General features: G+C 74.3%; 53 protein-coding genes and 1 pseudogene (1 of these 54 only partly in view). 34 read left to right on the forward strand and 20 right to left on the reverse strand.

All coding sequences use genetic code 11. The features are described 5' to 3' along the window. Positions 1-34: 34 nt before the first annotated feature. From ACFWEG_RS02185 to ACFWEG_RS02205, 5 genes are all read right to left on the reverse strand, one after another. The gene (locus ACFWEG_RS02185) at positions 35-1267 is read right to left on the reverse strand and encodes a cytochrome P450 (protein ID WP_387208189.1); all 1233 of its coding nucleotides are present in this window, start codon (positions 1265-1267) and stop codon (positions 35-37) included. Then, on the reverse strand, positions 1264-2535 hold the full coding sequence (locus ACFWEG_RS02190) for a cytochrome P450 (protein ID WP_387208192.1): 1272 nt from the start codon (positions 2533-2535) through the stop codon (positions 1264-1266). The genes ACFWEG_RS02185 and ACFWEG_RS02190 overlap by 4 nt, the downstream gene beginning before the upstream one ends. A gap of 285 nt (positions 2536-2820) precedes the next feature. Continuing rightward, positions 2821-3582, reverse strand: a complete 762-nt coding sequence (locus ACFWEG_RS02195; protein WP_387208194.1) for an isocitrate lyase/phosphoenolpyruvate mutase family protein — start codon at positions 3580-3582, stop codon at positions 2821-2823. Positions 3583-3648: 66 nt separating this feature from the next. Next, on the reverse strand, positions 3649-5247 hold the full coding sequence (locus ACFWEG_RS02200) for a protein kinase (protein ID WP_387208197.1): 1599 nt from the start codon (positions 5245-5247) through the stop codon (positions 3649-3651). Positions 5248-5314: 67 nt separating this feature from the next. Then, complete coding sequence (locus ACFWEG_RS02205; protein ID WP_387208200.1) at positions 5315-6010, reverse strand: DUF899 domain-containing protein; 696 nt, start codon at positions 6008-6010, stop codon at positions 5315-5317. A gap of 195 nt (positions 6011-6205) precedes the next feature. Here ACFWEG_RS02205 and ACFWEG_RS02210 point away from each other — a divergent pair, with 195 nt between their 5' ends. Further along, on the forward strand, positions 6206-7204 hold the full coding sequence (locus tag ACFWEG_RS02210) for an RNA polymerase subunit sigma-70 (protein ID WP_387208202.1): 999 nt from the start codon (positions 6206-6208) through the stop codon (positions 7202-7204). 8 nt (positions 7205-7212) lie between these two features. On the opposite strand, the gene ACFWEG_RS02215 is transcribed toward ACFWEG_RS02210, so the two are convergent. Beyond that, positions 7213-7593: a YciI family protein gene (locus ACFWEG_RS02215; protein WP_387208204.1), complete on the reverse strand. Its 381-nt coding sequence runs from the start codon at positions 7591-7593 to the stop codon at positions 7213-7215. A gap of 175 nt (positions 7594-7768) precedes the next feature. Between ACFWEG_RS02215 and ACFWEG_RS02220 the strand changes: the two genes are divergently transcribed. Continuing rightward, a complete protein-coding gene (locus ACFWEG_RS02220) occupies positions 7769-8287 on the forward strand; it encodes a hypothetical protein (RefSeq protein ID WP_387208206.1) in 519 nt (172 codons plus the stop codon). A gap of 58 nt (positions 8288-8345) precedes the next feature. Further along, positions 8346-9068 (forward strand): carbonic anhydrase, encoded by a 723-nt coding sequence (locus ACFWEG_RS02225; RefSeq protein ID WP_387208208.1) that lies wholly within the window; start codon positions 8346-8348, stop codon positions 9066-9068. A 67-nt stretch (positions 9069-9135) separates the two neighbouring features. Here the strand turns inward: ACFWEG_RS02225 and ACFWEG_RS02230 are convergent, their stop codons facing one another. Beyond that, positions 9136-9807 carry a TetR/AcrR family transcriptional regulator gene (locus ACFWEG_RS02230; protein ID WP_387208210.1) on the reverse strand — a complete coding sequence of 224 codons (672 nt, stop codon included), beginning with the start codon at positions 9805-9807 and terminating at the stop codon, positions 9136-9138. 180 nt (positions 9808-9987) lie between these two features. Here ACFWEG_RS02230 and ACFWEG_RS02235 point away from each other — a divergent pair, with 180 nt between their 5' ends. Both ACFWEG_RS02235 and ACFWEG_RS02240 read left to right on the forward strand, forming a co-directional pair. Further along, on the forward strand, positions 9988-10914 hold the full coding sequence (locus tag ACFWEG_RS02235) for an ABC transporter permease (RefSeq protein ID WP_387208212.1): 927 nt from the start codon (positions 9988-9990) through the stop codon (positions 10912-10914). 31 nt (positions 10915-10945) lie between these two features. Next, positions 10946-11659 (forward strand): ABC transporter ATP-binding protein, encoded by a 714-nt coding sequence (locus ACFWEG_RS02240; RefSeq protein ID WP_387208352.1) that lies wholly within the window; start codon positions 10946-10948, stop codon positions 11657-11659. Positions 11660-11695: 36 nt separating this feature from the next. Here the strand turns inward: ACFWEG_RS02240 and ACFWEG_RS02245 are convergent, their stop codons facing one another. Then, a complete protein-coding gene (locus ACFWEG_RS02245) occupies positions 11696-12172 on the reverse strand; it encodes a hypothetical protein (RefSeq protein ID WP_387208214.1) in 477 nt (158 codons plus the stop codon). 226 nt (positions 12173-12398) lie between these two features. Further along, positions 12399-13712 carry a phytase gene (locus ACFWEG_RS02250; protein WP_387208216.1) on the reverse strand — a complete coding sequence of 438 codons (1314 nt, stop codon included), beginning with the start codon at positions 13710-13712 and terminating at the stop codon, positions 12399-12401. A 227-nt stretch (positions 13713-13939) separates the two neighbouring features. On the opposite strand from ACFWEG_RS02250, the gene ACFWEG_RS02255 reads away from it, so the two are divergent. The 5 genes from ACFWEG_RS02255 to ACFWEG_RS02275 all read left to right on the forward strand — a co-directional run bounded on the left by ACFWEG_RS02255 (position 13940) and on the right by ACFWEG_RS02275 (position 20153). Beyond that, positions 13940-14815 (forward strand): neutral zinc metallopeptidase, encoded by an 876-nt coding sequence (locus ACFWEG_RS02255; protein ID WP_387208354.1) that lies wholly within the window; start codon positions 13940-13942, stop codon positions 14813-14815. 109 nt (positions 14816-14924) lie between these two features. Beyond that, positions 14925-16373, forward strand: coding sequence for a WGR domain-containing protein (locus ACFWEG_RS02260; protein ID WP_387208219.1), 1449 nt, complete (start codon positions 14925-14927; stop codon positions 16371-16373). Between the two features lie 123 nt (positions 16374-16496). Then, positions 16497-18962, forward strand: a complete 2466-nt coding sequence (gene tap, locus ACFWEG_RS02265) for a telomere-associated protein Tap (RefSeq protein ID WP_387208222.1) — start codon at positions 16497-16499, stop codon at positions 18960-18962. Positions 18963-18968: 6 nt separating this feature from the next. Further along, positions 18969-19526, forward strand: coding sequence for a telomere-protecting terminal protein Tpg (tpg, locus tag ACFWEG_RS02270; protein WP_387208224.1), 558 nt, complete (start codon positions 18969-18971; stop codon positions 19524-19526). Positions 19527-19637: 111 nt separating this feature from the next. Beyond that, a complete protein-coding gene (locus tag ACFWEG_RS02275) occupies positions 19638-20153 on the forward strand; it encodes a DinB family protein (protein ID WP_387208227.1) in 516 nt (171 codons plus the stop codon). On the opposite strand, the gene ACFWEG_RS02280 is transcribed toward ACFWEG_RS02275, so the two are convergent. Continuing rightward, entirely contained in the window at positions 20147-20656 is a 510-nt protein-coding gene (locus ACFWEG_RS02280; protein ID WP_387208230.1) for a GNAT family N-acetyltransferase, read from the reverse strand. The genes ACFWEG_RS02275 and ACFWEG_RS02280 overlap by 7 nt on opposite strands. Positions 20657-20877: 221 nt before the next feature. Here ACFWEG_RS02280 and ACFWEG_RS02285 point away from each other — a divergent pair, with 221 nt between their 5' ends. Further along, complete coding sequence (locus ACFWEG_RS02285) at positions 20878-21993, forward strand: ABC transporter substrate-binding protein (RefSeq protein WP_387208356.1); 1116 nt, start codon at positions 20878-20880, stop codon at positions 21991-21993. A 21-nt stretch (positions 21994-22014) separates the two neighbouring features. Here the strand turns inward: ACFWEG_RS02285 and ACFWEG_RS02290 are convergent, their stop codons facing one another. Next, positions 22015-22656, reverse strand: coding sequence for a type III effector protein (locus tag ACFWEG_RS02290; protein WP_387208232.1), 642 nt, complete (start codon positions 22654-22656; stop codon positions 22015-22017). Between the two features lie 134 nt (positions 22657-22790). Here ACFWEG_RS02290 and ACFWEG_RS02295 point away from each other — a divergent pair, with 134 nt between their 5' ends. From ACFWEG_RS02295 to ACFWEG_RS02305, 3 genes are all read left to right on the forward strand, one after another. Next, positions 22791-23222: an Hsp20/alpha crystallin family protein gene (locus tag ACFWEG_RS02295; protein ID WP_387208234.1), complete on the forward strand. Its 432-nt coding sequence runs from the start codon at positions 22791-22793 to the stop codon at positions 23220-23222. 100 nt (positions 23223-23322) lie between these two features. Then, a complete protein-coding gene (locus ACFWEG_RS02300) occupies positions 23323-23718 on the forward strand; it encodes a DUF2267 domain-containing protein (protein WP_387208237.1) in 396 nt (131 codons plus the stop codon). A 78-nt stretch (positions 23719-23796) separates the two neighbouring features. After that, a complete protein-coding gene (locus ACFWEG_RS02305; protein ID WP_387208239.1) occupies positions 23797-24243 on the forward strand; it encodes a DUF2267 domain-containing protein in 447 nt (148 codons plus the stop codon). A gap of 166 nt (positions 24244-24409) precedes the next feature. Here ACFWEG_RS02305 and ACFWEG_RS02310 read toward each other — a convergent pair whose 3' ends face one another. Continuing rightward, complete coding sequence (locus ACFWEG_RS02310) at positions 24410-25609, reverse strand: hypothetical protein (RefSeq protein WP_387208242.1); 1200 nt, start codon at positions 25607-25609, stop codon at positions 24410-24412. 502 nt (positions 25610-26111) lie between these two features. On the opposite strand from ACFWEG_RS02310, the gene ACFWEG_RS02315 reads away from it, so the two are divergent. Further along, positions 26112-26618, forward strand: coding sequence for a hypothetical protein (locus ACFWEG_RS02315; RefSeq protein WP_387208244.1), 507 nt, complete (start codon positions 26112-26114; stop codon positions 26616-26618). 73 nt (positions 26619-26691) lie between these two features. Here the strand turns inward: ACFWEG_RS02315 and ACFWEG_RS02320 are convergent, their stop codons facing one another. Continuing rightward, on the reverse strand, positions 26692-27249 hold the full coding sequence (locus tag ACFWEG_RS02320) for a YbaK/EbsC family protein (protein ID WP_387208247.1): 558 nt from the start codon (positions 27247-27249) through the stop codon (positions 26692-26694). A 231-nt stretch (positions 27250-27480) separates the two neighbouring features. Here ACFWEG_RS02320 and ACFWEG_RS02325 point away from each other — a divergent pair, with 231 nt between their 5' ends. The 9 genes from ACFWEG_RS02325 (at position 27481) to ACFWEG_RS02365 (ending at position 35653) form a co-directional block, all read left to right on the forward strand. After that, positions 27481-28143 carry a hydrolase gene (locus ACFWEG_RS02325; protein WP_387208250.1) on the forward strand — a complete coding sequence of 221 codons (663 nt, stop codon included), beginning with the start codon at positions 27481-27483 and terminating at the stop codon, positions 28141-28143. 5 nt (positions 28144-28148) lie between these two features. Then, positions 28149-28643 carry a DoxX family protein gene (locus ACFWEG_RS02330; RefSeq protein ID WP_387208252.1) on the forward strand — a complete coding sequence of 165 codons (495 nt, stop codon included), beginning with the start codon at positions 28149-28151 and terminating at the stop codon, positions 28641-28643. Positions 28644-28802: 159 nt separating this feature from the next. Beyond that, positions 28803-29318 (forward strand): Dps family protein, encoded by a 516-nt coding sequence (locus ACFWEG_RS02335; protein WP_387208358.1) that lies wholly within the window; start codon positions 28803-28805, stop codon positions 29316-29318. Positions 29319-29361: 43 nt separating this feature from the next. Then, entirely contained in the window at positions 29362-30303 is a 942-nt protein-coding gene (locus ACFWEG_RS02340; RefSeq protein ID WP_387208254.1) for an alpha/beta hydrolase, read from the forward strand. Further along, a complete protein-coding gene (locus ACFWEG_RS02345; RefSeq protein ID WP_387208256.1) occupies positions 30300-32189 on the forward strand; it encodes an amidohydrolase in 1890 nt (629 codons plus the stop codon). Before ACFWEG_RS02340 ends, ACFWEG_RS02345 begins: the two co-directional genes overlap by 4 nt. Before the next feature lie 20 nt (positions 32190-32209). Beyond that, positions 32210-32929 (forward strand): GPR1/FUN34/YaaH family transporter, encoded by a 720-nt coding sequence (locus ACFWEG_RS02350; protein ID WP_387208258.1) that lies wholly within the window; start codon positions 32210-32212, stop codon positions 32927-32929. A 69-nt stretch (positions 32930-32998) separates the two neighbouring features. Continuing rightward, on the forward strand, positions 32999-33835 hold the full coding sequence (locus ACFWEG_RS02355; RefSeq protein ID WP_387208260.1) for an alpha/beta fold hydrolase: 837 nt from the start codon (positions 32999-33001) through the stop codon (positions 33833-33835). 106 nt (positions 33836-33941) lie between these two features. Further along, a complete protein-coding gene (locus ACFWEG_RS02360) occupies positions 33942-35036 on the forward strand; it encodes an LLM class flavin-dependent oxidoreductase (protein ID WP_387208263.1) in 1095 nt (364 codons plus the stop codon). Beyond that, a complete protein-coding gene (locus ACFWEG_RS02365) occupies positions 35033-35653 on the forward strand; it encodes an FMN reductase (RefSeq protein WP_387208265.1) in 621 nt (206 codons plus the stop codon). Before ACFWEG_RS02360 ends, ACFWEG_RS02365 begins: the two co-directional genes overlap by 4 nt. Positions 35654-35665: 12 nt before the next feature. Here the strand turns inward: ACFWEG_RS02365 and ACFWEG_RS02370 are convergent, their stop codons facing one another. The 3 genes from ACFWEG_RS02370 to ACFWEG_RS02380 form a co-directional block, all read right to left on the reverse strand. Next, a complete protein-coding gene (locus tag ACFWEG_RS02370; RefSeq protein ID WP_387208267.1) occupies positions 35666-36610 on the reverse strand; it encodes a helix-turn-helix domain-containing protein in 945 nt (314 codons plus the stop codon). Between the two features lie 164 nt (positions 36611-36774). Next, the gene (locus tag ACFWEG_RS02375) at positions 36775-39120 is read right to left on the reverse strand and encodes a helix-turn-helix domain-containing protein (protein ID WP_387208270.1); all 2346 of its coding nucleotides are present in this window, start codon (positions 39118-39120) and stop codon (positions 36775-36777) included. 291 nt (positions 39121-39411) lie between these two features. Then, positions 39412-40833: an NAD(P)-binding domain-containing protein gene (locus ACFWEG_RS02380; protein ID WP_387208272.1), complete on the reverse strand. Its 1422-nt coding sequence runs from the start codon at positions 40831-40833 to the stop codon at positions 39412-39414. 109 nt (positions 40834-40942) lie between these two features. On the opposite strand from ACFWEG_RS02380, the gene ACFWEG_RS02385 reads away from it, so the two are divergent. The 3 genes and pseudogenes from ACFWEG_RS02385 to ACFWEG_RS02395 all read left to right on the forward strand — a co-directional run. Then, a complete protein-coding gene (locus ACFWEG_RS02385; RefSeq protein ID WP_387208274.1) occupies positions 40943-41533 on the forward strand; it encodes a hypothetical protein in 591 nt (196 codons plus the stop codon). 71 nt (positions 41534-41604) lie between these two features. After that, positions 41605-41979 carry an ArsR/SmtB family transcription factor gene (locus ACFWEG_RS02390; RefSeq protein WP_387208277.1) on the forward strand — a complete coding sequence of 125 codons (375 nt, stop codon included), beginning with the start codon at positions 41605-41607 and terminating at the stop codon, positions 41977-41979. Positions 41980-42079: 100 nt separating this feature from the next. Beyond that, a pseudogene (locus tag ACFWEG_RS02395) lies at positions 42080-42331 on the forward strand (GNAT family N-acetyltransferase); the annotation flags it as partial. A gap of 4 nt (positions 42332-42335) precedes the next feature. Here the strand turns inward: ACFWEG_RS02395 and ACFWEG_RS02400 are convergent. From ACFWEG_RS02400 to ACFWEG_RS02410, 3 genes are read right to left on the reverse strand one after another with little or no spacing between them, the layout of a single operon-like run. Then, positions 42336-43394: an ArsO family NAD(P)H-dependent flavin-containing monooxygenase gene (locus tag ACFWEG_RS02400; RefSeq protein WP_387208279.1), complete on the reverse strand. Its 1059-nt coding sequence runs from the start codon at positions 43392-43394 to the stop codon at positions 42336-42338. Further along, the gene (arsB, locus tag ACFWEG_RS02405) at positions 43391-44503 is read right to left on the reverse strand and encodes an ACR3 family arsenite efflux transporter (protein ID WP_387208281.1); all 1113 of its coding nucleotides are present in this window, start codon (positions 44501-44503) and stop codon (positions 43391-43393) included. Before arsB ends, ACFWEG_RS02400 begins: the two co-directional genes overlap by 4 nt. After that, a complete protein-coding gene (locus tag ACFWEG_RS02410) occupies positions 44500-44808 on the reverse strand; it encodes an ArsR/SmtB family transcription factor (RefSeq protein WP_387208283.1) in 309 nt (102 codons plus the stop codon). The genes arsB and ACFWEG_RS02410 overlap by 4 nt, the downstream gene beginning before the upstream one ends. 95 nt (positions 44809-44903) lie before the next feature. On the opposite strand from ACFWEG_RS02410, the gene ACFWEG_RS02415 reads away from it, so the two are divergent. Next, complete coding sequence (locus ACFWEG_RS02415; RefSeq protein WP_387208360.1) at positions 44904-45326, forward strand: arsenate reductase ArsC; 423 nt, start codon at positions 44904-44906, stop codon at positions 45324-45326. Beyond that, on the forward strand, positions 45323-46297 hold the full coding sequence (gene trxB / locus ACFWEG_RS02420; protein WP_387208285.1) for a thioredoxin-disulfide reductase: 975 nt from the start codon (positions 45323-45325) through the stop codon (positions 46295-46297). The genes ACFWEG_RS02415 and trxB overlap by 4 nt, the downstream gene beginning before the upstream one ends. Positions 46298-46532: 235 nt before the next feature. On the opposite strand, the gene ACFWEG_RS02425 is transcribed toward trxB, so the two are convergent. Next, complete coding sequence (locus ACFWEG_RS02425; RefSeq protein WP_387208287.1) at positions 46533-47159, reverse strand: class I SAM-dependent methyltransferase; 627 nt, start codon at positions 47157-47159, stop codon at positions 46533-46535. A gap of 707 nt (positions 47160-47866) precedes the next feature. Here ACFWEG_RS02425 and ACFWEG_RS02430 point away from each other — a divergent pair. The 5 genes from ACFWEG_RS02430 to ACFWEG_RS02450 all read left to right on the forward strand — a co-directional run. Further along, positions 47867-50596 (forward strand): ADP-ribosylglycohydrolase family protein, encoded by a 2730-nt coding sequence (locus ACFWEG_RS02430; RefSeq protein ID WP_387208289.1) that lies wholly within the window; start codon positions 47867-47869, stop codon positions 50594-50596. A gap of 592 nt (positions 50597-51188) precedes the next feature. Further along, on the forward strand, positions 51189-52286 hold the full coding sequence (locus ACFWEG_RS02435; protein ID WP_387208291.1) for an aldose epimerase family protein: 1098 nt from the start codon (positions 51189-51191) through the stop codon (positions 52284-52286). 53 nt (positions 52287-52339) lie between these two features. After that, entirely contained in the window at positions 52340-53407 is a 1068-nt protein-coding gene (locus tag ACFWEG_RS02440; RefSeq protein ID WP_387208293.1) for a LacI family DNA-binding transcriptional regulator, read from the forward strand. Between the two features lie 153 nt (positions 53408-53560). After that, complete coding sequence (locus tag ACFWEG_RS02445) at positions 53561-54844, forward strand: ABC transporter substrate-binding protein (RefSeq protein ID WP_387208295.1); 1284 nt, start codon at positions 53561-53563, stop codon at positions 54842-54844. Positions 54845-54943: 99 nt separating this feature from the next. Further along, on the forward strand, positions 54944-55146 hold the beginning of the coding sequence (locus ACFWEG_RS02450) for a carbohydrate ABC transporter permease (protein ID WP_387208297.1). Its footprint extends 718 nt past the window's final position; only the first 203 of its 921 coding nucleotides appear in the window; its start codon is at positions 54944-54946; the stop codon falls past the right edge of the window.

Consider the following 55146-nt stretch of genomic DNA (forward strand, 5'->3'; position numbering starts at 1 on the left):
GCTCCTCGGCGACCGAGGAGCCCCGACGCCCGCGTCAGCCGTGCAGCCGCACCGGGAACGACTCCAGGTCGTTCTGCGTCAGCACCGGCAGGTTGCGGATCTCCTCCGCCGGCACCGCGAGCCGCAGCCCCGGGAACCGCGCGAACAACGCCGGCAGCGCGACCGCCGCCTCCAGCCGGGACAGCGCCGCCCCCGGGCAGATGTGCGGGCCGTGCCCGAACGTCATGTGCCGGGCGGGGGAGGGGCGCGTCACGTCGAACGCGTCCGCGTCCGCCCCGTGCTGCTCGGGGTCCCGCCCGACGGCGCGGTAGGAGATCACCACGCCCTCGCCGCGCGGGATGACCTGGTCCCCGACCACGATGTCCTCGGTGGCGAACCGCATCAGCAGATGCGTGGTGGGCGTGTCCCACCGCAGCGTCTCCTCGATCACGGTCTCCCACGCCACCTCGCCGTCGAGCACCAGCCGCAGCTGCTCGGGGTGCGTCAGGAGCGCGCGCACGGCGTTCAGGATGAGCCCGATCGTCGTCTCGTGCCCCGCCGCCACCATCGCCTTCAGGTTGCCGAGCACCTCCTCCTGCGTCAGCGGCTCCCCGCCGTCCTCGGCCAGGATCAGCGCACTGGTCAGGTCGTCGCCCGGCCGCGCGGTCTTCTCCCGGATCAACTCCGTGTAGAACACGTCCAGTTCGGCGATGACGGCCATCCGCTCGTCGTGCGGGGTGAGCATCGAGAAGAACGCCTTGTACGCGCGCGTCAGCATCGGGTGCTCGGACTCCGCCACCCCCATCAGCTGCCCCACGACCCGCATCGGCAGCGGCTGCGCGAACACCGACTTGAGGTCCACCACCCCGTCGACGGCCTTCGCCTCCAGCGCGTCGAGCAGCTCGTGGGTGAACTTCTCGATGTCCGGGCGTATCGCCTCCAGCCGCCGCGGCGTGATCGCCTGCGAGGTCTTCGCGCGCAGCCGCCGGTGCTCGGCGCCGTCCACGGTGAACATCGACCGTCCGGCGTCGATCATCCCGATCAGCGGCCACTCGTGCGTCACCGCACCGCTCTGCCACAGCCCCCACGCGTCCAGCCGCTTCACCAGCCGCGGATCGGTCAGCAGCCGGCGCGCCACCGCGTGGCTCGTGACGGCCGTCGCGGGCACCCCGAGCAGCTCGATCCGCGCGAGCGGCGCCCGCTCGACGAGCCACGCCGTCTCCCCGTCGAGGTCCCCGACCATCGGGTCGACGGTGAGCGTGGCGGCGGCGTACGGGCAACCGGTCATGACGGGCCTCCGGGTGTGGGTGCGGTCGGTACGGGGGTGAAGCGGACGGGCAGCGACGTCATGCCGCGCAGGAACGGCGACGGACGCCGCACGAGGGTGTCGGCCGGCACGCTCAGCCCGACGTCCGGGAGCCGGTCGAGGAGCACCTCGATCCCGGTCCTGGCGATGATCTCCGCGATCTCCTGGGCGGGGAACGGGCAGCGGTACTCGCCGTGGCTGAAGGAGAAGTGGGCGCTGTTGCCGCCCTGCCCCGACCCGCCCTCCGTCGGCAGGCTCTGCCGGATGAGCGGGTCGGCGTTCGCGCCCGCCAGACCGAGCAGCAGCAGGTCCCCGGCCCTGATCCGCCGGCCGGCGAGGTACACGTCCCGCGCCGCCCAGCGCCCGGCCAGGATCTGCGTCGGGGTGTCCTCCCACAGCACCTCGTTCATGGCCTGCGCGACGCTGTGCCGGCCGCCGGTGAGCGAGGCGGCGAACCGCGCGTCGGTGAGCATCAGCCGCACGGAGTTGCCGATCCAGTCCGCGGTCGGCAGGTGCCCGGCGGCCGTGACGGCCATCAGGTCGAGGACGTACTCCTCGTCGCCGAACGGCTCCGGGTCGGCCAGCATCCGCGAGGCGACGTCGTCGCCGGGCGTGCGCCGCTTCACGGCCAGCAGCCGCCCCATGTGCGCGCCGAACTCGTTCTGCGCCTCCTGCGCCTCCGGCCCGCCGTCGGCCAGCAGGGTGAGCAGCTCGGCGATCCGCGCCCCCTCCGCGTCCGGGAAGCCGACCAGCCGGGCCAGGACGCGCACCGGCAGCAGGTTCGCGTAGGCCGGGACGAGATCCGCCCGGCCCCGGTGGCAGAAGGCGTCGATCAGAGCGTCGGCGATCTCCTCGCACGTCCCGCGCAGCGCGAACGGGTCGACCTTCTCCAGCGCCGGCCCGACCATCGCCGCGTGCCGCCGGTGCTCGGCCCCGGCCGTGAAGTAGATCGACGGCAGCGGCCGCCCCACCATCGGCAGCAGCGGCCAGTCGTCGGGGATGTTCTCCCACTGGTTCCACAGCCGTACGTCGCGGGGGAACGTCTCGGCCTCCGTGGTCACGTGGTGCACCTCGCGGTAGCCGATCACCAGCCAGGCGGGCACCCCGCCGGGCAGCTCCACGGGCACGACGGGCCCCTCGTCCCGCCGCATCTCGCGGTAGAGGGTCTCCGGATCGGTGACGAACCGCGGCCCGCCCAGCGGCACGGCGGACCCGCCCCGTACCGGACAGCGGCCGCCGTCGACGGGCACCTCGGGCGGTAACGGACTGCGGGGGGAGGCAGAGGACGACAAGGCGGAGTCTCCAGGTGTGGGGGGCTCACTCGCGCTGCAGTTCGATCAACGCGGCCTCACTATAGGCAAGTTGAGCCACCCCCACACCGCCCGTCTCGCGTGCCGGTCGCCGATGGGCGCTCATGGGCGGTGCTGTGCGGAACTGTGCCGTCGCGAGCGCCCCACCGGCGCACACGGCGCCGCGGTGGTCAGGCCCGCACCGGCCCGACCACCGCGGAGAACGGCCTCCCCCGCCCCGTGCTCCTACGCCTTCCACGCCCCGAGCATGTCCGTCATCGCGTCCGTCAGCGCCCGCTGCAGCAGCGGCCCGTAGGTGATCCGGCGGACACCGAGCCGCCGGAACCGCTCCAGGTCGTGCGCGACGGGGTGCGCGGTGGAGTTCACCGGGACGCCCACCGCGCCCGTCACCGCCGCGAGCAGCTCGTCGTCGTCCTGGATCCTGACCGGGTAGACGCTGTCCGCCCCGGCCCGCTCCATCGCCCGCATCCGCTCCACGGCCTCGTCGAGGACGGCGGCGGGGTCCTCCGCGTGCGCGAAGAGGTCGGTGCGCCCGTTGACCCACACCGGCACCCCGGCGTCGTCGGCCGCCGCCCGCAGGCCGGCGACGTACTCCGCGTGCTCCTGCGTGCCGCGCACCCGGCCGCCCTCGGAGTGGACGGTGTCCTCGACGTTGAGCCCCACGCCCCCGACCCCGACCAGCCCCGCGATCAGGTCCGCGGGCCGCTGCCCGTACCCGGCCTCCAGGTCCACCGACACCGGCACGTCGACCGCGGCGATGATCGGCCGGACCGCGGCGAGCACCTCCTCGAAGCTCTGCCCCTCCTGGTCGCTCGCCCCCCGGGAGTCGGCCAGCGGGTGGCTCCCGACGGTCAGCGCCGGGAACCCGGCCTCGACGGCCGTCCGCGCCGACCACACGTCCCACACGGTCGGCAGCACCAGCGGCCGGTGCTCGGCGTGCAGTGCCCTGAGTCGTCGAGCCCGCTCGACGGTGTTCTCCAGATCCATACCACCGACGCTACCCCCGGGACCCCGCGGACACCGGTCCGACGGGTGCGACGCCCGCCGGGCCCGTCACCCCCCGAGGACCTCCGCCAGGAACCGGGCCTCGTTGCGGCCGAGGCCGGTGGCGATGACGGCCTCCCCGCCGCTGATCGGGGTGGCGACGGCGACTCGGACGATGAGCCGGGAATCGCCCTGGACGATCGCGACGGCGTCGGTCGGCGGTGGACGCTCGTGAAGGCGGTCGGTGAGGTCCTCGAAGTCGGCGGCGTCCTGTTCCAGGAACGCCACGCGGAGCTGCCAGCCCTCGGCGCCCGGATCGGGGTTCCTGATGGCCTCGACCGTCCGGAACTGCTCGACGGTCATACCGGGGGCGTCGGAGACCACGACGCACAGTTCGCGGTCGTCGGAGGTGAACCCCCGTCCCGTCGGCACCGCCGGCAGGGGCGTCGCGAGCGGGTTGCTCTCCGGCGCGCTGCCGTCCGGGCACACTCCCGGCTGCTCGCTCTCCACCTCCAGGAAGCGCACCGGCCCGTCCGGCGGCGCGGCCGGTCCAGGACCGGCCGGCGCCCAGGGCCGCCAGACCACCAGGCCGGCCACCATGCCCACCACCGCGGCGGCGGCGAGCCACCAGGCCGGACGCCGGCCGCGGCCCCGAGGCGGCCCGCCGGCCGGACCGGTCCCGGCACCGGGACCGCGCGCCGGCGCGAACCGCGCCGTCCGATCCGGCGGCCGGACCGGCCCCGTCGGCGCGTCGGGATCGACCCGGTCTGCCAACTCCCTGACGAAGGCCACGCGTTGTGCGCGATGCGCCTCGATCGCGGCCGTCCACCGGCGGCCGAGGACGCCGTCGGCGCTCGTGCCGGGGTGCTCCGTGCCGAGGGCCTCCGCACACAGCGCGACGACCGCGGCCGGGCTCGGCCGCTCCCGCGGGTCCGCCGCCAGGCAGGGCACCACGAGGTCGCGGAGGCCCGACGGCAGCCGGGAGACGTCGGTGTCGCCGGTCGCGGCCCGCACCAGCAGCTCCACGGCCGAGATGGCCTCCACGTCCCGGTACGGCGGCTCCCCCACGGCCAGGTAGTGCAGCGTCGCACCCAGCGAGTACACGTCGGAAGCCCCGGTCGTCGGCTCCCCGCGGGCCTGCTCGGGCGAGGCGTACGCGACGGTGCCCAGCGCCGTCTGGGTGCGGGTGAGGTCGTGCGCCTGCGAGATCCCGAAGTCGATCAGGCGCGGCCCCTCCAGCGGCAGCAGCACGTTCGACGGTTTGACGTCGCGGTGCACCAGTCTCGCCGCGTGCAGGTCGGCGAGCGCCTCGGCCATCCCTGCGGCCACCCACCGCAGCGCCCGCCCGCCGAGCGTGCCGCACCCCTCCACCAGTTCCTTCAGCGACGGCGCCGGAACGTACTCCTGCGCCATCCACGGCACGGCGGCGTCGGGGTCCGCGTCCACCACGCTCGCCGTGTACACCCCGCGCACCCGCCGGGCCAGCGCGACCTCCCGGGCGAACCGCCTGCGGTCGTCCGCGCTGTCGGTGAGCAGCGTCTTCAGCGCCACCGTCCGCCCCGCGGGCGTCCGCGCGAGATGCACCCGCCCCATCCCGCCGTGCGCCAGCTCGGCCAGCACGGTGAACCGCCCGAACCGCTGCCCGGGCACCATCCCGGCGTCCCGCATCGCCACCCCCTCCCGCCCCCGCGAGGACATACCCCCGCGGAGGCGGGACGACGCCCCCGGTGCGGCCTCAGGCCTCCTCGCCGCCCGGCCCGTACAGCGCCGCGATGTCCTTGGAGTCCAGCCACCGCTCGTAGGTCGGCGACTGCGGCCACCCCTCGGGGGAGTCCTGCCACTCCTCCTGCCGCCCGTACGGCAGCAGGTCGATCAGCGGGAACGTCTGGCTGAGCTGCTCCGTGCCGCGCCCGTCGGTGTGCCACGTACGGTAGACCCGCTCGCCGTCGCGCAGCAGCACGTTGACGGCGAAGCCGCCGCCCTCGGGTGCGCCGAGATCCGCGCCGAACGGGCTGTCCGCGGTCGAGTACCAGGTCATCCGGTTGCCCACCCGCCGCCTGTACGCGAGCGCCTCGCCGATCGCCCCCTGGGTGACGATCACGAACCGGGCGTCGTAGGCCTCCAGGAACGCGAGCCGGGTGAACTGCGCGGTGAACCCCGTGCAGCCCCCGCACTGCCACTCCTTGCCCGGCGACCACATGTGGTGGTAGACGATCAACTGCCGCCGGTCGCCGAACACGTCGACGAGCCGGACCGGCCCGTCCTCGCCCTCCAGCGTGTAGTCCGGCAGCTCCACCATCGGCAGCCGCCGGCGCTGCGCGGCGATCGCGTCCAGCTCCCGCGTCGCCGCCTTCTCCCGGACGCGCAGGGCGTCCAGCTCCCGCCGCCAGGTGGCGGTGTCGACGACGGGAGGCAGTGCGTCAGTACTCATGTCGGTCATCCCTCGGTGCGCGAAGTCGGTCTCCTCACGGGGCAGACCGCCGCCGCCTCCGAAACTCATCGCCGCACCCGCAGAAACCCGCCTCGCCCTCCGCGGCGACCCGCCGGCACCGACCCGCGTGATGACTTTCCGCCCCCGCAGCCGTCATACCTGTGACAGCACACGACGCGACCGAAGGATGACGCGATGGGCACCGACACACGGCCGGAGCACCCCGACCGGACCGCACTGAACGAGGCCGACGAGGCCGCGTTCGCGGAACTGACCGAACGGCACCGGCGCGAGCTCCACGTGCACTGCTACCGCATGCTCGGCTCGTTCGAGGACGCCGAGGACACGGTGCAGGAGACCTTCCTGCGCGCCTGGCGCAAGCGGGCCGCCTACGAGGGCCGCTCGACCGTGCGGGCCTGGCTCTACCGGATCGCCACCAACGCCTGCCTGGACCTGCTCGCCAAGCTCCGCCCCGAACCGGCGACCGGCGGCGAGGTCCGCTGGCTCCAGCCCTACCCCGACCGCCTCCTCGACGAACTGCCCGCCCTCGCCGCAGACGAGCCGGAGGCCCTCGCCGTCGCCCGGGAGACCGTCGAGCTCGCCTACGTCGCCGCCGTCCAGCACCTCGCCCCGCGCCCCCGCGCGGTCCTGATCCTGCGCGACGTGCTGACCTGGCCGGCCAAGGACGTCGCCGAACTCCTCGGCGACTCCGTGAACTCCGTCAACAGCGCCCTGCAACGCGCCCGCGCCGGCCTGCGCGAGCACCTGCCCGCCGAACGCCAGGACTGGACCGGCGGCGAACAGGACGCCGGCACCCGCGCGCTGGTCCGCCGCTACACCGACGCCAGCGTCGCCACCGACGTCGAGGCGCTCGCCGCGCTGCTCCGCGACGACGTCCGCTGCTCCATGCCCCCCACCCCGGGCGTGAGCACCGGCCGCGACACCGTGATCCGCGGCTGGGTCGACGACGGCTTCCAGGACCTGAAGGGCCTGCGCGCCGTCCCCACCTCCGTCAACCGGCAGCCCGCCGTCGCGTTCTACCTGTGGCGGGAGGACGAGGACGCCTACCTGCCCCTCACCCTCGACGTCCTTCGCGTCTCCGGCGGCGCGATCACCGAGATCACCACCTTCCACGCCGACCGCTTCCCCCGCCTCGGGGTGCCGGAGCGCCTTCCGGCGGGGGAGGAGCGGTAGGCGGGGCGTCAGGCGGTGGGGTCCTCGGGGATCGGGTGCACCTCGACCGGGTCGCCGCCCGGCTTCCCGCCCGGGCCGGGACACGACGAGGCCCGCGCGGCGATCTCGATCGCCCGCGCCTCGCTCGCCACGTCCACGACCCAGTACCCGGCGAGGATCCCACCCTTGATCGACGGCCCGTCCGTCACCTGCGGCGCCCCCTCCGCGCCCGCCCGTACGGTCTTCACCAGGCCCGGCCCGCCGAGCCCCCGCGCCTCCACCATCTCGCCGGCCGCGGTCAGCTCGGCGTTGAGCGCCTCCATGTGGGCGAACATCGCCTGCATGTCCTCCGGGCCGTACCCCGCCATCATGCCGTCCCAGCCGTCGGCGTCCACGTTCAACTGGATCATGTACAACATCGTCCGCTCCTCGTCGTCGAGCCTTCTCGTACCGTGCCGAAGGGTGGACCGCTCCTCGCGGGGAAAATCATCGCTCCCGAGCCGCCCGACCCCGCGGCGAGGGGCGGCGGACCCGGCGGACCGGCGGTGCGGTAGCGTCGCGGCCTCACCACAAGAGGGGGGCCTCGTGCGGAAGACACACGTCCGACATGCGTTCTCGCTGACCCCGCTGCTCGTCGCGGCGCTGGTGTCCTGCACCGCGGTCGACAGCGGCGGGCCGCTCAGGCCCGCGCCCCCGACCCGGAGCGCGCCGGCCGCCACGCCTTCCGACGCCGAGCCCGACCCGTCCGCCGGGCAGGACGACGGCGCACCGCAGCCCCCGCCCTCCCCGGGCCCCGAACTGGTCCGCGACGCCTTCGCCGGCCTGCAGGCCACGCTCAACGACACCTGCACCCCCGGAGCGGGCGACTGCGCGTACTTCCTCGGCCGGGTCCACGAGGAACTGACCGGCCTCGACGAGGCGATGAAGGCCGACCCCAAGGGCCCGGGCCACTTCCCCGAGCCCATCGAGTGGATCGCGGAGCTCGGGACGACCCTGAACGGCGACACCTCCACCGAGAACCTCGAGACCCACCGCACCGACCTGATCGGCGTCCGCGACCGCATCAACACCTGGATGCAGGACCACCCCGACGACTACCGCTGACCGCCCCGCCTCCCGCTCCCCAGGACGGCCGTCCGCGGCGGGGATACCTTCGTGGTTCATGAGGACACCAGGCGAGCCGCACCCCGGTCCCGCGTCGAGCCGCCGGACGCTCCTGCTCGCCGGGGTCGCCTCCGCGACCCTGACCGCCGCCGGCACCGGGCCCGCCGCGGCGACCGACCCCCCGGACGGCCCGCGCCCCGCCACGCCCGCCCAGGCGCTGGACGCCCTGACGGCCGGCAACCGCCGCTGGCGCACCCTCCACCAGACCCATCCGCACGAATCCCGCTCCGTGCGCGTCAGCCTGGGCGCGGGGCAGCACCCCTTCGCCGTCGTCCTGGGCTGCGTCGACTCCCGGGTCCCCCCTGAGCTCGTCTTCGACCAGGGGCTCGGCGACCTCCTCACCGTGCGCACGGCGGGCGAGGTCCTCGACGAGGCGGTCCTCGGCAGCGTCGCCTTCGGCGTCCTCGAACTCGGCATACCGCTGGTCGTCGTGCTCGGCCACGCGTCGTGCGGCGCCGTACGCGCCGCCGTCGAGGCTGACGCCTCCGGCGAAAGGCTGCCCGCCCACATCCAGTACCTGGCCGAGCAGATCACCCCGTACATCGACCGCACCCGGACGGGCGACGCCCGGGTCGACGCCACCGTCGACGCCCAGGTCAGAGGCGTCCGCGCCAGACTCGCCGCAGAACCCGACCTCGCGGGCCGGATAGCCGACGGCCGCCTCGCCGTCGTCGGCGCCCGCTACGCACTCGACACCCAGCACGTCCACCGCCTGGCCTGAACCGTCACCGTCACCGCCACCGCCGCCGCCGCGGGCAGCGGTGTGCCGCCGCCGTTACGGGGGAGCGTCAGCCCCGCAGGGCGCGCAGGCACTGCGCGGTGGCCGCCGCGAGCGAGGCAAGGTACTCCGGGGGCATCGCAGCGCGGACGACCATCGCCCGCCAGTAGAGCGGGCCGGAGACCAGGTCGAGCGCCAGGCCCTCGTCGATCCCCTCCGCGAGCTCGCCCCGGGCGACCGCCGCGCGGACGATGTCGCTGGCCACCGACGTCTGCCCCTCGCGCAGTGCCTTCTGCAGTGCCTCGGCGATCTCCGGATTGCGGGCCGCCTCCGCCTGCAGGTCCGGGATGACCTGCCCGGCCACCGGATGGAGCAGCGCCCGCGAGCCGACCTCGTAGAGGAGCCGCAGGTCGCCCTCCAGCGAGCCGGTGTCCGGGCAGGGCAGTCCGTCGACGGCGACGGCGGAGAGCAGGTCGAGGACCAGGTGCAGTTTGGAGCGCCAGCGCCGGTAGACCGCGGTCTTGCCGACGCCGGCCCGCCGGGCGACGCCCTCGATGGAGAGCCGTCCGTAGCCCACCGCGGCCATCTCGGCGAAGACCGCGTCCCTGATCGCCTCGGTCACCTCTGCACGCAGCACCGCCGCCCCCGCGGGAGTCCGCCGCTCCCCGGCGGCCGGTCGTGCGCCGCCGGACGGGGCCGTTGCGGTCGGGTCGGCGGGTGAGGCGGAGGGCTCGGGAGGCATGCGACGAGCATACGACGCCACGCCGGGACGGTTGCGTATCGACGTCCTCTGCCCTAGCTTCGACGTGACGACGAAACGGTACCGTCGCGACGTTCACGGCCGGGGTCGCACGGCGCTCCCGCGCGCCCCTTCCCCGGCGGACCGACCGCAGCCCCGCCCCCTTGTCCGGAAGGCCGTCCCATGAGCCCCGTCCTCGACGCCCCCGCCGCCCCGCGCCCCGCCCCGCCACCGCTGCCGCCGGGAGAGCTCGCCGCACTCCACGGCCTGACCGCCGTGGGCGCACGGCCCCCGCTCGGCCGCTATCTCGCCGAACTGTGGCGCCGCCGCCATTTCGTGACCGCGCTGGCCTCCGCCCGACTCGCCGCCCGGTACAGCCGGGACCGGCTCGGACAGCTGTGGCAGGTGTTGACCCCCCTGCTCAACGCGGCCGTCTACTACCTCGTCTTCGGACAGCTCATGGGCGCCGGCCACGCCGTCCCGGACTACGTCCCGTTCCTGGTCACCGGCGTCTTCGTGTTCACCTTCACCCAGGCCTGCGTCATGGCCGGCACCCGCGCGATCAGCGGGCAGCGCCCCCTGGTCCGCGCCCTGCACTTCCCACGTGCCGCCCTCCCCGTCGCGCTCTGCCTGCAGCAGTTCCGGCAACTCCTGTTCTCCATGGGCGTGCTGATCGCGATCGTCCTCATGAGCGGGGTACCGCCTACCCCGCACTGGATCCTCGCCGTCCCCGCCCTGCTCCTGCAGGCCCTGTTCAACACCGGCCTCGCCCTGGCCGTCGCAAGGGCCGCGGCCCGCACACCCGACCTCGCCCAGCTCATGCCGTTCGTCCTGCGGACCTGGATGTACGCCTCCGGCGTGATGTTCGCCCTGCACCGGCTCGGCGACCGGCACGAGATCCCCGCATGGGTGCCGACCGCGCTGCAGTGCAACCCCACCGCGGTCTACATCGACCTGGTCCGGTACGCGCTGATCGACTCCTTCCGCGACGACCCGGCGACGCACCTACCGCCCCACATCTGGACGCTGGCGCTCGGGTGGGCCCTCCTCGCCCTCGTCGGCGGATTCGTCCTCTTCTGGCAGGCGGAGGAGAGCTACGGCCGTGACTGACGTCCCGCACCGACCCACAGCACCCGCGTCCGTGCCATCGGGCACCGCACCCGCCGACCTCCTGCCCACCGTCGTCGTCGACGGCGTCGACATCGTCCACCGCGTGGCCGGCTCCCGCCGGGTGCACGCCGTCAAGGGCGTGACGTTCACCGCCCACCGGGGCGAGGCCATCGGCCTCGTCGGCACCAACGGCTCGGGAAAGTCCACCCTGCTCCGCGCGATCGCCGGCCTGCTGCCCTGCGAGCGCGGCCGCATCCACACCGGCGGACAGCCCTCCTTCATGGGCGTCAACGCGGCGCTGATGGACGACCTCACCGGCGAACGCAACGTCGTCCTCGGCTGCCTGGCGATGGGCATGACCCGCGCCCAGGCCCGCGAGGCGCGCTCCGGCATCATCGCCTTCTCCGGCATCGACGACGACGGCGACTTCTCCTCGCTGCCCATGCGCACCTATTCCTCCGGGATGAAGGCCCGCCTGCGTTTCGCGATCGGCGCGGCGAAGGACCACGAGGTCCTGCTCGTCGACGAGGCCCTCGCCACCGGCGACGCCGCCTTCCGGCGCCGCTCCGGACGCCGCATCCGCGAACTGCGCGAGCGGGCCGGCACCGTCTTCCTGGTCAGCCACAGCAACACGGCCGTCCGCGACGCCTGCGACCGGGTGCTGTGGCTGGAACGGGGCGAGCTCCGCATGGACGGGCCGACCGAGGAGGTGCTGGCGGCGTACACCGCCTTCACCTCCTCCTGACGGGTGCCCGCCCGGGCGCGGCCCCTCCCGCCGCCGCTACGGGCAGGAGGACGTGCTCTGGCCCAGGATGTGGGCGTCCGCGTTGTTCGCGGCCTTGACGTAGGCGGCCCCCTTGCCGCGGCGGTCGTAGGTCTTGTTGAAGTCGTCGCCGAAGTCGACGATGAACCGCACCTTGTAGCACCAGCCGGCGTCGATGCGCAGGGTGTCCCAGTCCTCCCGGTACGGGGTGTGGCCGCCGTTGGCGGACAGGTAGTAGGTGGCCTGGGCGACGTCGCCGCTCTTGCACGACGTGAGCGAGTTCTCCGTCAGCGTGCCGGTGCTCCCGCTGCCGCACCAGTTCTTGAACGCGGTCGCCCCCAGGCTGGTGTCGTTGACGGAGGACGAGCAACCGGTGATGTCGCAGCTCGCGCCGGCGTGCGCCGCGGTTCCCGACCCCAGCACCGCGACGAACGCCATCGCCGTGACGGCCACCGCGGACCTGCTGAAACCTCTGGACTGCTTCCTGGAGACCATGAGCGGTTCCCTTCCGGGTCGACGGCACCCGGTCCGAGCGGACCGGGTGGCGGCATCACCTTCCACGACCCCCGCGGCTCCCGGGTCCCGCCCGCCGCGCGGATGACGCGTCCGCGGGACGGGACGCCCCGCGAGCTGCGGTGACCCCCGCCGGGGTGGCGACGTCCCGGGACGGCCACCCGCCCCGGGACGCGCCCCCACGGGCGGTGTGCCCGGACCGGACCGCTCAGCTGCGGATCGCGCCGCGCACCTCCCGCAGGTCGACGAACTTGAAGCCGGTGCCCTCCCGCTCCCCGTCCGCCGGCGTGGCCTCCCCGTCCTGGACGACGAGCAGACCGTGCGGGTACCGCGCCCCCAGCGGCGCGGCGAGCGCGGCCGCCCCGTCGCACGCCTCCGAGCCGTCCAGCCCCGCGTTCGCCGCGGCGACCCGGAAGCCGCCCGCGTAGGCGTCGCTCTGGCGGTCGTACGCGGCGAAGGTGTCGTCCCCCTGGCTGGAGGCCAGCAGGTACCCGCCGCCGGGACCGCCGGGGAGCAGCGTCAGCCCCTCGACGTCCGCCGCCAGGTGCCGGCCCCCGAACCCGGGGTCGGCGCCCGCGACGCACTCCTCGCTCTCCGGGTCGAACGTGCCCGGCACCCCGTACTCCCGCACCTTGTCGACCAGCTTCGGCGCGCCCCTCAGGTCGGCCCGCAGTCGCCAGATGCCCACCCCCTCCTGCCCGGCGTACAGCGTGCCGTCCCGCGGGTCCACGACCATCCCCTCCACCTGCGGCAGCTCGCCCGGCTCACCGCACGGCGTCCACGACGTGCCGTCCGGGAGCCGGAACGCCGACGGCAGCTCCAGCGTGCGCACCGTGCGGTAGGTGACGGTCCCGGCCCGGGTCGGGACCAGCTCCAGGAGCGCGACGCTCGTCCGCTCGCGCCGGCTCACCAGCGCGTACGACCGCCCCGACGCCCGGTCGGTCCACGTGGCCAGACCGTACGCGGTGCGCTGCCCGTTGACCTCGTCCTGGTCCGCGGAGAAGACCGCCGGGGCCTTCGGGTCGGTGACGTCGACGAGCGGCCCGCCGGGGCGGCCCGCGGCGATGCGGTGGATCCGCAGCCGGTCGTGCCCGCGGTCACTGGTCACGGCCACGTCGGCCCGGCCGCCCGACAGCCGCAGCCCGCGCACCAGATCGACGTTGTTGAACCGGCCCGGCGCGTCGTCGGGCCCGGCCGCCGGGGGCGCGGCGACCGTCTGGACGAGACGTGCGTCGAGGTCGTAGACCCGCAGGCCGCCCTCCTTCGCGGTCGCCACCACCAGGCTCCGGCCCGGGTCCGCCGGGTTCCGCCAGATCGCGGGATCGTCGGCGTTCGCGAACCCGCCCGCCTCGTCGTCGAACAGCGTGGGCGTCTCGGCCCGCGGTACGACGGCGGGCAGCGGGCCCGCGCCGTGGTGGCGCTCGGGCCCGGCGGCCACGGCCCCGACCGCGGTGAGCGCGGTCAGTGCCGAGGCCAGGGCGGTGACGGAGACGGATCGGGCGGGACGTCGGAACCGGTGCACGGCAAGATCCTCACGGTCGGCTACGGGGCGACTGCCGGGCGCGAGCCTGCGGTCGCCCGATGGCCGCCGCCGCTCGGCCGCGCACCGCGCGGATGGCGCGCGGATGAACGCTCCGCGCCCGGCCGGGGGATTCGGCGGCCGGAGGAACGATGAACGCCGCGCGCCGGGGCATCCGCTCTCCGACGGGACGGATGACCGGCAGGACGAACGAGGGCGGGCGACGGCGGATGGACTTCGACGACAACGCACAGCTGGACAGCTCCCAGGTGGACGACCGGCGCGGCTCCGGCCGCGGCGGACTGGCCGTCGGCGGGGGAGCGGTCGGCATCGTCGGCCTGCTGATCGCGCTGTTCTTCGGCGTCGACCCGTTCTCCGGGGACGGCACCGCCCCACCGGACCCCGCCACCTCCGCCGCCGGCGACGTCCGCACCGACTGCCGCTCGGGCGCCGACGCCGACGAGCGCACCGACTGCCGGGTCGTCGGCGTCGTCAACAGCGTCCAGGACTACTGGGCGGCGGAGTTCCAGGAGCAGGACCGCGCCTACCGGCCCGCGAAGACCGTCCTGTTCACCTCGCGCACCACCAGCGGCTGCGGCGCCGCGACCAGCGGCGTCGGCCCCTTCTACTGCCCCGCCGACCAGCAGGTCTACCTCGACACCGACTTCTTCCGCGACCTCTCCTCGCGTTTCGGCGCCAACGGCGGCCCCTTCGCCGAGGCCTACGTCATCGCGCACGAGTACGGGCACCACGTCCAGGACCTGCTCGGCACCACCGACCGGGTCGGCGGCGACCGCCAGGGCGCGGACAGCGCCTCCGTCAAGCTCGAACTCCAAGCCGACTGCTACGCCGGCGTGTGGGCGCACCACGCCGAGTCCACCCCCGACGAGCGGACCGGCCGCCCCCTCCTCGACACCGTCACCCGGGCCGACATCGACGACGCCCTCAGCGCCGCGGCCGCCGTCGGCGACGACCGCATCCAACAGGGCTCCCAGGGCCGCATCGACCCCGACACCTGGACCCACGGCTCCTCCGCGGAACGCGAACGCTGGTTCACCACCGGCCACCGCTCCGGCGACCCCGCCGCCTGCAACACCTTCGGCTGACCCGCACCCCGCCGCCGCCCCGTCCGATTGTCAGTGCCCTCACCTAGTGTTCCCCCCAAGTGATCGCGCCGAGGCACGGCGCGGCACCGGATGCGGGGAGGGGCGTGCCATGAGCGGCACCGGGAGTTCGCACACCTATCTGGAGCTGTCCCAGGACGGCGGCGGCGCGCACAAGTTCTACGAGGTGAGCGTCGAGGGCACGGTCGTCTCCGTGCGCTACGGCCGGATCGGCGCGGCCGGGCAGTCGCAGACGACGGCCTTCCCCACCCCGCAGAAGGCCCAGGCGGCGGCCGCCCGCAAGATAGGCGAGAAGGTCCGCAAGGGCTACGCGCCCGCCGTCCCGGGCGGCCGGGCCCCGCGCGCGGTGACGCGCCGTCAGGTGACCTCCGCCCCCTCCACCGCCCGCTCCCTCGCCCCGGTCCTGTGGCGCTTCCGCACCGGCTCCTCGGCGTTCGGCATCCACATCGACGACGACCGCTGCTGGGTCGGCAACCAGGCCGGCGACGTGTACACCCTCAGCCACGGCGGCGAGGTCCTCGCCCGCTACGCCCTGCCCGACGGCGTGAAGTGCCTGGTGGCCGACGACTTCTGGATCTACGCCGGCTGCGACGACGGCAAGGTCTACGACCTCTCCTCCAAACTGCCCTTCGCCGCCTACGACATCGCCGCCGACGTCGACATCTTCTGGCTCGACATCCACGAGGGCGTCCTGAACGTCGCCGACCGCTCCGGCGGCCTGACCGTCATCGACCACGAGGACGAGTTCCAGTGGTCGCGCGGCTCCACCGGCCGGCACGCCTGGATGGTCCGCGCCGACGCGGACGCCGTCTTCCACGGCCACGACCGCGGTGTGACCGCCTACGCCCCCGACGGCGGCCGCGAACTGTGGCACACGCCGACCCACGGCGGCGTCCTCTTCGGCTGGCAGGAGGAGACGGCCGTCTACGCGGGCACCTCCCGCAACGTCGTGCAGCGCCTGTCGAAGCGAACCGGCGCCGTCGAGGCCGCCTACCGGTGCGACACCGCCGTCTACTCCTGCGCCACCTCCGCCGACGGCCGCCACGTCTTCGCCGGCGACAGCGCCTCCTCCGTCTACTGCTTCGACCGCGACGGCACCCGGCTGTGGAAGCTGGGCACCGGCGGCGGCTCGGCCCTGTCCATGCAGTACCGCGACGAGAAGCTGTACATGGTGACCACCGACGGATCCCTGGTCTGCGTCGACGCCTCCGAGCAGGCCGTCGCCGCCGCCCGCACGGGCGACCTGCCCGACACCGTGGACGTCAAGTACGCGGCGTCCACGCCGACCTACACCCCCGCCACCACCCCCACCGCCGTGCACACCGTCACCACCGCCCCCGCCGACGGCATCGTCGTGGAGTGCGTGCCGGACTCCGGCCGGCTCCGCGTCCGCGTCGTCAGCGGCGGCTACGAGCCCTCCTGGCGCGTCCAGTTCCCCCGCGGCATCCGCGAACCCGGCGCCCGCTACGTCGTCGACGCCCTGCACCCCGCCGCGGGCGGGTTCTACCGCGTCCGCGGCGAGATACGCCGCCTGCTCTGATCGCGCGCCCCTCCCGACGCGGCATCGCGCCCCTCCCCGACGCGGACCGGACCTCAAAACAAGGGTTAAATCCAGCCACGGATCCGCAGCTCACCGGTGATACGGTCGGGGCGGAGGTGGCACATGCCGACGGAAGAAGCCCTGTTCGCGGCGGTGGACGCCCTGCTCGTCGGGGTCCCGGACCTTCCCGTCCCCGCCGAGCGGGCCCGACTGCGCGAGGCGGCGGGCGTGACCCAGTCACGTCTCGCCCAGGTCCTGCAGACGACGACGCAGACGGTCAAGAACTGGGAGTCGGGCCGCTCCGAGCCCCGCGCCCCCCGCCGGCAGGCCTACCAGCGCCTGCTCGACGGCTGGGCGGAGCAGTTCCCCTCGGACGCGGCCCCCTCGGACGCGGCCCCGGCGGACGCTGCCCCGGCGGGCGCGGCCCGGGCGGACGCTGCCCCGGCGGGGGCCGACGCGCCGGAAGCCGGCCCGGCGCCCTCCGGCAGCGCTGCCCTCGACGCGCCCCCCAGCCACCCGGCGCCGTCCGAAGGCCCGGCACCGGCGGCTGACACGCCGCTTGAGGACCCCGCACGGGCCGCCGACACGCCGTCCGAAAACCCCGCACCGGCCGCCGACACGCCGCTTGAGGACACCGCACCGACCGCCGGCACGCCGTCCGAGGACCCCGCCCCGGCCGAGTCCACGTCGGCCCCCGCCCCCACCCCCACCTCGGACACCCCCACACCGGCTCGCACCCCGAGCGCTCCGGAGGCGGCCCCGACGACCTTCCCGCCGACCGCCGCCCCGCCCCGCCCGCGCGCCACCCGCCCCGCCCCCCGCAGGCGGCCGGCCTGCAAGCCCACCCCACCACCCGCCGGCCACCGCTTCGAGAACGGCCCGCTCGCCGTCATCGACTCCAAGAACGGCGACACCTTCGCGTACTGCGTCGGCGGCCTCGTCCTCGACGTCCCCGCCAAGACCCTCCCCGCCCTCGTCGAATGGACCCTGGCCGAGGCCCGCCTCGGCCAGGAGCGCCTGCACCGCCACGGCCGCGACGGCGACCCCCTCCTCGTCCTCACCCCCGGCGCCCTGGACCGCTACGGGCTGCCCGCCGCCCTCACCGACGACGAACGCCGCGCCGGCCGCCTCCCGGACGACCACAAGGCCGCCAAGCAGCTCCAACGCGCCGGCTGGAAGCTCACCCGGCGCGGCCTCGGCCCCTGGGCGCGCATCTACCGCCCCGCCGACGGCGCGAAGCGCCACTGCGTCCAACTGTGCGTCCCCGCCTGGAACGCCCTCGACGCCCGCGAGTGGGACGACAGGAACACCCCCCGCCTGCCCTCCATGCACCCCGCCGACCTCACCCGCTACCTCGGCGCCTACGCCGAGCGGCTCATGACCCCCCGCGGCACCGCGGCCGTCACCGGCCTGGAGCTGATGACCGCCCTGCGCCCCCCGACCCGCGCGGAGAAGGACCCCTCGACCGGTGAGTTCACCCGCGCCTTCAACGACGACGCGCTGACGGCCGTGTACGACGTCGTGGAGTGCGAGGTCCCCGACGAACACCCGCTCCTCAAGGGCAGGTTCGCCCGCCACCACCTGCGCACCCCCGCCGAGATGCTGATGGAGGAGCCGTACGACTGGTGCCGCGCCCTCACCGACGAGGAGTGCATGCGGCCCTACCTGGTCGCGATCGACATCAACATGTCCTTCGCCGCGGCCGCCAACAGCCTCACCGTCGGCCTCGGCGGCCCCACGCACCTCCCCGACCGCCGCCGCCCCCACCCCACCCCCCCCGGCTCCGGGCCCGTCGCCCCCCCCCCCGACCCCCCCCCCGCCGCGGCCGCCGCCGCCCCCCCCGCGGCGGCCCCCCGCCTCCCCTCCCCGTTCACCCCCAAGGGCGACCGGCCCACCGGCCCCGCCTGGTACGCCACCCCCACCGTCGCCTACGCCGTCGAGCTCGGCTTCGAGGTCGCGCCCGTGGAGGCCCACGTCCGCACCCGCACCGGCCGCTACCTGGACGCCTGGTACAAGCGGCTGCGCGACGCCTACGTCGCCACGATGGCCGACCTCGGCGTCACCACCGCGATGAGCGGGGCCGAGTTCCTGGAGGCCATGGCCCGCTCCCGGCAGTCCGACCCGACGATGGCGCTGCTCGCCGGCGCGATCAAGGCGACCGCGAAGGGCGGCATCGGCAAGCTCCGCCAGCGCAACCGGGGCCAGGTCGGCTACCACGAACCGTGGCCCGCCCTCGCCCGCGAGACGTGGCGCCCCGACATCCGCGCCGCCGTCCTCGCCAACCAGCGCGTCGGCCTGCACCGCAAGCTGATGCGGACTGCGGCCGCCGCCGACCTCTACCCGGTGGCCGTCGGCACCGACGCCGTCGTCTACCCCTCCCCCGGCCCGTCGCCGCTCGACGTCCTGCCCCGCACCCCCGAGGGCAAGCCCGCCCCCGGCACGTTCCGGCTCGGCATCTCCCCGGGCATGGTCAAGCACCAGGGCACCGCCACCGTGCTGTGGGCCGAGGAGCAGTTCGAGGAGCAGGGCGGCGTCTTCAACATCGCCAACCTGATCAAGACCGACCCGACCGCCGGCGAAGGGGAGTGACGGGCGATGACGGACTCGGTCGCAGGCGGCCTGGACCGCGCACTGGAAGGGGCGTTCACCCGCCGCATCCCCCAGAGCGCCCAGGCCCAGATGAAGTTCCTGGTGAAGCAGGAGAAGGGCACCAGGGCCGTCGCCGCGCTCCTCGGCATCTCCCAGCGCACCGTCGAGCGCTACGTCAAGGGCCAGCTCAAACGCCCCCGCGCCGAGCTGCGCGACCGCATCGCGCAGGAGGTCAGGAAGCGCTGGCAGCCGAAGGTCCGCGAGCGCGCCAAGCAGAAGGCGGCCACCACCGACGGCATCGTCCTCTCCACCCGCGCCCGCTTCGGCTTCACCGCCGCCCCCGGCACCACCGACGACGCCCGCGTCCGCGACATCACCCAGGCCCTGCCCCCCGACTACGCCGACCGCCTGTTCACCGCCCGCGACCAGGGCGCCACCGAGGAGCAGCTCAGGCGCATCGCGGCCGAGGGCCTCGCCGAGATGTACTTCCGCGCCAACAACACCCGCGCGGGCGGCCTCGCCGTCGAGTTCAGCGACATCGACCGCCTCGACATCGGCCTGTAGACCCCGCCGAGAAGCCAGCCCCCTGGGACGCCAGCCCCCGGCGGCGCACGCCCCCCCGGTGGACGGAATAACCAGGAGCGGCCGAGGCCCGTCCGCCTCTACCGTGCGCGCATGACCACCCCACCGGAGCGCCCCCCGTTTCAGGCCGACGAACGCACCGCACTCCTCGGCTGGCTCGAGCTGCAACGCGGCATCCTACGCTGGAAGTGCGACGGCCTGAGCGAGGCGGACGCCCACCGCTCGGTCGTCCCCACCTCGCCCGCGATGACGATGGCCGGGCTCGTGAGTCACATGCGCTGGGTCGAACACCTATGGCTGGAGGTGCTGTTCCTCGGCGGCGACAAGACCGGCAACCCCTCCTTCGACGACACCCGCGACGACGCCGACTGGGACACCGACGGCGCTCCCCTGCCCCGACTGCTCGCGGCGTACGAGGCCCAGTGCGCCCGCAGCGACGAGATCGTGGCCGCGGCCTCCCTCGACGACACCGGCCGCCACCCCGACTACCGCTCCGCCGGGGCCAACCTCCGCTGGATGCTCATCCACCTCATCGAGGAGACCGGCCGCCACGCCGGCCACGCGGACATCGTGCGCGAACTCCTCGACGGCGCGAAGGGCTACTACTGACCTGCGGCCAGTGCCTTGTGCATGACGAGGCAGGCGCGGCCGTGCCGCTGGTCGGCGCGGCGGTCGATCTCCCGCCACCCCTGGGAGCTCCAGAAACCCAGTGCGGACGGGTTGGACTCCAGGACGGCGAGCCGGACACCGCCCCGGTCCTCGCCGCGGAACCGGTCCTCGATCCGTTCGACCAGGAACCGGCCGACGCCCGTGCCCCGCCGGCTGCCGTGGACCAGCAGCAGCCCGATCCAGGGGTAGCCGTCCGCCGGGTGGCGGTCCAGGAGGCACACGAGCCCGACGAGCCGCCCCAGCCCGTCGCGCACGCCCAGTACCTCCCGGCCCTCCGTCCCGGCCTCCTCACGCAGGTCGGCCTCGACCCGGTCGGCCCGGACGTCCTCGGGATCGTACTCGCCGGAGGCGCGGCAGTACTCCGGGTTGCTCGCGTACAGGTCGACGACCTCGGCGATCTCCTGCGAGGAAAGGCGAAGCGGAGCGAGGAAGAGCGACGGCATGCGCGCAAGACTAGCCAGCCCCTCGACGCCGCCGCCGGCGCTGCCGGCTCAGCAGGAACGCCCGCGGAACGCGCGGCTGGGACGCACCGGGAGGTCAGGGCCCGGCACCCCGGTGGCCCCGAACCGTCCGGTGAGCGGGCTTCCGTAGGATCACACCGTCCATGGCCGCGCCACGGCGTGCGGCCAGGGGCAGACGTGACCGACCGCCATGGGGAGAGCTCCTGTTGAACCCGCCGCAGCCCTCGCGTGCCGACGAATCCGCACCGATACGCCTGGGGGCCCTCGCCCCCCTGACGCCGCCCGGCTGGGCGGACGCCGGTCGCCACCTGCTCGCCGGACTCGACCTCGGCGTCCGCGAAGCGAACGCCGCCGGCGGCATCCACGGACGCCCGCTCGAACTGGTGGTCCGCGACACGGCGGCCGACCCGCAGCGGGCCACGGCGGCCATGGAGGAGTTCGACGCCCTCGGAGCGGTTGCCGTCGTGGGGGAGTACCACAGCGTCGTCGCCCGCGCCGCCGCGAGCCGCGCCGACGCCCTGGGCCTGCCGTTCCTGTGCTCCTCCGCGGTGCTCGACGCCCTCACCGACCGGCCGACCGACTGGGTCGCCCGCATCGCACCGGCCCAGTCCCACGGCTGGCGCGTCTACGCCGGCCACGTCCTCGACGCGGGCCACCGCCGCATCGCGGTGGCCACCCAGCCGAGCGTCTACTGGGCCTCCGGAACGCGCATCCTGCGCGACCACCTCGCCTCACGCGGCGGGACCGTCGTCGAACTCGACACCACCGCCCGCACTCCCGCGGCGCTCTGCGACGCACTCGCCGACCTCGGGGTGACGGCGCTCCTCCTCCTCGTGGGCCACCCGGAACCGGCGACGACCCTCGTCCGCGCCGTCCGCAGCGATCCCCGGCTCACCGACGTCCTCATCGGCGCCCCGGCCGGCCAGCCCGAACTCCCCTCCTGGTCCGCGATGTTGGCCGGGTCAGGGGCCGCGGTCCCGTTCCTGCGCTACCTCCCCGCGGATCCCGGCCCCCTCGGCAGCCGCGTCAGCGACGACCTGCGCGGGCTGCTGGGCGAACCCCCCTCCTTCGTCGCCCTCGAAGGCTGGGACTCGATCGCCGTCCTGTCCGCGATGCTCCGCCACCACGGCACCCGGCGCGCCGACCTCGCCGCCTCCTGGTCCCGCACCTCCGTCGACGGCAGCCGCGGCCCGATCCGCTTCTCCCGCGCGGCGGGCACCACCACATGGCAGTGGGCCTGGCCCCCCGTGCACGTCGCCGACCGCGACCCCGCCGCCCCCGACCGCTTCCGCACCCTGTCGGCCGGCGGACACCCCTGAACCGGCCCGCGGCCGTCGGTGCTACGGGGCGATGAGGGTGTCGAGCCGGGTGGCGAGGTCGGGGTGGGTGGCGACCAGGTGGGGTCGGGTGGCGGCGAGGGGCGCGACGAGGTCGGCGGGGTCGTCGTGGGCGAGGGCCGCGTGGAGTGCGCCGAGCGGGCGGCGGGCCGCGGCCGGCAGGTCGGTCAGAGCGGTGATCTGCCCGGCGAGGCGGCGCAGGTCGGCGGCGTTGCCGCGGGCCCGGGCGGCGACGGTGCGGTCGGCGGCGCGGGCCTGGCGGGTGGCCGTGACGCGCTCCTCGCCGGTGGACCCGGCCGGGCCGGGGCGGCCGCGCAGGTAGCGGCGCTCGGCGGCCTGGCGGCTGGCGACGCCGAGGGGCGGGGCGAGGTCGGCCCAGCTGGCGCCCGCGTCGCGGGCCGTCTCGATCAGGCCGGTCTCCCAGCCGGCGAGCCGCTCCCTGACCTGCCGCAGCAAGGCCAGCGAGGCCAGGGCCTGCTCCGGCCCCGGACCCGCGCCGGAGGCGTCCGCCGACTCCGACTGGGCCTCCCGCGATGCCGTGTCCATGGCCCTCAGGGCTGCTGCGGCGGCGAGGAACGACGCGGGGCTGTAGGCGGCGCCACCGGGGTCGCCACCGGTGCTGTGCTGCTGTTCGTCTCGTGTCACGGACCCGCTCCCGACGTTGTCATCCATTCGACGACATCATGTTTGTCATCCATTGGATGACATGGTACAACGGTCTCAGTCAAGTGAGGCGCATTGGCAGTCAACTGCCCGAACCCACTGGAGGTGTTTTCACGATGTTGATGCGCACCGACCCCTTCCGTGAGCTGGACCGGCTGGCGCAGCAGATGATGGCCCCGGGGACCTGGTCGAGGCCGTCGGCGATGCCCATGGACGCCTACCGCGACGGCGACGAGTACGTGGTGGCCTTCGACGTCCCCGGTGTCAGCTCCGACGCGATCGACATCGACGTCGAGCGGAACATGCTGACGGTCAAGGCCGAGCGCCGGCCGGTGGCGAAGGTGGAGAGCGGGCAGATGGAACTGTCCGAGCGGCCGCTGGGCGTCTTCTCCCGCCAGATCGTGCTCGCCGACACCCTCGACACCGAGCGGATCCAGGCCGACTACGACGCCGGGGTGCTCACCCTGCGCATCCCGATCGCCGAGCGCGCCAAGCCCCGCAAGATCTCCATCGGCGCCGGGACCGGCCACAAGGAGATCGCCGGCTGACACCGGCCCGGCAGGTGCGGAGGACGGGCGCCCGGCCCCGTCCGTCCCGCCCTCCGCACCTCGCGGCCCGTGCCGACAACACGAAGGGGTGGCGGCCGAGATGACGCTGCGCCACGAATCCTTTCTCGACCTCGTCAGGGAACGCGGCGGGTACGACTCCACGGCGGAAGCCGAGCGCGCGGCCCGCGTGGTGCTCGCCCTGCTCGGCGCACACCTCGTCGGCGAGGTCCGCGCCCGACTCGCGGCCCGCCTGCCGGAGGCGTACGCCCTGATCCTGCTCAACCCCCTGCAGAGCGCCGAACCGCTGTCCCCCGAGCGTTTCGTGCGGGCGACCGCGGCGTGGATCGAGGGCGCCACCGAGCAGACCGCGACCTGGGACATCGGCGCCGTGCTGTCCACGGTGGCCGACACCGCGGGCGGCGACCTCCTGGAGGAGATCCTGCTCCAGCTACCCGGGGGCTACGACCTGCTCTTCGGCCGCCCCCGTCCCACCTGACCCGACCACCCGACCACCCGACCACCGGTGCCGGCAGCGGCGCCGTCCGCCCCGACCCGAAGAAAGGCATGCACCGCAGTGATCACCGACGTGCGCGCACCGCTTGTGGAGCACCAGCAGCCGTACGGAACGGCGTACGAGCAGATGCTGGAGAAGGTCCGGCGCGAAGGCGCCTACCCGAACCGGGAACGGGCGGAGCAGGCCGTCCGCCTCGTCCTCGCGGGGCTGGGACGGCGGCTGGCCGGCGACGAACGCGTCGCTCTGGCCGCCTGCCTGCCCCCGGAGGCCGCACGCGTCCTGACCGCGGAGATCCCCGACCCCCGGCCGCTCACCGGCTGGGCCTTCGTCAAGGAGCTCGCCGAACGCTCCGGCGCCTCCCTCGCCGCCACCCGCTGGGACACCGGCTCCGTCCTCTCCGCCGTCGCCGCCCAGGCGGGACCCGACCTCCTCGGCCGCATCCTGCGCCGGCTCCCCGCCGGCTACGCCCTGCTGTTCGGGCAGGCGGAACTCAACGCGGCGGCGTAGGGCCGGAGTTCGGCGCTCCCGGTCGGCTCCGGACCGGTCCGGTGGGGCGGGCGAGGGGGCGCGCACGGCCGCCCGCCCGCCCCGGCCGCGGCGCACCGCCGGTCCGGTCCGCGCCCGATGATCCCGGGCGCGGGCCGGCTCCGAAACGGGCCTGCCCTCACCGTTCTCAGGTGTACAAACCCCAACGCGCCTTCACCGTGCGGAAGTCGGTGAAGTGCAGCCGCGACGAGCACCGGGTGGACCGGTAGGTGCAGTCGGCGGGCCGGGAGGCGACACCGCCGATGACGACGCCTGCCGCGAGGACCTGACTGCCGTCGGCGGTCAGGGTGAAGACCGGGCCGCCGCTGTCGCCGCTGCCGGCCGCGAGGCGCCCCTGGAGTTGGTCGCCGGTGGACACCCCGCGCGAAACGTGGGTGCCCCAGTCGAGGGTGCTGTTCGTCTTGCTGATCTTGATGTCGCAGTGCACGCCGCTGAACGCCCCGGAGGAGCACACGAGCGCACCGCTGCGGGGGGCGGAGGTGCCCGCGACGGTCTTCGTGTACTCCGTGCCGTCCTCGACCCCGCCGTCCCACATCCGGTTGGTGACGTCGCCGTTCTCCACGGCGATCAGGGCGGTGTCCAGACCGTCGTCGACCGCCTGGACGGTGCCGATCACCTGCGCCGCGCCGCCGGGGACGCTGGTGCGGACCTGGTCGCCGGGCCGGAAGCAGTGCGCCGCGCTGATCAGCTTGCGCGTGATGGTGCCGTCGCCCTCCAGCGCGTACCCGGGGAAGGCGGTGCTGCAGCTGTTGATCTGGATGCCGCCCTCCCAGGGGGCGTCGCCTCCCCATCGGTTCGCGTAGGGGGTGGGTGCGGCCTCCGTCTCGGTGCGCACCACCATCGGGTCCGCGGTCGGCAGGGCGGTCGTGCGGGTCGTCGGGCCGGTGACGACGCCGAGTTCGATGCCGGTGCCGTCCGGCAGCGGCGTGACCCGGTGCACGTTCCCGCCGACGCCGAGTCCCCGGGTGCGCAGGACGGACCGGCCGTGCCGCTCGAGTTCGGCGGCCGAGTGCGCGGCGCGGTGGGTGCGGATCCGGAAGCCGCTGCGGGGCTTCGCGGCCTCGCGCGCGACCGCGCCGGGCGGCGCACCCTTCCAGTACAGGTCCACGAATCCGCCGGGCACGTCCAGCGTGATGCCCGCGAAGCCCGGCCTCCCGCTCCGTTCGCCCGCCCGCTCCAGGGCGTCGGCGGCCGCCAGCATGGGCGCCTGGGCCCGGGCCAGCCGCACGTCGCCGGTGCCCGCGGCGGGCGGGGGCCCCGTTTCGGCGCTCGCCGCGGACGGCAGGAGCGCCGCGATCCCCGCGGCCAGGACCACGGGCAGCGTCACCCGCACCCCTACTCGCGCCGACCGCCGCGTGCCGCCCGCGTCCGCCCCGGACCGAACCCCTGCCGACGCGGTGCCCGCGCCCCGCACGACTCCCGCCGTTCTCGACCTCTTCATCGTGTCCTGCCTTCCCCCGTGGTCGTGTGACGGCCCTGGCGACCGCCCGCCGTCCGGTGCCGCGGAGACCGGGTCCTGCCCGGGTCTACGCGCGGTGACGACGCGCCGCCAAGCTAGCGGCGGTACGCGGCGTTCCGCGCCGTGTGACCGTTCCGCGACGGGACCCGGGCGGCACCGTGACACGGCGGGCGCACGCGAGGGGCGGATGCGGCGGATGTGCCGCCCGGTGCCGCTCGGACGTGCCCGGCCGGTCCGTCGGGAAGAGGGCAGCCGAGGGCGCTCCGGGAAGATCGCCGCGCTTCTTCCCGTCGCACCGGGAGTCTGCCAAGATCCCTTTCGCGTCAACCGCCGTGCACCGTACAGGTTTTCAGCCGGGGAAGGACCCGCCATGCGCCTACGCGCCGCCGTCACCGCTCTCGCCCTCGCGGGCGCCGCTCTGTTCACGCCCGGAGTCGGCGCCCTCGCCGCGGCTCCCGACGCGTTCGCCGTGACCAAGATCAGTCACGAGACCGCGACCGCGATGTTCGCGGAGTCCGGCATCGCCTGGACGTCGTCCGGCGACTGCATCGACCGGAACATCCCCACCTGCACCTCCTTCGAGCAGCTCAACCTGGAGACCGCTCAGGGCGCGCAGGCGCTGAAGCGGGCCACCAACTGCTCGATCCTCATCACGGGCGGCACCGAGACCGGCCACGCGAGCGGCACCTACTCGCACTGGAACGGCTACAAGCTCGACTTCGGCAAGCAGACCTGCCTCAACAGGTACATCAAGGACACCTTCACCGACATCGGCAAGCGCAGCGACGGGGCCCGGCTGTACGAGTCCCCGACCGGCAACGTCTACGCCGACGAGGGCAACCACTGGGACGTGCTCTTCTACAACTGCGGCTGCTGAAGCGGTCGTTCACCGCAAGGCCCCCGGGCTCGGCCCCGTCGTGACGAGGCTGGGCCCGGGGTGGCGGGCCGGGTCAGGCGACGCCGAGTCCGTCGAGCACCACGGCGCCGGGGAGTTCCGCGATCGCCTTGCCCGGGATCAGCAGCTTGCCGCGCCGGCGTCCGCTGCCGACCAGCACGTAGGGCAGGTCGACGACGGCCGCGTCCACCAGGACCGGCCAGTCGGCGGGCAGGCCGACGGGGGTGATCCCGCCGTACTCCATGCCGCTGGCGCCCGTCGCCGTCTCCATCGGGGCGAACGACACCTTCCGGGCCCCGAGATGGCGGCGCACGGCCCCGTTGACGTCCACCCGCGCGGCCGAGGGCACCACGCACGCGGCGAGCGTGGTCTCACCGCCCCGCTTGCCGGAGACCACCACGCAGTTCGCGGACCGCTCGAGGAGTTCGGGGCCGTAGCGCTCGACGAAGACGGCGGTGTCGGCCCACTGCGGGTCGGTGTCCACGTAGACGATCTGCTCGGCGGGGACGCTGCCGCGCCAGTGCCGCACGGCGTCGGCGACGGGGGCGGTCAGCTCGTCGAGGCAGTCGGGGGCGGGAACGGCGCGGTCGAAGTGCCCGAGTGGTGCGTGCATGACCGCACGGTAACAAAGGCGTTCGACCGGGCAACGGGGCGTCCCAGGGAGCGGGCGGCAGCGGCGGCGCCGCCGTCTCCGTGGTTCCCCCGTCCCCGTGACGGGTGTGCGCGGAGAGTCCAGAGACGGGCACCGAAGGACAAGTCCGCAGCTCGGAGGCGGCATAGCTTCGGGGTGTGCCGAGCCGCAGTGCGGCAGGCGTCGCACCGACCACCCCGGAGGAAGACACCCGTGTTCGACATCACCCAGGTACAGGCCGCCCCGAGCGCCGACCTCGTCACGCCCGACAACGCCGTGATGCTCTTCGTGGACCACCAGCCGCAGATGTTCTTCGGCACCGGCAGCGGCGACCGTACCGCGATCATCAACGCCACCGTCGGACTGGCCAAGGCCGCCCGCGCGTTCGGCGTGCCGGCGGTCCTGACGACGGTGGCCGCCGAGTCGTTCTCGGGGCCCCTGCTGCCGCAGCTCGCCGAGGTGTTCCCCGGCCAGGAGGTCGTCGACCGCACCACGATGAACGCCTGGGAGGACGAGGCGCTGGTGGCGGCGGTCAAGGCGACCGGGCGCAGGAAGATCGTGCTGTCGGGGCTGTGGACCGAGGTCTGCCTGGTGCTGCCCGCCCTGTCCGCGCTCGGCCAGGGCTACGAGGTGTACGTCGTCGCCGACGCCTCCGGTGGTGTCAGCCCCGCCGCGCACGAGCACGCCCTGCAGCGGATGGCCGCGGCCGGCGCCGTGCCCGTGACGTGGGTGCAGATCCTGCTCGAACTCCAGCGCGACTGGGCGCGCCAGGACACCTACGGCGCGGTCATGGACATCGTCAAGGCGCACGGCGGCGCGTACGGCCTGGGCGTCGTGTACGCGCAGAGCGTCATCGGCGAGCACGCGGCCGGGTGACGTCCGTGGACACCGGCCTTCTGATCCTGCGTCTGCTGGTGGGCCTGCTCGTCGCCGGTCACGGAGTGCAGAAGGTCAGCTTCCGGCTGGGAGGCCGGGGGCTGGCCGGCGGAACCGAGGAGTTCCGCGCCGACGGCTTCCGCGGCGGCGCGCTGACCGCCGCCGCGGCGGGCGGCGCGCAGCTCTGCTCGGGCCTCCTGCTCGCCGCCGGTCTGCTCACCCCGCTCGCCGCCACCGGCGTCGTCGGGGTGATGACGGTCGCCCTCACCGTGAAGCGACGCAACGGCCTCTGGACGCAGAACGACGGTTACGAGTACCCCCTCGTCCTCGTCGGGACGGCCACCGCCCTCGCCGCCACCGGCCCCGGCGCGTGGTCCCTCGACGCCGCCCTCGGCCTGACGCCGTTCCCGGCGTGGTGGGCCCTGCCCGTCCTCACCGCCGGCCTCGCCGGCGGGCTGCTGACGCGGCTCGCACTCCACCGGCAGCCGGCCCCGGCCTGACCGCGCGCCGCACGGCGCCCCGAGCGGCGACCCGCCGCGCGGGCAGCGCTCCCGCGGCGGGCCGCCGCCCCCGTCCTCCGCCCGCACCACCCACCACCAGGAGTTCGTGTGAACCCCACTCCCACCGAGGCGCCGTTCTCACCCCGACAGGCGGCCGTCATCCAGGAGTTCGACGCCCTCGGCGACCCGCCCATCGGCCTCGCCCGCGACACCCGTCGCGACTCCTGCCGGCGGCTGAACACGGTTCTCGCCGACACCCAGATCCTGTACTCCCTCTACAAGAAGCACCACTGGCTCGTGCGCGGAGCCACCTTCCACTCGCTGCACCTGGTCCTCGACGCGCACGCGCAGGCCCAGCTCGCGATCGTCGACGCGCTGGCCGAGCGGGTCCAGAGCCTCGGCGGGGTCGCCGTCGGGGACCCCCGCCACGTCGCCGAGCTGACCTCCGTGCCCCGGCCCCCGGACGGCGTCGAGCCCGTCCCCGCCATGCTCGCGCGACTGCTCGACGCCCACGAGCGCATCCTCCTCGACGCCCGGGACGCCGCCGCGCGGGCCTCGGCCCAGGGCGACGAGGGCAGCGCCGACCTGCTCGTGTCCGACGTCGTGCGCACCGGCGAGGCCCAGGTCTGGATCCTGTCCGAGCACCTGGTCGACACCCCGCTCGTGCGCGCCTGACGACCCCTCCCGACTCTCCACGACGCACCCACAAGGAGCCCCTGTGCCCGACCGCCCCGTCCTCGAACCGGCCGCCCAGGCGTTCGCCGACGCCACCGCCGAGCCGCCCTACCTCTACGAGATCCCCGTCCCCGACGGCCGCAAGGCCGTGGACGACGTCCAGAGCGGCGACGGCGTCGCCCTGCCCGACGTCGACGAGGAGTGGATCACCGTCGACGGCGACATCCGCACCCGCGTCGTCCGCCCGCGCGGCGTCGCCGGACCGCTCCCCGTCGTGCTCTACATCCACGGTGCGGGCTGGGTGTTCGGCAACGCCCGCACCCACGACCGGCTCGTCCGCGAACTCGCCGTCGGCGCCGGCGCGGCCGTCGTCTTCCCCGAGTACGACCTCTCGCCCGAGGCCCGCTACCCCGTCGCCGTCGAGCAGAACTACCGGGTCGCCCGGTGGATCGTCCGCGAGGGGGCGGACCGGGGACTGGACGGCACGCGCCTGGCCGTCGCAGGCGACTCCGTCGGCGGCAACATGAGCGCCGCCGTCACCCTGCTGGCCAAGGAGCGCGGCGACGTCCGCTTCGCCCAGCAGGTCCTGTTCTACCCGGTCACCGACGCGGACTTCGACACCGCGTCCTACCGCGAGTTCGCCGAGGGCTACTTCCTGCGCCGGGACGCCATGCGCTGGTTCTGGGACCAGTACACGACCGACGAGGCCGAGCGCGCGCAGATCACCGCCTCGCCCCTGCGGGCCACCACCGACCAGCTCGCGGACCTGCCGCCCGCCCTGGTCGTGACGGCCGAGGCCGACGTGCTGCGCGACGAGGGCGAGGCCTACGCGGCGAAGCTGCGTGCCGCTGGAGTCCCGGTCACCGCCCTGCGGGTGCAGGGGGTCATCCACGACTTCGTCATGCTGAACGCGCTGCGCGGCACGCGCGGCGCGGAACTCGCCATCGGGGTGGCCGTCGACATCCTGCGCAAGGCCCTCGCATGAGCGCCGCGCCCCCGGCCGGCATGCCGGTGGCGGGCCTCCTGCCCGCCGCGCGGCGGGCGCCGGCCCACGCCGACCTCGTCGTCCGCAACGCGAAGGTGTTCACCGGCGACCCCGCCCGCCCCGGAGCCGCCGGGCTCGCCGTCCGGGACGGCCGGATCGCGGCCCTGGGCGACGACCACGAACTGGCCCCCCTCGTCGGACCGGACACCCGGGTGGTCGACGCCCTCGGCCGGCGGGTCGTGCCGGGCCTGAACGACTCCCACCTGCACGTCATCCGGGGCGGCCTGAACTACGTCCTGGAACTGCGCTGGGACGGGGTGCGCAGCCTGCGGCACGCGCTCGCCATGCTGCGCGAGCAGGCGGGCCGCACCCCGAAGGGGCAGTGGATCAGGGTGGTGGGCGGCTGGACGGCGGAGCAGTTCGCCGAGCGGCGGATGCCGACCGTCGCGGAGCTGAACGCCGCGGCCCCCGACACCCCGGTCTTCGTGCTGCACCTGTACCAGTCGGCGCTGATGAACCGGGCCGCCGTGCGGGCGGCGGGGTTCACCCGGGAGACCCCCGATCCGCGCGGGGGGCAGATCGTCCGGGGCCGCGACGGCGAACCCACCGGCGTCCTCCTCGCCGCGCCGGCCGCGACGCTGCTCTACTCCACCCTCGCCAAGGCCCCCGCCCTCGACCCGGCACAGAAGCGGACCTCGACCCTCCACTTCCTGCGGGAGCTGAACCGGTTCGGGCTCACCTCCGCCGTCGACGCGGCGGGCGGCTTCCAGAACTTCCCCGACGACTACGCCACGGTCGCCGAGCTGGCGCGCTCGGGGGAACTGACCCTGCGGATCGCCTACCACCTCTTCCCGCAGACCGCCGGACAGGAGCTGGCCGACCTGCGGCGCTGGGTGGAGACGGTCCGCCCGGGGGACGGCGACGCGTGGCTGCGGCTCAACGGGGCCGGGGAGAACCTCACCTGGGCGGCCGCCGACTTCGAGAACTTCACCGAGCCCCGTCCCGACCTCGGCCCCGGCTACGAGACGGAGTTCGAGCAGGCGGTGCGGCTGCTCGTGGAGAACGGCTGGGGCTTCCGGCTCCACGCGACCTACGACGAGACGATCCGCCGCGACCTGGCCGTCTTCGAGAAGCTCGCCGCCGAAGGCCTCTTCCCCGGAGGCAACCGGTGGCTCTTCGACCACGCCGAGACCGTCTCGCCCGGCAGCCTGGACCGGATCGCGGCGCTCGGCGGCGCACTGTCGGTCCAGAACCGGATGTCCTTCCAGGGCACCGCCTTCCGCGACCGCTACGGCGCGGAGGCCGCCGCCCACGCCCCGCCGGTGCGGGCCATGCTGGAGCGCGGGCTGGACGTCGCCGCCGGCACCGACGCCACCCGCGTCTCCTCCTACAACCCCTGGGTCGCCCTGCACTGGCTGGTGACGGGGCGCACCGTCGGCGGCACGGCACTGCGCCCGGCCGGCAGCGGGCTCGACCGGGAGACCGCGCTCGGCCTCTACACCCGCGGCGGCGCACGCCTCACCGGCGAGCAGGACGTCAAGGGCATCCTGCGCGAGGGCTACTACGGCGACCTCGCCGTGCTGTCCGCGGACTACCTGCGGGTGCCCGAGGAAGCCATTCCCGGCATCGAGTCCGTGCTCACCGTGGTCGGCGGCCGCGTCGTCCACGCCGGCGCGGAGTACGAGGGGCTCGCCGAGACCGCCCCGCCGATCAGCCCCGAGTGGAGCCCGGTGGCCCGGTTCGGCGGCTACCAGGCGGGAGCCCACCAGGCGGCGGTGGTGGCCGAGGCGGCCGCCGAGTCCGCCCGGCACCGCAGATGGCGGGCCGGACGCGGCGACGTCCCCGACGCGCCGCCGCCGTTCGTCGACCCCTGCTTCGCCCACTGAAACCCGAACGGAAGACCCTGATGAGCAGCACCCCCTCCGAGCCACCGCCGGACTCCGGGACCCCGCCGGGCCGCCGCTTCGAACCGGACCTCCGGTCGATGACCCGGATCAACCTGCGGCCCATCGCCTCACCGCTGCCGCTCGGCTTCTTCGCCCTCGCGATCGGCTCCGTCCTGACGGCCTGCCTCCAACTCGGCGCCCTGGCGGAGGAGGCCCGCACCGCCGTCGCGCTCTGCGTCGTCCCCGCGTTCCTCCTGCAGTTCCTCGTGGGGGTGCTGGCCTTCGGCGCCCGCGACGTCGTCGCCGCGACGCTCATGGGCGTCTTCGCGGGCAGCTGGCTCGCCTTCGCCCTCGTCACCGCGGGCGGCGTCGCCGAGGGCCCGGAGGTGCTCGGCGTCCTCAACCTGGCCTTCCTCGGCTTCGGCCTCCTGATGGCCGCGGTGACGCCACCCAAGCGGGCGCTGTGGCTTGTCATCGTCGCGTCGCTGCCCCGCTGGGCGGCCACCGGCCTCGCGGGACTCACCGGCGCCGACTGGCTCACCCACACCGCCGGCGGCCTCGGACTACTCGTCGCCGCCGTCGCCGGGTACGCGGCCTTCGCGCTGATGCTGGAGGACATGCGCGGCGAGCAGGTCCTGCCCCTGGGCCGCAGCGGCCCCGCCCACACCGCCGTGGAGGGCGACCTCGCGGTGCAGCTCCGCAACCTGGAGCGCCAGGCCGGCGTCCGCCGCACCCTCTGAGCCCGTCACCGCACGAACCGACCGACCGATCCACCGATCCACGACCCTCGCACCACAAGGAGAACCGCCATGTCCTACATCACCGTCGGCCAGGAGAACAGCACGGCCGTCGACCTCTACTACGAGGACCACGGCACCGGACAGCCCGTCGTGCTCATCCACGGCTTCCCGCTCGACGGCCGCTCCTGGGAGCGGCAGAGCGCCGCACTGCTCGACGCCGGCCACCGTGTCATCACCTACGACCGCCGCGGCTTCGGCCGGTCCTCGCAGCCCACGACCGGCTACGACTACGACACCTTCGCCGCCGACCTGAACATCCTGATGGAGACGCTCGACCTGCGCGACGCCGTCCTCGTCGGCTTCTCCATGGGTACCGGAGAGGTCGCCCGCTACGTCGCCCGGTACGGCTCCGGCCGGCTGGCCAAGGTCGCCTTCCTCGCCTCCCTGGAACCGTGCCTGCTGAAGTCCGACGACAACCCCGGCGGCGTCGCGCCCCGGGAGTTCTTCGACGGGGTCGTCGAGGCGGTCCGGGCGGACCGCTACGCCTACTACACCGCGTTCTTCGGCGACTTCTACAACCTGGACGAGAACCTCGGGACCCGCATCAGCGAGGAGGCCGTCCGCAACAGCTGGAACACCGCCGCACGGGGCGGCGCGTACGCGGCGGCCGCGGCCCCCGCCACCTGGTACACCGACTTCCGCGCCGACATCCCGGCCGTCGACGTCCCCGCCCTCATCCTGCACGGCACCGCCGACCGCATCCTGCCGGTCGAAGGCACCGGGCGCCCCTTCCACAAGGCCCTGCCGGCCGCCGACTACGTCGAGGTCGAGGGGGCCCCGCACGGCCTGCTGTGGACCCACGCCGAAGAGGTCAACGCCGCGCTCCTGGCCTTCCTGAGCAGGTGAGCGCCGCCCGCCGGTCCCCCGCGGGTGCGCATCCCCCTCAGCGGCGGCCGGAGGGACCGGCCCGGCCGCCGCACCAGCACGACATCGATCAGGAAGAGCGGTACCCATGCAGTTCGGCGTGTTCACCGTCGGGGACGTCACCCCCGACCCCACCACCGGCCGTGCTCCGAGCGAGCACGAGCGGATCAGGGCGATGGTCGCCATCGCCCTCAAGGCGGAGGAGGTGGGGCTCGACGTCTTCGCGACCGGCGAGCACCACAACCCGCCCTTCGTCCCCTCTTCCCCCACCACCCTGCTCGGGTACATCGCCGCCCGCACCGAGCGGCTGCTCCTCTCCACCGCCACCACCCTGATCACCACGAACGACCCGGTGAAGATCGCCGAGGACTACGCGATGCTCCAGCACATCGCGGACGGCCGCGTCGACCTCATGATGGGCCGCGGGAACACCGGCCCGGTGTACCCCTGGTTCGGTCAGGACATCCGGCGGGGCATCGACCTGGCCAAGGAGAACTACGCGCTGCTGCGCCGGCTGTGGGACGAGGACACGGTGGACTGGGAGGGTGCTTTCCGCACCCCGCTGCAGTCGTTCACCTCCACCCCGCGCCCGCTGGACGGCGTCGCGCCGTTCGTGTGGCACGGCTCGATCCGCTCCCCGGAGATCGCCGAGCAGGCCGCGTTCTACGGTGACGGGTTCTTCCACAACAACATCTTCTGGCCCGCGTCGCACACCAGGCAGATGGTGAGGCTCTACCGGCAGCGGTACGCGCACTACGGCCACGGCACCCCCGAGCAGGCGATCGTCGGCCTCGGCGGCCAGGTGTTCATGCGGGCCAACTCCCAGGACGCCGTACGGGAGTTCCGGCCGTACTTCGACAACGCGCCCGTCTACGGGCACGGTCCGTCGCTGGAGGAGTTCACCGAGCAGACCCCGCTGACCGTCGGCTCCCCGCAGCAGGTCATCGAGCGCACCCTGGCCTTCCGCGACCACGTCGGGGACTACCAGCGGCAGTTGTTCCTCATGGACCACGCCGGGCTGCCGCTGAAGACGGTCCTGGAGCAGCTCGACATCCTCGGCGAGCAGGTCGTCCCCGTCCTGCGCGAGGAGTTCGCCAAGCTCCGACCCGCCGGCGTCCCCGACGCCCCCACCCACGCGGCCCGCGTCGCCGCGTCCGTGCCCGGGGGAGTGACCGCGGCGTGAAGCTGACCGTCGTCTCCGCGGGACTGAGCACGCCCTCCTCGACGCGCCTGCTCGCCGACCGCCTGGCCGATTCCGTCCGCGCACAACTCCCCGCCGACCGGGAGGGGGCGACCGTCGAGGTCGTGGAGCTGCGTGAACTCGCCAGGGGGGTGGCGGACCACCTCGTGACCGGCTTCCCGTCCCCGCGTCTGGCCGCCGCCGTCGAGGCCGTGACGTCGGCCGACGGCCTCGTCGCCGTGACCCCCGTCTTCACCGCGTCCTACAGCGGCCTCTTCAAGTCGTTCTTCGACCTGGTCGACCCCGACGCCCTGACCGGCACCCCGGTCCTGATCGGGGCGACCGGCGGCACAGCCCGCCACTCGCTGGTGCTGGAGCACGCCCTGCGGCCGCTCTTCGCCTCCCTGCGCTCGGTCGTCGTGCCCACGGCCGTGTACGCGGCGTCCCAGGACTGGGGGGCGGGCGGGGACGCCTGGTCCGAGGGCCTGCCCGCTCGCGTCCGGCGCGCGGGCGGCGAGCTGGCCGCCCTGATGAGCGCCCGCGCGACCCGGCCGGGGCCCGACGGGGAGGACGGCGTCACGGTGCCGGAGCGGCGGATCGCCGATCTGCGCCTCGACTGAGTCCGGACCGGGTCACACGCGGCCGCCGCGCCTGCGCCACTCCACCGGGGTGCACCCGTGGTACCGGCGGAACGCGCGGCTGAAGTGGCCCGGGTCGGCGAATCCCCACCGCAGTGCGATCGCCGCGACGGACAGCGTCCGCAGCTCGGGCCGCGCCAGTTCGCGGGCGCTCTGCTCGATCCTGCGCTGCTGGATCAGCCGCCCGACGGTGGTGTCCTCGGACTGGAAGACGCGGTGCAGGTACCGCACGGAGATGTGGTGGTCGCGCGCCACGGTCCGCGGGGACAGGGCGGGGTCCTCGAGGTGGCGGTCGATGTGCTCGCGCACCCGCCGGACCAGCGCGGCCCGCGCGCCGGCCTCCGCGTCCCCGGGCCGGGAGCGTTCGAGGAGCAGGACGGACAGGAGCTCCACGACAGTGTCGGCGAGCCGCCCGGCCACGGCCGGGGCGTAGGACGCCGGCGACGTGGCGAGGGTGGAGACGACGGTGCCGAGCAGCCCCGCGGTCCCGGCCGACGAGGCGAAGGCCGGCAGCGCGGCGCCCCGGGTCGCCCTGTCGTACGGGGCGAGCCGGGACCGCGGCACCCGGAGCACCAGGGCGGTGAAGGGACCCTCGCAGTGGAGGGAGTAGGGGCCGGCCTCGTCCCACACCATCAGGTCGCCTCCGCCGGCGACGAGGTGGCGTCCGCCCTGGACGAGGGCCGCCGTGCCGCGCGTGAGCAGGACCAGGAGCACACCGGGGCCGCCGTCGACGTGCGGGGCGGCCGCGGCGCGGGTCACCCGCTGCGTGTCGGACGCGACGCGCGAGACGTCGAGGTGGCCGAGGCGGGCGGTGACGACCGTCCCGCCCGGTGACGCGCCGTCGGCCGTCGTGACGCGGACGGCGCCCAGGACGGTGCGCACCCGCTCCTGCCATGCGCCGAGTCGACTGTCTCCGCGGACCGCGTCCGCTGCCGGCATCGGGGGCACCGGTACTCCTTCTTGCTCGCCTCGAAGCTCACTGGGCCGGAAGGAGCCGGGGGCGCTCGCGCCCCGCGGATCCTCCGTCCCGCTCAGCCAAGCAGCGGGCCGCGGTCCGTCCCAGGCAGGAGCGCGGGCAGTTCGGAACTGCCGGTCGGCGAGCCCTACTCGAACGCCGTGCGTCCCGGCAGTGCTCCCGCGGCCAGTGCGTCGAGGCTCGCGTGCGCCTCCTCCAGCAGCTCAGCGGGCGCGGACACGCCGCGCTCGAGCACGGCCCGGTAGGAGACCTCCGCCTCCTCGCGGCGCCCGAGGTGCGCGAGGGCGTGGCCGAGGTAGAGGTGGACCTTCGCACCGGCCCGGAAGTAGCCGCGGCCCTCCTGCTCGCCGCGGATGGAGCCCAGTGCCTCGGCCGCCTCCTCCCACCGTCCCTCGTTCAGGTAGACGTACGACACGTGGTAGGTGGAGACCACCCTCGTCATGGCATGGGGCGGTATCCGGTCGCGCTGGGCGGGATCGGCCAGCGCGCGCATGACCGTACGGTGGGTCTCCACGGCCTCCCGTGTGCGTCCGGCCTTGCGCAGGACGGTGATGTTCACGTTGGCGGCCTGCAGGTACCTGTCCAGTTCGTCGGCCTCGTGGAAGAGGCTCATGGCCAGGGAGATGCTCTCGACGGCGTTCGCGACGTCGTCGACCGCGTCCTGGAGCCAGCCCAGGTACATGTGGGCCCTCGCCTGCTCGACGAGGTCGCCGCAGTCGGTGGCGGTGGCGAGGGCGGAGGCGGCGGCGGCGAGCGCGTCCTCGTGGCGGCGGTCGCACTGCCAGAGGACCCAGGCGTGGTTGCTGCGGAACGCGGCTTCCGACACCCGGTCGTCGAGCGCCGTCGAGGCCCGGGCCGCCTGTTCGAAGACCTCTCCCCAGTGGCTCCAGGAGATCCAGCTCCCGCAGGTCTCCTCCACGGCCTTCGCGGTCGCCGTGACCGCCCTGTGCTCGCCGAGGGCGGCCGCCTGGCGGTACGCCCCCAGCCAGTTGTCGCCCTCGGCTTTGAGCCAGGCCAGCGCCTCGTCCCGGCCGTCCAGGCGGACGTGCCGCGGGCGTCGGGTAGGCGGTACCCGGTCGCCCGAGGCGTAGACCTGTCCCGCCGCCTGCGCCGCCTCCAGGAGCCACGACCGCAGGCCGGTCGAGGCCCGCGCCGAGTGCCCCTCCTCGTCGGTCTCGCGGTGCCGGGCGCGCGCGTAGAGCCGCAGCAGGTCGTGGAAGCGGTAGCGGTCGCCCCGCGAGGTCATCAGGAGGCCCGTTTCGATGAGTTCCTCCAGGAGGTCCTCGGCGTCGGGGAGTCCGGTCCCGGCCACGACGGCGGCCAGCGGGGCGCTGAAGTCGCCGCCGGGGACGAGGGACAGGAGACGGAACATGCGGGCGGTCTCGGGGGAGAGGCGCGAGTACGACAGCGAGAACGCGGAGTTGACGCGCAGGTCGCCCGCGCTGAGGGCGTCGATGCGGCGGTCCTCGTCCGCCAGGCGGGCCGCGAGCCGGCGCAGGCTCCAGTTGGAGCGGGTGGCGGCCCAGTTGGCTGCCACGCGGAGTGCCAGGGGCAGGTGTCCGCACAGTGCGGTGACCGATCCGGCTGCCGCGGGGTCGTCCTCGACCCGGCCGTCGTCCACCACGGCCCGCAGCAGCGCCGTCGACTCCCGTTCCGACAGCGAGCCCAGTGCCACCCGCCGCACACCGGACAGGCCGGCCAGGGTGTGCCGGCTGGTGACCACCACCAGGACCCGCCCGCGGGCGGGGAGCAACGGCCTGACCTGCGCCTCGTCCCGCGCGTTGTCCAGCACGACGACCGCGCGCAGGTCCGCCGCGGTGGCGTGGTAGAGCGCCATACGGTCCTCCGCGCTCAACTGGGCGCCGGCGGTGTCCGCCGCGCCCCACGCGCCGAGCAGCCGCATCGCCGCCTCGTCGGCGGTCAGCGGCCGTTCGTCCAGGCCGCGCATGTCCACGAAGAACGCGCCGTCGGACAGGGAGGCGGCACTCTCCTCCGCGAGCCGCACCGCCAGCGTCGTCTTCCCGCTGCCCGGCACCCCCGACACGACGGCGGCCGGAAGCGTCGGGAACCGCTCGGCGGCCGTCCCGGGCCGGTCGTCCGTCGCCGCCCGCCGGGCGAGGTCGCGCAACACGGACAGCTCCGCCTCCCGGCCCACGAAGTCCGGCACGCCCCGCGGCAGCATGCAGGGCGACACGCGTACGGGTTCGGCCCCCTTGCCGGCCGCGCGCGCCACCCGGGCCGCGGCCATCAGCCCGTCGTACGCCGCCCCCTCCAGCCGCATGCCCTGCGCCAGCGCGGTGACCGTTCCCCGGCGGGGGCGCGCGCTGCGCCCGCGCTCCATGTCGCCGATCGCCCGCACGGACACCCCGGAGGCCTCCGCCAACTGCTCCATGGTGAATCCGTGGTCGAGCCGCAACTGCCGCAGCGCCCGCCCGAAGGATGTGACGCCCGGCTCCCAGGCGGTCCGGTGCATGGTGATCCCCTCCGCACCCGCGACGCGCCGCGGTGTCGCGGCGGCCTCGGTGTCCTCTTTTTCGTCCTTGATTCAACTAGATGATCTGTGCAGGAGAACCTCCACCCCCCCCGGAGCGGGGGAGCGGGCCGACGGCCCGGCCGGGCGCCCCGCCGCGGAGGATGACGCGGGATCAGGCCGTGAAGCGCGGCAGGGCGACGCGGCGGCGTACGGTGCGGAGCCCGGCAGGGCGGCGCGGGGCCGTGACCGGTCCCCTCTTTTGGTTGCGGCCGCGCGCCTGGCGCCCTCGGGTCACGAACCGCAGCAGCCGCCCGCCGGGGCCTCCTCGGCAACCGCACCGACCGCGCCGGGGGCGCTGAGCCGGACGGGCTGCGGGGTGGGTGCGCAGCAGCCGCCGCCGTCGGTCTGCGGGTTGTCGGAGGTGTCGGGGGTGCCGGGGGTGTCGAACAGGCCCGCGCCGCCGCAGACCCCGGTCTCGGGCAGGGTCAGTTCGACGCGGTCGGCCGCGTCGAGGTCGCCTGCGATCGCGGCGGCCACCGAGCGGACCTGCTCGTAGCCGGTCATCGCGAGGAACGTGGGTGCGCGGCCGTAGGACTTCATGCCCACCAGGTACACCCCCGGCTCGGGGTGGGAGAGCTCGCGGTGGCCGTGCGGGTAGACGGTGCCGCAGGAGTGCTGGTTGGGGTCGATCAGCGGCGCGAGCTCGACCGGTGCCTGGAGGCGCTCGTCGAGGCCGAGGCGGAGCTCGTCGAGGAAGGACAGGTCGGGGCGGAAGCCGGTCAGCACGATCGCCTCGTCGACCGGGTCCAGGCGGCGGCCGTCCTCGCCGACCAGGACCAGGCGGCCGTCGCCGTCGCGCTCGACCGCCTCGGTGCGGAAGCCGGTGACGGCGTCCGCGTGGCCCTCGTCGACGGCGGCCTGCGCCGCCAGGCCCAGGGCGCCGCGCGCCGGGAGCTGGTCGGCCTCGCCGCCGCCGAAGGTGGAGCCGGAGATGCCCCGGCGCAGGATCCACACGCCCTTCGTACCGGTCCCGTCGTCGGACTTGGCCAGGTCGGCGAGGGAGGCGAGAGCGGTGAACGCCGAGGCGCCGGAGCCGATCACGGCGGTGCGCCTGCCCGCGTAGCGGGCCCGGACGGCCGGGTCCTTCAGGTCCGGGACGCGGTAGGTGATCCGGTCCGCTGCGGTCGTCTCGCCGAGCGCGGGAAGTCCGCTGCCGCCGGCCGGGGACGGCGTGGCCCAGGTGCCCGAGGCGTCGATGACCGCGCGGGCGAAGAGGCGCTCCTCACGGCCGTCGGTGTGGGCGACGTGCACGACGAACGGCTGGGTCTCGCGGTCGGCGTCCACGATCCGGTCCCGGCCGGCCCGCGAGACGCCGGTGACGGTGGCGCCGGTGCGGACACGGTCGCCGAGGACGTCGGCGAGCGGCTGCAGGTAGGACTCGGCCCAGTCGCCGCCGGCGGGGTAGGTGGCCGGGTCGGGGCGGGTCCAGCCGGTGGGGGCGAGGAGCTTCTCGGCGGCGGGGTCGACGACCTCGCCCCAGGTGGAGAACAGCCGCACGTGCGACCACTCGCGCACTGCGGCGCCGGCGGTGGGCCCGGCCTCCAGGACCAGGGGCTCGATGCCCTGGTCGATGAGGTGGGCGGCGGCGGCCAGGCCGGCGGGGCCGGCCCCGATCACGACGACGGGCGACTCGGTGGTGGCGGGCGCGTTCACGGCGACTCCTTGCGTGTTTCGACGTCTGTCGATGGCTTGCGCGGCCCAGCATGACATCTGCATCGATGGGCGTCAACATAGACATTCATCGAAGTCAGGGTGTTCGCCGATGGAGCACATCGACGCCGCCGTGATCGGCGGTGGCCAGCCCGGGCCCGCCACCGCCCATACGCTGCTGCGGCGCGGCCTGAGGTCGGTGGTACTGGAGGCGCCCGACCGTGCGGCCGGGGCGTGGCCGCGCCGCTACGACAGCCTCACGCTGTTCCCGTCCGCCCGGTACGGCTCCCTGCCCGGGATGCCGTTCCCCGGCGCCGACCGTGACCGCTACCCGCACCGCGACGAGGCCGTCGCCTCCCTCGCCGCCCGCGCCGGCCGCCTGGACGCCGAGATCCGCACCGGCTGCCGCGTCATTGCGCTCCGCCGCACCGGCGACGGCTTCGCGGTGGAGCCGGAGGGCGGCGGCCGGTTGTCCGCGCGGGCCGTTGCCGCAGCCTCCGGGACGTCCGGTCGCCCGCACCGGCCGGTGCTGCCGGGCCCTCAGGAGTACGCCGGGCAGGTGCTGCACGCCGCCGACCACCGCAGCCCGGCCCCTTCGGCGGCCGTCGGGTGGTCGTGGTCGGGGCCGGGAACTCCGCGGTGCAGATCGCCGCCGAGCTCGCCGAGGCGGCACGCGTCACGCTCACCGCCCGCGGGCCGGTGAAGTTCGCCGCCCAGCGCATCCTGGGGTGACGGACCTACCCGCACTGGTTCGACATGTGTCAACATAGACGCATGTCGAATGCGAAGGTGCTGCCGCTGCTCGAGCCCGCCGATGGCCAGGGTGCGGTGCCGTGCTGCCCGCCGCTGACCGAGCGCCCGATGACCGCCGAGGAGGCCGAGACGGCCGCGCGGATGTTCAAGGCACTCGGTGACCCGGTGCGCCTGCGGCTGTTCTCCGCTGTGGCCTCGCACGAGGGCGGGGAAGCGTGCGTGTGCGACATCTCCGACGTCGGCGTCTCCCAGCCCACCGTGTCCCACCACCTGAAGAAGCTCAAGGAGGCCGGGCTGCTCACCTCCGAGCGGCGCGGCACCTGGGTCTACTACCGGGTCGAGCCGTCGGTGCTCGCCGCGATGGGCAAGCTGCTGACGATGCCGGCCGCGGCCTGACCGGGACGAGGAGGGGGGACGTCGCGGTGAGCGGATCTGCGAGCCCGGTGCTCGTGCCGCCGGCGCCGGAACACGCGGGGCAGGTGCTGCCGGTCCACCGCACCCCGTCTACGTCCACCCGGCTGCCCGCGGCCGCGGCGTCGCCTCCGCGCTGCTGAAGGCTCCGGTGGACTCCACGGAACGGGCCGGGATCCGGACGATCCGGTCGGGGATCTCTCCCGAGAACACCGCCGACCTCTGTGTTCACCAGCGGGCCGGCTTCCGTGTCATCGGCACGGGAGCGGATCGGGCGCCGTCACGGCGCCGGCGCGACGTCGTCCTCGTCGAGCGCCGCAGCCCCGCCATCAGCTGACCGGTCACGGCAGGCCGGCGATCGCGCGGACGGCGTCGCGGGCCGGACGGCCGACGCCGATGAGGGTGGCCGAGGCCGGGCCGGTCCAGTCGCCGTAGCCGAGCAGGTGCAGCCGCGGCTCACCCAGGGCGCGCGTGCCGTCGGTGGGAATGCGGCCGCGCGGGCCGCGCAGGTTCAGCGGGGCAAGGTGGGCCAGGGCCGGGCGAAAGCCGGTGCACCAGATCACCGCATCCTCGTCGCTCCGGCTGCCGTCAGCCCACCGGACACCGGTTGCCGAGAGACCGGCGAACATCGGCTTCGCGGTCAGGAGCCCGGCGTCGCGGGCCGCGCGGACGGGCGGCACGGCCACGATGTCGCCGAGGGAGGCGACCCCGCCGGTGTCGCTGCCGCCGGCGTCCAGGGCGCGGCGGCGGGCGGTGGCGACATCGAACAGGGCCCGGCCGTCGATGTCGTCCGGCAGGAACCGCGGCGGCCGCCGGGTCACCCACGTCACTTCGACACGGCCGTCGAGGGCGAGGTCGGCGGCGATCTGGGCGCCGGAGTTACCGCCGCCGACGACGATGACGCGCTGGTCGGCGAAGTCGGCCGGACGGCGGTAGTTCACCGTGTGCAGCTGCCGCCCGGTGAAGACGGATCTGCCGGGGACGGCGGGCAGGAACGGCCGCGACCAGCTGCCGGTGGTGCTGATGACCGCGCGGGCCCGCCACGTGCCGGTGTCCGCTTCGACCAGGAGCCGGTCTGCGTCGCGGCGTACGGCGTCCACGCGGGTGCCGTGCTGGACGGGCAGGTCGTAGCGCTTCCCGTAGTCGGTCAGGTAGTCCACCACGTGCCCCGCGCCCGGGTACGTCTCGCCCGCTCGGGCGGGCATGAGGCGACCGGGCAGCGAGGAGTGCTCGGCCGGGGAGAACAGGTGCAGCGAGCTCCACATGTGCTGCCACGCCCCGCCCGGCGCCGTGCCGGCGTCCAGGATCACGAAGTCCAGGGCCTGGCGGCGCAGGTGGTAGCCGGCGGCGAGTCCTGCCTGGCCGCCACCGACCACCACCACATCCGTGTGGTGGGTCACGGGGCCGTGGTCACCGCGCCGGGGGCGAACTTCTTGCGCCAGGCGAGCGCGACGTAGACCAGGCCGATCAGGACCGGGACTTCGATGAGCGGGCCGACGACGCCGGACAGGGCCTGGCCGGAGGTGACGCCGAAGGTGGCGATGGCGACGGCGATGGCCAGCTCGAAGTTGTTGCCCGCCGCGGTGAAGGCGAGGGTCGTGGTGCGGTCGTAGGCCAGGCCCAGGCCCTTGCCGAGGAGGAAGGTGCCGAAGAACATGAGGGCGAAGTACACCAGCAGCGGCAGTGCGATGCGTACGACGTCCAGCGGCTGCGAGGTGATCGTCTTCCCCTGGAGAGCGAAGAGGACGACGATCGTGAACAGCAGCCCGTACAGCGCCCACGGGCCGATCTTCGGCAGGAACTTCGCCTCGTAGTCGGTACGGCCCAGCTTCTGCTCACCGATGCGGCGGGTCAGGAAGCCGGCCAGCAGCGGGACGCCGAGGAAGATGACGACGTTCAGCGCGATGTGCCAGACGGACACGTCCAGGCCCTGGCCGTCGCCGAGGTTCATCCACCGGGGCAGCAGGTCGAGGTAGAACCAGCCCAGCAGGCCGAACGCGAGAACCTGGAACACCGAGTTCAGGGCGACGAGGACGGCGGCGGCCTCGCGGTCGCCGCAGGCGAGGTCGTTCCAGATGATGACCATGGCGATGCAGCGGGCCAGGCCGACGATGATCAGGCCGGTGCGGTACTCGGGCAGGTCCGGCAGGAAGATCCACGCCAGGGCGAACATCACCGCCGGTCCCACGATCCAGTTGACGACCAGCGAGGAGACCATCAGCTTCCTGTCGCCGGTCACCCGGTCGAGCCGGTCGTAGCGGACCTTCGCCAGCACCGGGTACATCATCACGAGCAGGCCGAGCGCGATCGGCAGGGAGATCCCGCCGACCTCGATCTTCGCGAGCGCATCGTTCATCCCCGGGATCAGGCGGCCCAGGCCCAGACCGATGGCCATGGCCAGCAGGATCCACACCGCGAGGTAGCGGTCGAGCGTGGAGAGCTTCCTGACGATCGAGTCGTCCCCACCGCCAGTCGGAGCGGGGGCGGTGGTGGGCTCGGTGGAGGTCACGGGCAGGCCCTCTTGTTCTCGGCGGCGGTGCGGGCGGAGTCGGCGAGCCCGGCGAACTGCTCGGACAGGCCGGCCAGCACCTCGGGCCTGAGCTTGTAGTACGTGAAGCGGCCGCACGGCTCGGTCTCCACGATCCCGGCCTCGCGCAGCACCTTCATGTGGTTGGACAGGTTGGTCTGCTTGGCTCCGGTCTCCTCGACCAGGTGCGTCGTGCAGAGCGTCTCGCGCGCCAGCAGGGTCACGATCCGAAGGCGGAGCGGATCGCCCAGCACCCGGATCACATCAGGATCGACTGAAGTCAGCATGCACTGATACTCTCACATCATCACCCGCTGATACCAGCGGGGGCTGAAGTCATCGGCGGCTGGGTTCCGCCATGCGACGAGAGAGAACGATCACCATGGCCGACAAGCCGTCCGTCCTGTTCGTCTGCGTCCACAACGCCGGCCGCTCCCAGATGGCCGCCGCGTGGCTGACCCACCTGGCCGGCGACCGCGTCGAGGTCCGCTCCGCCGGCTCCGCGCCCGGCGCCGCGGTCAACCCGGCCGCCGTCGAGGCGATGGCCGAGGTCGGCATCGACATCTCCAAGGAGACGCCGAAGATCCTCACCATCGACGCGGTGAAGGAGTCGGACGTGTGCATCACCATGGGCTGCGGCGACACCTGCCCCGTCTTCCCCGGCAAGCGCTACCTCGACTGGAAGCTCGACGACCCGGCCGGCCAGGGCGTCGAGGCCGTCCGCCCGATCCGCGACGAGATCAAGACCCTGGTGGAGGGCCTGATCGCCGAGATCGCCCCGGAGAAGCCGGAGGCGACGGCGTGAGCGGGATACGCGAGGTCGTCGTCATCGGCTCCGGCCCCGCCGGATACACCGCCGCGCTCTACAGCGCCCGCGCCCAGCTCGAGCCCCTGCTGTTCGGCAGCTCCGTCTTCGTCGGCGGCTCGCTCACGACCACCACCGAGGTCGAGAACTTCCCCGGCTTCCCCGACGGCGTCGACGGCCCCGTCCTCATGGAGAACATGCGGGCCCAGGCCGAGAAGTTCGGCGCCGAGATGATCGACGACGACATCGTCGAGGTGGACCTCACCGGCGACATCAAGCTGCTCACCGACTCCGCCGGCACCGTCCACCGCGCGAAGACGGTGATCATCGCGACCGGCTCCGGCTACCGCAAGCTCGGCCTGCCGAAGGAGGACGAGCTGTCCGGCCGGGGCGTGTCCTGGTGTGCGACCTGCGACGGGTTCTTCTTCCGTGACCGCGACATCATCGTGGTCGGCGGCGGCGACACCGCCATGGAGGAAGCCACCTTCCTCACCCGCTTCGCCCGCTCGGTCACGGTCGTCCACCGCCGCTCCACCCTGCGCGCCTCCAAGGTCATGCAGGACCGGGCCTTCTCCGACGACAAGATCTCCTTCGCCTTCGACAGCGAGATCGCCGAGATCAAGGAGACGAACGGCATGCTCGCCGGCGTCGTCCTGCGCGACGTCCTCACCGGCGCCACCCGCGACCTGGACGTCACGGGGCTGTTCATCGCCATCGGGCACGACCCGCGCACCGAGCTCTTCAAGGGCCAGCTCGCCCTGGACACCGATGGCTACGTCACCGTCGCGTCCCCGACGACGCGCACCAGCCTGCCCGGGGTGTTCGCCGCCGGCGACGTCGTCGACCACACCTACCGCCAGGCCATCACCGCGGCCGGAACGGGCGCGGCGGCCGCCCTGGACGCCGAGCGCCACCTCGCCGCCCTCGGTACCGCCGAGACCGAGCCGAAGACCGTCGCAGTCCCTGTCTGATCCGCACACGACGACGGCGTGGCCCGCTCCCACGAGTTCTCGGGGACCGGCTCACGCCGTCACCGTCCCTTCCGGGACGGCCTGGTCGTGCGTTCGCGCAGACACCGGTCGCCCGAGCTCCTCGATCGCCCGGTGCCCTCCGCGAGCGCCTGCTCGAAGCGGTCCAGCGACGTGCGGAGCCTGCCCGCAGGGCCGTTTCACCCGCCCCCCGGGACCGGGGGACGGCGGCGGGGCGTCAGGCCGCGGGGCGGCGATGCACGCTGACGGCGTACCCGCAGCCCGGTACGTAGGGCTCCCCGGCCCACGTGGCGTAGCGGTGCAGCGGGGTCAGGCCGGCCCGGGCGCACCAGAGGTCGAACTCCGCGATGGCGAAGGGGGGTTCGGGCAGCGGCAGGTGCGCCGCGTCGAGTCCCATGCCGGTGACGAGCAGGCCGCCGGGGCGCAGTGCGGCGGCGAGGTGCCGGACGACGGCCGGCTCCGTGCCGGGGGCGAGCAGGGGGACGACGTTCCCGGCGGCGAGCACCAGGTCGAAGTCCGGTCGCAGCCCGAGGGCGTCGAGCCGGGCGAGGTCGCCGAGGAGCCAGTCCTGCGCGGGGGCCTCGCGGCGGGCGACCGCGAGCATCGAGGCGTCGACGTCCACCCCGGTGCAGTCGTGGCCCAGCTCCGCGAGCCGGATCGCGATCCGGCCGGTGCCGCAGCCCGCGTCGAGGACCCGCGCGGCCGGACGCAGCAGCGCGTCGCAGAAGGCGGCCTCGCCGTGGACGTCCTCCCCGGCCGCGGCGAGCCGGGCGAACCGCCGCGCGTACTCCTCACCGGCCCGCCCCCCGGTGAGCTCCGCCCAGCGGTCCCGTTGCTCTGCCATACGCGGCGTCCCCTCGCGGTCTGCGTCGCCCGGCGAGGTGCGACGGCGGTGTTGTCGGCCCGCCCATCGTCGCAGGTGGCGTGCGCGGGGCGGCCGAGCGGGGCTGGGTAGGGGCCCGGTAGGGGCCGGCCCGTCGGCCCGGTAGGGGCCGGCCCGTCGGCCCGGTAGGGGCCGGCCCGCGCGGCAGGGGCGGCCCGAACCCTCGCGCACGACGACGGCCGACGGGTCGCGGCCCCCCGAGCGCCTCCACGCGGACCGCGGATGCGGCCGGCCCTTCACCTGCGCCGCCCCGCGGCCCGCGCCCCCGCCCCGCGCCGTCCTTCGCCCGCGCCGGCGCCCCGCGGCCCACGGCCCGCACCCCGCGCCCGGGCGCGTTCCGCTCTCCACACTCCCGGCCCCGCCCCACGGCATGCGCACCCCCTCGCGGAACCCGGCATTCCAGACACCCTTTCGGAAAACTTCGGAAACTTTCCGAGCGTGACGCAATCGTGATACCCGCCTCTGTCCCCGGCGTTGACGCCGGAAGGGCTCAGGGCCACAGTGTGCCCACGTGAAACGGACGCTTTCGCCGAATCGTATGGAAGATCCGACGGCGGAAAAGTTTCCGCCTGTTCCGCGCAAGTCCTCGAGCCTGCCTGCTTCCGACACCGGTGCCGCCCTGCCGTACCGCACCGTGCCTCCCCCGACCGCACACCTGAGGAGTCGTCATGCCCTCCCCACGCCCACGCCCGAGACCACCGCTGCTGAGACGGCTGCTGGCCTCGACCGGAGTCGCCGCGACGGTGGCGACGCTGCTCACGGTCCCGGCCGCCGCCCCCGCGGCCGCGGCCGACACGGTGACGCTCGGCAAGGCCGCGTACTACGACAAGGTGCTCGCGGGGATCATCGGCGAGGTGGGCGGCTTCCTCAGCGGCTACGAGTTCGCCGCACCGAACGACGCACCGCACCCGGACGCCTGGTTCGAGCCGGCGAACGGCCCCTACGCGGGGAACTTCACCCACTTCACGCCCGGCGACCCCGCCACGTACACGCGACTGCTCGCGCCGGGCCGGGTGCGCGGCCAGGACAACTACTTCATGGGCTACTTCAACCAGCACGTCCTGGAGCAGCGGGGGACCGACCCGAGCGACGAGGACATCCGCGCGGAGTATCTGGAGCACGGCATCAAGGACTACGGCGGGTCCGACATCGCCGCCCAGCTGATCGAACGCACCGGGATGAAGCCGTTCCAGACGGGTGAGCACGCCTTCAACGCCGTCTCCTGGTGCTGCGAGCCGTACATCGAGACGGACACGCTCGGCTTCAGCACACCGGGCATGCCCAGGACGGCGGCCGCCCTCACGGAGAAGTTCGCCAGGATATCGGGCAGTTTCGACACCACGACCTGGTCGGTCTTCATGTCGACGCTCATGTCCCAGGCGTTCCTGACGGACGACGCACGCACCGCCCTGTCCCAGGCGGCGGCATCGCTGCCGGAGGGCTCCTGGCCGGCGGCGGTCCACCGCCGCGCGGTGCAGCTGCACGCCCAGAACCCCACGGACTGGCGCTGGGCCCAGCGGCAACTCGCCGCCGAGCGGCGCCGGTTGTACGGGGCGGACGACGACCGGGTGATCGCCGACCTGAACCAGGGCACGGTGATCCTGGCGATCCTCTACGGGAACAACGACTACCTGGACACCCTGCGCATCGCGTCCATCGGCGGCAACGAGGGCGTCGACAACGCCGCCCCCATCGGCGCCCTGATGGGGATCGTCAAGGGCATGAGCGGCACCCCGCAGGCGTTCCTGGACAAGATCTGGGCCGGCGGGCAGGGAATCTTCGTCAACGACACCTCCGGCGCGCTGCGCACGTACGTCTCGCGCGACTACCCGGCCGAGCAGAAGTGGTCGGACCTCGCCCGGCTCCACCAGGGGAACGCGGAGGCGGCCATCCGGGCCGGCGGCGGCACCGTCGGCACCGACAGCTACACGATCCGCGTCCAGGACGTGCCCGCCCCCGTCACCGTCCCGGCGGCGAACCCGGGATTCGAGACCGGGAACCTCGACGGCTGGACCGCGAGCGATCCCTCGCACGCGAAGGCGGAGCGGCAGGTCGGCAGCACCGACTTCGCCCGCACCACCCTCGCCCACTCCGGCGACTGGAAGGGGACCGTCTTCACCGACGCCGGACAGCGGGACGTGTCGCTCGGCCAGACGGTCGGCCCGCTGGTGCCCGGTGCGCGCTACCGCGTCCGCGCCTACGTGGCGAGCGTGTCCGGCGCCGACGCCGGACTGTACGCCGACCCCGGCGCGGGAGGCGCGGTGCGGGAGGTGTCGGCCTTCTCCACCGAGGACATGGGGGCGATGGGGCCGCAGATCCTCGGCCGGGCGTGGGCGGCACGCGAGGTCGAGTTCACCGCCACCGCCTCCACCGCGACCGTCGGCCTCAGGCTGGCCGCCCCGGGAGGCGCCTGGGCCAACATCGACGACCTGACCGTCGAGCGGGTCAGCGAGCCGGCCACCGTCCGCTACGAGGCGGAATCCGCCTCCACCGCGGGCGGGGCGGCCCCCGCGGACGCGGCCTCCGCCTCCGGCGGCCGCTACCTGGGCGGCCTGACCGCCTCCGGCGCCTCAGGAACGCTCACCGTGCGGGCCCCGAGCGCCGGGCAGTACCGCCTGCTGGTCCACTACACGAGCACCGCCGCACCGGACACGTACCGGATCAACCTCAACGGGGACAAGGACTGGCCGCTCCCGGCGCACCTGGGGCTGCGCGTCAACGGAAGCGACGCCGGAGCCGTCTACTTCCCGCGCACGGCCGGTCGCTCCGGCGCCTTCCCGACCGGGACCGTCGCCGTCCCGGTCACCCTCGCGGCCGGTGCGAACACGGTCGCCTTCGCCCACCGCTCCGGGAGCGGGGACGTGCAGCTGGACCGGATGGACCTCTCCGCGTTCCCGGAGGCCGTCACCTCCACCGCCCCGAATCCGGGCGCGGGCGGGAACCTGCTGCGCAACGGCGGGTTCGACGCGGCCGGCCCCGGACAGGACCCGCTCGCCTGGAGCACGTGGGCCGGGCAGTCCGGCGGCGACGCCGACGCGGACTACACGGAGGCGGGCAGCGCGGACGGCAGTCTGCGCCTGACCCAGCAGAAGTCCGGGGCGTACGAGGTCTACACGTCGCAGACGGTCACGGGCCTCCCGGCCGGGCGGTACACCGTCCGGGCCCGCGTCATGGGCGGCGGCGGCCAGACGGCGGCCTACCTCGACGTGAAGGGGCACGGCGGCGCGGACCGCAGGGCCGACCTGCCTCAGACCGGGTGGCCGAACTGGAGCACCGTGCAGATGACGGGGGTGCAGGTGACCTCCGGTCAGGCGACGGTGGGCTTCTACAGCAAGGCCTCGGGCGGCCGGTGGGTGTCCGTGGACGACGTCGAGTTCTTCCGCGAGTCGGACGGCTGAGGCGGCGGGTGCGGGCGGGGCGCGGTGCGTCCGCGCCCCACCCCGACCGGCGTCGCCGCCCCCGCCCGGGGTCGGCGTCGGCCCCCGGGGTCGGCGTCGCCCCGCCCGCCCTGACCGGCGTCGCCTTGCCCGGGAACCACGTCGCCGCGCCCCACCCGGGACCCGCGTCACCGCCCCCACCCGGGCCCGGCGTCGCCCCGCCCAGCCCGGCCCGGCCTCACCGCGCCCCACCCTGGACCCGCGCCACCGCCCCCACCCAGACCCGGCGTCGCCCCGCCCAGCCCGGCCCGGCCTCACCGCGCCCCACCCTGGACCCGCGCCACCGCCCCCACCCAGGCCCGGCGTCGCCCCGCCCAGCCCGGCCCGGCCTCGCCGCGCCCATCCGGGATCCGCGTCAGCGCGCCCGCCCCACCCCGCCCCGCTCCCCCGCACCGCATTCCGGTCGCGCTCCATGCCTTGACAGCCTCCGACGGGCGGGCGAATACTTCGGCCAACGCCAGGAAAACGATTTCCTCGCTTTCCGAGCCGGAGCGAAGGCCCTCTCGCACTCCCGGCACCGCACCCCCCGCCCCTCCCCTCCCAGAGGACCTCCATGAACCTCCCCTCGGTCACCCGCCGCCCCTTCGGGACGCTTCCCGACGGCAGCGTCGTCGACCTCTGGCGGCTGGAGGCCGGGGACGGGCCGTTCGCGGAGGTCCTGACCTACGGCGGCGTGCTGCACGCGTTCGGCACGGGAGCGGGCACCGAAGGCACCGGAGGCACCGGCCGCTCCATCGTGCTGTCGCTCCCCGACCTGGACTCGTACCTCAAGGAGAGCCCGTACTTCGGCGCCCTGGTCGGCCGCTACGCGAACCGCATCGCCGACGGCCGCTTCGTGCTCGACGGGACCGAGCACCAGGTCCCGCCCAACGACCGGGGCAACGCGCTGCACGGCGGCCCGGACGGCTTCGACCGCAGGCTGTGGAGGGCCGAGCCGGCTGCCGGCCGCGAGGCCGCCGCCCTGCGGCTCGAACTGACCAGCCCGGACGGCGACATGGGCTTCCCCGGCGCCGTAAAGGTGAGCGCGGAGTACGCGCTGCGGCCCGACGGCACCCTGACCCTCACCTACCGGGCCACGACCGACCGGGCCACCGTCGTCTCGCTGACCAACCACGCGTACTTCAACCTCGCCGGGCCCGGCGGCACGGTCCTCGACCACCGGCTCACCGTGCACGCCGACGCGTACCTCCCCGTCGACGACCGCTCGATCCCGACCGGTGAGCGCCGGCCGGTCGCCGGGACCCCGTTCGACCTCACCGCCGCGACCCGGATCGGCGACCGCGTCGGCTCCCCCGACCCCCAGCTGCGCGCCGCCGGCGGCTACGACCACTGCTGGATCCTGCGCGACGGATCGGACCACGACCTGACGCTCCGTCAGGCCGCGCTGCTGACCGGGCCGGACGGGACCTCTCTGGAGGTCCGCACGACCGAGCCCGGCCTGCAGGTCTACACGGGCAACTTCCTCGACGGGACCGCCCGCGGCACCGAGGGAGTGGCCTACCCGCGGCACGGTGCGGTCTGCCTGGAGACGCAGCGCTTTCCGGATTCGCCCAACCGCCCGGAGTTCCCCAGTGCCGTGCTGCGGCCCGGTGAGACGCTGTACAGCCGCACCGAGTACCGGCTGTGCGGGGAGAGGACGGGTCGGCGTTGAGACCCGGACCCCTCGCCCCGATCCCGCCGAAACACGAAGGAAAGGCCGTTTCCGTGAGCGTCAGCGACTCCCGCCCCCGCCCCACCATCTCCGACGTCGCGTCGAAGGCGGGGGTGGCCATCGGCACGGCCTCCAAGGCGCTCAGCGGTTCGGGCCAGTTGCGGGCCGAGACCCGCGAGCGCGTCCTGGCGAGCGCCCGGGAGCTCGGGTACCAGCCGAACTCCCTGGCCAAGAGCCTGCAGAGCGGCCGGACCTACACCGTCGGGCTCATGACGAGCGACTCCGTGGGCCGGTTCAACCAGCCGCTGATGCTGGGCATCAACGACGCGCTGGGCGCCGGCCGGATGTCGGTCTTCCTCTGCGACGCCCGCGGGGACGGGGTCCGCGAGCAGTACTTCCTGGACTCGCTGATCGCCCGCCAGGTCGACGGCATCATCGTCACCGGCTGGCGCACCGACCACCGGCCGCCGCTCGGCGGCGACCGGCTCGGCGTCCCCGTCGTCTACGCCTACGCGCACTCGGCCGATCCCGCGGACGTGTCCGTCCTGCCGGACGACGAGCACGGCGGGCGGCTGGTCGGCGAGCACCTGGTCGCCACCGGCCGCCGCAGGATCGCCGTGGTCACCGGCCCGGTGGACTACGAGGCCGTCCCGCAGCGCGAGGCGGGCCTGCGCGCCGCGCTCGCCGACGCGGGCCTTGAGCCCCTGCCCGGCCAGGTGCTGCACGGCGACTGGAGCGAGAGCTGGGGCCGCGAGGCGGTCGACATCCTGCTCTCCCAGCAGACGGCGTTCGACGCCGTCTTCTGCGGCAGCGACCAGATCGCCCGCGGCGTGGCCGACCAGCTCCGCGACCGCGGGGTCAAGGTGCCGACCGACGTCGCCCTGGTCGGCTTCGACAACTGGGAGGTCTTCGCCGAGACCACCCGTCCGCCGCTGACCAGCATCGACATGAACATGGAGGAGCTGGGCCGGGTCGCGGCCCGCCGCCTCCTGGACCTCATCGACGGAACGCCGCGCAGCGGGGTGGAGCGGCTGCCCTGCCGGATCGTGGTGCGCGAGTCCTCACGCCCCTCGGTCTCCTCCCTCGCCCCGTCCGCCGACGAGACGGCCGCGACCGTCTGACCCTCCGCGCCCGGCCGCACCTCCCCAGACCCCACAGCACCACCCTCCCCACCCCTCCGCGGTGCGGGCAGCCGACCCCGGCCGCCCGCTCCCTACCCCCGCACGCCCTGATCCGGATCACGGCGTCTCCCCTACACACGAAGAGGAAGCACCATGCGAGTCAGTCGACGTCGCCTGCGCACGGCAGCCGCACTCACCACCGCCACCGCCTGCTTGGCCCTGACCACCGCCTGCGGTGCCGACAACGCCGAGAGCGGGCCCCCGAGCACCCTCGACCTGTGGGCCCGCGCCGGTTCCGCGCAGAGCCTCCAGCGCCTGGCCGACGCCTGGAACAAGACCCACGAGACGCCGAAGGTCAAGGTCACGCAGATCCCCGAGGCGGACTACGTCACGAAGTTCGCGGCCGCCGCCGGCGCCAAGAAGCTGCCCGACCTCGTCGGCGTCGACGTCGTCTACATGCCGCAGTTCGTCCAGCAGGGGCTGCTCACCGACCTCACCGACCGCATCGACGAGCTCCCCTACGGCGACGCGCTGCTCCCCGCCCACCAGAAGCTCGCCACGCGCGACGACAAGACGTACGGCGTCCCGGCCGGGGTGGACGTCTCCTCGCTCTTCTGGAACAAGGACCTGTTCAGGAAGGCCGGCCTGGACCCGGAGAAGCCGCCGACGAACTGGGCCGAGCTGAAGTCCGCCGCCGACAAGGTCGACAAGCTCGGGGACGGCGTCAACGGCTTCTACTACTCCGGCAACTCCACCGGCGCCAACGCCTTCACCTGGCTGCCCCTGGTCTGGGCCTCCGGCGGCAGCCCCCTGGGCGCCGACGGCAAGCCGAACCTCGACACCCCCGAGGTCAAGGGCGCGCTCAGCCTGTACCGCGACCTCGACAAGGCCGGCGACCTGCCCAAGGGCTACGACGGCGACACCGGCACCCACTTCATCAGCTCCTTCCAGGGCGGGAAGATAGGCATCCAGCTCGTCGGCTCCTTCGCCGTGTCGCAGTACGTCAACGAGGCGCCCGACCTGGACTTCGGCGTGACCGGCATCCCCGGCAAGGACGGCGGCCAGAGCTCGTTCGCCGGCGGCGACATCATGGCCATCCCGGCCGGCGCGAAGCACACCGACGACGCGTGGAAGTTCATGGAGTTCTACCTGTCGGAGAAGGTCCAGGTGGAGACGGTCGCCAAGAGCGGCGCGCTGCCGGTCCGCACCGACCTGGCCGACAACAAGTACACCTCGGCCGACCCCCGGGTGTCCGCCAACGCGAAGCTGCTCGACAAGGCCCAGACCCCGGTCTCCACGGTGTACAACCAGCTCTTCAACGACCCCAACGGCCCGTTCCTGGCCATGCTCCGCAAGGGCGTGCAGGGCGGCGACCCCGACGCCGCCGCGGCCACCGCGCAGAAGGAGTTCGGCGCGATCGCCGAGACCGCTCCGTAGCCGCCGACGGGGGCCGGAGGGTCCTTCGCCCTCCGGCCCCGTCGCCCGCCGCCCCCGCCCATCCGCAGACCCGTGGTCTGCCGCAGCACAGGGAGCACCATGCCCCTCCCGACCGCGCGTGCCGACGGCCCGCGCGCCACCCCCGCCGCGTCGGCGCGCCGCCGCTCCGCCGTCGGCGCGCTCCTGGTCGCACCGTCGACGCTCGTCATCGCCGTCTTCTTCCTCCTGCCCCTGGCCCTCGCGGTCTGGATGTCCTTCCACGACTGGCCCCTGTTCGGCGAGCCGGCGTTCACCGGGCTCGA

Origin of the sequence: Streptomyces sp. NPDC060194, assembly GCF_042728285.1 — a bacterium.
GTDB lineage: Bacteria > Actinomycetota > Actinomycetes > Streptomycetales > Streptomycetaceae > Streptomyces.

What these genes read in the sequence shown, in the direction of transcription:
- ACFWEG_RS02210 (WP_387208202.1), top strand. Translation starts at nt 6,206, where the DNA reads ATGGGCACCGACACACGGCCGGAGCACCCCGACCGGACCGCACTGAAC.
- ACFWEG_RS02225 (WP_387208208.1), top strand. Translation starts at nt 8,346, where the DNA reads ATGAGGACACCAGGCGAGCCGCACCCCGGTCCCGCGTCGAGCCGCCGG.
- ACFWEG_RS02300 (WP_387208237.1), top strand. Translation starts at nt 23,323, where the DNA reads ATGACGCTGCGCCACGAATCCTTTCTCGACCTCGTCAGGGAACGCGGC.
- ACFWEG_RS02415 (WP_387208360.1), top strand. Translation starts at nt 44,904, where the DNA reads ATGGCCGACAAGCCGTCCGTCCTGTTCGTCTGCGTCCACAACGCCGGC.
- ACFWEG_RS02245 (WP_387208214.1), bottom strand. Translation starts at nt 12,172, where the DNA reads ATGGTCTCCAGGAAGCAGTCCAGAGGTTTCAGCAGGTCCGCGGTGGCC.
- ACFWEG_RS02430 (WP_387208289.1), top strand. Translation starts at nt 47,867, where the DNA reads ATGCCCTCCCCACGCCCACGCCCGAGACCACCGCTGCTGAGACGGCTG.
- ACFWEG_RS02205 (WP_387208200.1), bottom strand. Translation starts at nt 6,010, where the DNA reads ATGAGTACTGACGCACTGCCTCCCGTCGTCGACACCGCCACCTGGCGG.
- ACFWEG_RS02215 (WP_387208204.1), bottom strand. Translation starts at nt 7,593, where the DNA reads ATGATCCAGTTGAACGTGGACGCCGACGGCTGGGACGGCATGATGGCG.
- ACFWEG_RS02195 (WP_387208194.1), bottom strand. Translation starts at nt 3,582, where the DNA reads ATGGATCTGGAGAACACCGTCGAGCGGGCTCGACGACTCAGGGCACTG.
- ACFWEG_RS02185 (WP_387208189.1), bottom strand. Translation starts at nt 1,267, where the DNA reads ATGACCGGTTGCCCGTACGCCGCCGCCACGCTCACCGTCGACCCGATG.
- ACFWEG_RS02355 (WP_387208260.1), top strand. Translation starts at nt 32,999, where the DNA reads ATGTCCTACATCACCGTCGGCCAGGAGAACAGCACGGCCGTCGACCTC.
- tap (WP_387208222.1), top strand. Translation starts at nt 16,497, where the DNA reads ATGCCGACGGAAGAAGCCCTGTTCGCGGCGGTGGACGCCCTGCTCGTC.
- ACFWEG_RS02375 (WP_387208270.1), bottom strand. Translation starts at nt 39,120, where the DNA reads ATGCACCGGACCGCCTGGGAGCCGGGCGTCACATCCTTCGGGCGGGCG.
- ACFWEG_RS02255 (WP_387208354.1), top strand. Translation starts at nt 13,940, where the DNA reads ATGGACTTCGACGACAACGCACAGCTGGACAGCTCCCAGGTGGACGAC.
- ACFWEG_RS02235 (WP_387208212.1), top strand. Translation starts at nt 9,988, where the DNA reads ATGAGCCCCGTCCTCGACGCCCCCGCCGCCCCGCGCCCCGCCCCGCCA.
- ACFWEG_RS02275 (WP_387208227.1), top strand. Translation starts at nt 19,638, where the DNA reads ATGACCACCCCACCGGAGCGCCCCCCGTTTCAGGCCGACGAACGCACC.
- ACFWEG_RS02425 (WP_387208287.1), bottom strand. Translation starts at nt 47,159, where the DNA reads ATGGCAGAGCAACGGGACCGCTGGGCGGAGCTCACCGGGGGGCGGGCC.
- ACFWEG_RS02260 (WP_387208219.1), top strand. Translation starts at nt 14,925, where the DNA reads ATGAGCGGCACCGGGAGTTCGCACACCTATCTGGAGCTGTCCCAGGAC.
- ACFWEG_RS02295 (WP_387208234.1), top strand. Translation starts at nt 22,791, where the DNA reads ATGTTGATGCGCACCGACCCCTTCCGTGAGCTGGACCGGCTGGCGCAG.
- ACFWEG_RS02435 (WP_387208291.1), top strand. Translation starts at nt 51,189, where the DNA reads ATGAACCTCCCCTCGGTCACCCGCCGCCCCTTCGGGACGCTTCCCGAC.
- ACFWEG_RS02315 (WP_387208244.1), top strand. Translation starts at nt 26,112, where the DNA reads ATGCGCCTACGCGCCGCCGTCACCGCTCTCGCCCTCGCGGGCGCCGCT.
- ACFWEG_RS02320 (WP_387208247.1), bottom strand. Translation starts at nt 27,249, where the DNA reads ATGCACGCACCACTCGGGCACTTCGACCGCGCCGTTCCCGCCCCCGAC.
- ACFWEG_RS02360 (WP_387208263.1), top strand. Translation starts at nt 33,942, where the DNA reads ATGCAGTTCGGCGTGTTCACCGTCGGGGACGTCACCCCCGACCCCACC.
- ACFWEG_RS02390 (WP_387208277.1), top strand. Translation starts at nt 41,605, where the DNA reads ATGTCGAATGCGAAGGTGCTGCCGCTGCTCGAGCCCGCCGATGGCCAG.
- ACFWEG_RS02370 (WP_387208267.1), bottom strand. Translation starts at nt 36,610, where the DNA reads ATGCCGGCAGCGGACGCGGTCCGCGGAGACAGTCGACTCGGCGCATGG.
- ACFWEG_RS02280 (WP_387208230.1), bottom strand. Translation starts at nt 20,656, where the DNA reads ATGCCGTCGCTCTTCCTCGCTCCGCTTCGCCTTTCCTCGCAGGAGATC.
- ACFWEG_RS02385 (WP_387208274.1), top strand. Translation starts at nt 40,943, where the DNA reads ATGGAGCACATCGACGCCGCCGTGATCGGCGGTGGCCAGCCCGGGCCC.
- ACFWEG_RS02230 (WP_387208210.1), bottom strand. Translation starts at nt 9,807, where the DNA reads ATGCCTCCCGAGCCCTCCGCCTCACCCGCCGACCCGACCGCAACGGCC.
- ACFWEG_RS02350 (WP_387208258.1), top strand. Translation starts at nt 32,210, where the DNA reads ATGAGCAGCACCCCCTCCGAGCCACCGCCGGACTCCGGGACCCCGCCG.
- ACFWEG_RS02200 (WP_387208197.1), bottom strand. Translation starts at nt 5,247, where the DNA reads ATGCGGGACGCCGGGATGGTGCCCGGGCAGCGGTTCGGGCGGTTCACC.
- tpg (WP_387208224.1), top strand. Translation starts at nt 18,969, where the DNA reads ATGACGGACTCGGTCGCAGGCGGCCTGGACCGCGCACTGGAAGGGGCG.
- ACFWEG_RS02445 (WP_387208295.1), top strand. Translation starts at nt 53,561, where the DNA reads ATGCGAGTCAGTCGACGTCGCCTGCGCACGGCAGCCGCACTCACCACC.
- ACFWEG_RS02345 (WP_387208256.1), top strand. Translation starts at nt 30,300, where the DNA reads ATGAGCGCCGCGCCCCCGGCCGGCATGCCGGTGGCGGGCCTCCTGCCC.
- ACFWEG_RS02410 (WP_387208283.1), bottom strand. Translation starts at nt 44,808, where the DNA reads ATGCTGACTTCAGTCGATCCTGATGTGATCCGGGTGCTGGGCGATCCG.